50 protein-coding genes and 7 pseudogenes (2 of these 57 cut by a window edge) are annotated in these 57,152 nt (G+C 69.9%); 36 read left to right on the top strand and 21 right to left on the bottom strand.

Translation table 11 applies throughout. From position 1 onward, the window contains the following. The 3 genes from AMK16_RS28085 to AMK16_RS28075 all read left to right on the top strand — a co-directional run. Positions 1 to 826 carry the 3' portion of a sensor histidine kinase gene (locus AMK16_RS28085; protein ID WP_073920129.1) on the top strand. Its footprint begins 356 nt before the window's first position, so 826 of the gene's 1,182 nt are visible here — the last part of the coding sequence; the start codon falls outside the window, past its left edge; its stop codon occupies positions 824 to 826. Between the two features lie 15 nt (positions 827 to 841). Further along, the gene (locus tag AMK16_RS28080; RefSeq protein ID WP_073920128.1) at positions 842 to 1,504 is read left to right on the top strand and encodes a response regulator; all 663 of its coding nucleotides are present in this window, start codon (positions 842 to 844) and stop codon (positions 1,502 to 1,504) included. A 108-nt stretch (positions 1,505 to 1,612) separates the two neighbouring features. Continuing rightward, entirely contained in the window at positions 1,613 to 2,110 is a 498-nt protein-coding gene (locus AMK16_RS28075; protein WP_242438961.1) for an ATP-dependent DNA ligase, read from the top strand. A 378-nt stretch (positions 2,111 to 2,488) separates the two neighbouring features. Here AMK16_RS28075 and AMK16_RS28070 read toward each other — a convergent pair whose 3' ends face one another. Further along, positions 2,489 to 4,270: a hemopexin repeat-containing protein gene (locus AMK16_RS28070; protein ID WP_158071258.1), complete on the bottom strand. Its 1,782-nt coding sequence runs from the start codon at positions 4,268 to 4,270 to the stop codon at positions 2,489 to 2,491. A gap of 988 nt (positions 4,271 to 5,258) precedes the next feature. Beyond that, positions 5,259 to 5,558 (bottom strand): EF-hand domain-containing protein, encoded by a 300-nt coding sequence (locus AMK16_RS35445; RefSeq protein ID WP_206780526.1) that lies wholly within the window; start codon positions 5,556 to 5,558, stop codon positions 5,259 to 5,261. A gap of 460 nt (positions 5,559 to 6,018) precedes the next feature. Here AMK16_RS35445 and AMK16_RS28060 point away from each other — a divergent pair, with 460 nt between their 5' ends. The 4 genes from AMK16_RS28060 to AMK16_RS28045 all read left to right on the top strand — a co-directional run bounded on the left by AMK16_RS28060 (position 6,019) and on the right by AMK16_RS28045 (position 10,281). Beyond that, complete coding sequence (locus AMK16_RS28060; RefSeq protein ID WP_073920125.1) at positions 6,019 to 6,774, top strand: (5-formylfuran-3-yl)methyl phosphate synthase; 756 nt, start codon at positions 6,019 to 6,021, stop codon at positions 6,772 to 6,774. A gap of 8 nt (positions 6,775 to 6,782) precedes the next feature. Then, complete coding sequence (locus tag AMK16_RS28055) at positions 6,783 to 8,186, top strand: aldehyde dehydrogenase family protein (protein WP_073920124.1); 1,404 nt, start codon at positions 6,783 to 6,785, stop codon at positions 8,184 to 8,186. 2 nt (positions 8,187 to 8,188) lie between these two features. Beyond that, positions 8,189 to 9,295, top strand: coding sequence for an NAD(P)-dependent alcohol dehydrogenase (locus AMK16_RS28050; protein WP_073920123.1), 1,107 nt, complete (start codon positions 8,189 to 8,191; stop codon positions 9,293 to 9,295). Between the two features lie 80 nt (positions 9,296 to 9,375). Next, entirely contained in the window at positions 9,376 to 10,281 is a 906-nt protein-coding gene (locus AMK16_RS28045; protein ID WP_073920122.1) for a class I SAM-dependent methyltransferase, read from the top strand. A gap of 256 nt (positions 10,282 to 10,537) precedes the next feature. Here AMK16_RS28045 and AMK16_RS28040 read toward each other — a convergent pair whose 3' ends face one another. Then, positions 10,538 to 11,068, bottom strand: a complete 531-nt coding sequence (locus tag AMK16_RS28040) for an EF-hand domain-containing protein (RefSeq protein WP_073920121.1) — start codon at positions 11,066 to 11,068, stop codon at positions 10,538 to 10,540. Positions 11,069 to 11,611: 543 nt separating this feature from the next. Here AMK16_RS28040 and AMK16_RS28035 point away from each other — a divergent pair. From AMK16_RS28035 to AMK16_RS28025, 3 genes and pseudogenes are all read left to right on the top strand, one after another. Further along, a complete protein-coding gene (locus AMK16_RS28035; protein WP_073920120.1) occupies positions 11,612 to 11,992 on the top strand; it encodes a hypothetical protein in 381 nt (126 codons plus the stop codon). A 402-nt stretch (positions 11,993 to 12,394) separates the two neighbouring features. Then, entirely contained in the window at positions 12,395 to 12,712 is a 318-nt protein-coding gene (locus AMK16_RS35985; RefSeq protein ID WP_143196903.1) for a hypothetical protein, read from the top strand. Positions 12,713 to 12,820: 108 nt separating this feature from the next. Then, positions 12,821 to 13,215: pseudogene (locus AMK16_RS28025) on the top strand (hypothetical protein). A gap of 597 nt (positions 13,216 to 13,812) precedes the next feature. Here the strand turns inward: AMK16_RS28025 and AMK16_RS28020 are convergent. Continuing rightward, positions 13,813 to 15,282: a SulP family inorganic anion transporter gene (locus AMK16_RS28020; protein ID WP_073920118.1), complete on the bottom strand. Its 1,470-nt coding sequence runs from the start codon at positions 15,280 to 15,282 to the stop codon at positions 13,813 to 13,815. 440 nt (positions 15,283 to 15,722) lie between these two features. Here AMK16_RS28020 and AMK16_RS28015 point away from each other — a divergent pair, with 440 nt between their 5' ends. Continuing rightward, positions 15,723 to 16,133, top strand: coding sequence for a MerR family transcriptional regulator (locus AMK16_RS28015; protein ID WP_199885619.1), 411 nt, complete (start codon positions 15,723 to 15,725; stop codon positions 16,131 to 16,133). Between the two features lie 558 nt (positions 16,134 to 16,691). Here the strand turns inward: AMK16_RS28015 and AMK16_RS36375 are convergent. The 3 genes from AMK16_RS36375 to AMK16_RS28000 form a co-directional block, all read right to left on the bottom strand. Further along, positions 16,692 to 16,982: a hypothetical protein gene (locus AMK16_RS36375; protein ID WP_158071257.1), complete on the bottom strand. Its 291-nt coding sequence runs from the start codon at positions 16,980 to 16,982 to the stop codon at positions 16,692 to 16,694. Positions 16,983 to 17,151: 169 nt separating this feature from the next. Then, positions 17,152 to 17,670 carry a hypothetical protein gene (locus tag AMK16_RS36370; protein WP_073920116.1) on the bottom strand — a complete coding sequence of 173 codons (519 nt, stop codon included), beginning with the start codon at positions 17,668 to 17,670 and terminating at the stop codon, positions 17,152 to 17,154. Positions 17,671 to 17,892: 222 nt separating this feature from the next. Further along, positions 17,893 to 18,246 (bottom strand): VOC family protein, encoded by a 354-nt coding sequence (locus tag AMK16_RS28000; protein ID WP_199885618.1) that lies wholly within the window; start codon positions 18,244 to 18,246, stop codon positions 17,893 to 17,895. A gap of 528 nt (positions 18,247 to 18,774) precedes the next feature. Between AMK16_RS28000 and AMK16_RS27990 the strand changes: the two genes are divergently transcribed. The 7 genes and pseudogenes from AMK16_RS27990 (at position 18,775) to AMK16_RS27965 (ending at position 24,294) form a co-directional block, all read left to right on the top strand. Beyond that, positions 18,775 to 19,392: a zinc finger domain-containing protein gene (locus AMK16_RS27990; protein WP_073920114.1), complete on the top strand. Its 618-nt coding sequence runs from the start codon at positions 18,775 to 18,777 to the stop codon at positions 19,390 to 19,392. A 62-nt stretch (positions 19,393 to 19,454) separates the two neighbouring features. After that, positions 19,455 to 19,766, top strand: coding sequence for a hypothetical protein (locus AMK16_RS27985; protein ID WP_073920113.1), 312 nt, complete (start codon positions 19,455 to 19,457; stop codon positions 19,764 to 19,766). Between the two features lie 208 nt (positions 19,767 to 19,974). Beyond that, positions 19,975 to 20,373: pseudogene (locus AMK16_RS38620) on the top strand (Mu transposase domain-containing protein); the annotation flags it as partial. 552 nt (positions 20,374 to 20,925) lie between these two features. After that, positions 20,926 to 21,733 (top strand): annotated as a pseudogene (gene istB, locus AMK16_RS27975) (IS21-like element helper ATPase IstB). Between the two features lie 149 nt (positions 21,734 to 21,882). After that, on the top strand, positions 21,883 to 22,431 hold the full coding sequence (locus tag AMK16_RS27970) for an SMI1/KNR4 family protein (RefSeq protein WP_073920112.1): 549 nt from the start codon (positions 21,883 to 21,885) through the stop codon (positions 22,429 to 22,431). A gap of 584 nt (positions 22,432 to 23,015) precedes the next feature. Continuing rightward, positions 23,016 to 23,162: a hypothetical protein gene (locus AMK16_RS36365; protein ID WP_158071256.1), complete on the top strand. Its 147-nt coding sequence runs from the start codon at positions 23,016 to 23,018 to the stop codon at positions 23,160 to 23,162. 49 nt (positions 23,163 to 23,211) lie between these two features. After that, a complete protein-coding gene (locus tag AMK16_RS27965; RefSeq protein ID WP_143196902.1) occupies positions 23,212 to 24,294 on the top strand; it encodes a hypothetical protein in 1,083 nt (360 codons plus the stop codon). Positions 24,295 to 24,821: 527 nt separating this feature from the next. On the opposite strand, the gene AMK16_RS35980 is transcribed toward AMK16_RS27965, so the two are convergent. Next, positions 24,822 to 25,364 (bottom strand): GNAT family N-acetyltransferase, encoded by a 543-nt coding sequence (locus AMK16_RS35980; RefSeq protein WP_143196901.1) that lies wholly within the window; start codon positions 25,362 to 25,364, stop codon positions 24,822 to 24,824. 313 nt (positions 25,365 to 25,677) lie between these two features. Beyond that, entirely contained in the window at positions 25,678 to 25,932 is a 255-nt protein-coding gene (locus tag AMK16_RS36785) for a hypothetical protein (RefSeq protein WP_199885633.1), read from the bottom strand. Between the two features lie 91 nt (positions 25,933 to 26,023). Here AMK16_RS36785 and AMK16_RS27950 point away from each other — a divergent pair, with 91 nt between their 5' ends. Together AMK16_RS27950 and AMK16_RS27945 are read left to right on the top strand one after the other, a co-directional pair. Next, positions 26,024 to 27,352, top strand: coding sequence for a hypothetical protein (locus tag AMK16_RS27950; RefSeq protein ID WP_158071255.1), 1,329 nt, complete (start codon positions 26,024 to 26,026; stop codon positions 27,350 to 27,352). 216 nt (positions 27,353 to 27,568) lie between these two features. Next, positions 27,569 to 27,889, top strand: a pseudogene (locus tag AMK16_RS27945) (transposase); the annotation flags it as partial. Between the two features lie 18 nt (positions 27,890 to 27,907). Here the strand turns inward: AMK16_RS27945 and AMK16_RS38615 are convergent. Next, positions 27,908 to 28,252 (bottom strand): annotated as a pseudogene (locus AMK16_RS38615) (hypothetical protein); the annotation flags it as partial. 5 nt (positions 28,253 to 28,257) lie between these two features. Between AMK16_RS38615 and AMK16_RS27940 the strand changes: the two are divergent. The 3 genes and pseudogenes from AMK16_RS27940 to AMK16_RS27930 all read left to right on the top strand — a co-directional run. After that, a pseudogene (locus AMK16_RS27940) lies at positions 28,258 to 29,034 on the top strand (RHS repeat-associated core domain-containing protein); the annotation flags it as partial. Next, positions 29,035 to 29,463 carry a hypothetical protein gene (locus AMK16_RS27935; RefSeq protein ID WP_073920108.1) on the top strand — a complete coding sequence of 143 codons (429 nt, stop codon included), beginning with the start codon at positions 29,035 to 29,037 and terminating at the stop codon, positions 29,461 to 29,463. Between the two features lie 707 nt (positions 29,464 to 30,170). Continuing rightward, on the top strand, positions 30,171 to 30,947 hold the full coding sequence (locus AMK16_RS27930; protein WP_242438960.1) for a transposase: 777 nt from the start codon (positions 30,171 to 30,173) through the stop codon (positions 30,945 to 30,947). Between the two features lie 299 nt (positions 30,948 to 31,246). Here the strand turns inward: AMK16_RS27930 and AMK16_RS27925 are convergent, their stop codons facing one another. Beyond that, positions 31,247 to 31,840 carry a TetR/AcrR family transcriptional regulator gene (locus AMK16_RS27925; protein ID WP_073920180.1) on the bottom strand — a complete coding sequence of 198 codons (594 nt, stop codon included), beginning with the start codon at positions 31,838 to 31,840 and terminating at the stop codon, positions 31,247 to 31,249. 124 nt (positions 31,841 to 31,964) lie between these two features. Between AMK16_RS27925 and AMK16_RS27920 the strand changes: the two genes are divergently transcribed. From AMK16_RS27920 to AMK16_RS37735, 3 genes are all read left to right on the top strand, one after another. Beyond that, entirely contained in the window at positions 31,965 to 32,585 is a 621-nt protein-coding gene (locus AMK16_RS27920; protein ID WP_073920107.1) for a flavodoxin family protein, read from the top strand. Then, on the top strand, positions 32,582 to 33,661 hold the full coding sequence (locus AMK16_RS27915) for an NAD(P)H-dependent flavin oxidoreductase (RefSeq protein ID WP_073920106.1): 1,080 nt from the start codon (positions 32,582 to 32,584) through the stop codon (positions 33,659 to 33,661). Before AMK16_RS27920 ends, AMK16_RS27915 begins: the two co-directional genes overlap by 4 nt. A gap of 313 nt (positions 33,662 to 33,974) precedes the next feature. Beyond that, positions 33,975 to 34,976, top strand: a complete 1,002-nt coding sequence (locus tag AMK16_RS37735; protein ID WP_079191795.1) for a tyrosine-type recombinase/integrase — start codon at positions 33,975 to 33,977, stop codon at positions 34,974 to 34,976. 274 nt (positions 34,977 to 35,250) lie between these two features. Here AMK16_RS37735 and AMK16_RS36360 read toward each other — a convergent pair whose 3' ends face one another. Beyond that, complete coding sequence (locus AMK16_RS36360) at positions 35,251 to 35,400, bottom strand: hypothetical protein (RefSeq protein ID WP_158071254.1); 150 nt, start codon at positions 35,398 to 35,400, stop codon at positions 35,251 to 35,253. Positions 35,401 to 35,623: 223 nt separating this feature from the next. After that, positions 35,624 to 36,052: a hypothetical protein gene (locus AMK16_RS27905; RefSeq protein ID WP_073920104.1), complete on the bottom strand. Its 429-nt coding sequence runs from the start codon at positions 36,050 to 36,052 to the stop codon at positions 35,624 to 35,626. Positions 36,053 to 36,717: 665 nt separating this feature from the next. Here AMK16_RS27905 and AMK16_RS27900 point away from each other — a divergent pair. The 9 genes from AMK16_RS27900 (at position 36,718) to AMK16_RS27860 (ending at position 50,344) form a co-directional block, all read left to right on the top strand. Continuing rightward, positions 36,718 to 37,578, top strand: coding sequence for a hypothetical protein (locus tag AMK16_RS27900; RefSeq protein WP_073920103.1), 861 nt, complete (start codon positions 36,718 to 36,720; stop codon positions 37,576 to 37,578). Then, positions 37,575 to 40,685, top strand: coding sequence for a non-ribosomal peptide synthetase (locus AMK16_RS27895; RefSeq protein WP_073920102.1), 3,111 nt, complete (start codon positions 37,575 to 37,577; stop codon positions 40,683 to 40,685). The genes AMK16_RS27900 and AMK16_RS27895 overlap by 4 nt, the downstream gene beginning before the upstream one ends. Before the next feature lie 22 nt (positions 40,686 to 40,707). Further along, positions 40,708 to 41,709 (top strand): methyltransferase, encoded by a 1,002-nt coding sequence (locus AMK16_RS27890; RefSeq protein ID WP_073920101.1) that lies wholly within the window; start codon positions 40,708 to 40,710, stop codon positions 41,707 to 41,709. Further along, positions 41,709 to 44,996: an ACP S-malonyltransferase gene (gene fabD / locus AMK16_RS27885; protein ID WP_073920100.1), complete on the top strand. Its 3,288-nt coding sequence runs from the start codon at positions 41,709 to 41,711 to the stop codon at positions 44,994 to 44,996. The genes AMK16_RS27890 and fabD overlap by 1 nt, the downstream gene beginning before the upstream one ends. 80 nt (positions 44,997 to 45,076) lie before the next feature. After that, positions 45,077 to 46,339 carry a cytochrome P450 family protein gene (locus AMK16_RS27880; RefSeq protein WP_073920099.1) on the top strand — a complete coding sequence of 421 codons (1,263 nt, stop codon included), beginning with the start codon at positions 45,077 to 45,079 and terminating at the stop codon, positions 46,337 to 46,339. After that, on the top strand, positions 46,336 to 47,541 hold the full coding sequence (locus AMK16_RS27875) for a cytochrome P450 (RefSeq protein WP_073920098.1): 1,206 nt from the start codon (positions 46,336 to 46,338) through the stop codon (positions 47,539 to 47,541). Before AMK16_RS27880 ends, AMK16_RS27875 begins: the two co-directional genes overlap by 4 nt. A 14-nt stretch (positions 47,542 to 47,555) precedes the next feature. Next, the gene (panD, locus tag AMK16_RS27870) at positions 47,556 to 47,972 is read left to right on the top strand and encodes an aspartate 1-decarboxylase (protein ID WP_073920179.1); all 417 of its coding nucleotides are present in this window, start codon (positions 47,556 to 47,558) and stop codon (positions 47,970 to 47,972) included. Between the two features lie 28 nt (positions 47,973 to 48,000). Continuing rightward, positions 48,001 to 48,960, top strand: coding sequence for a class I SAM-dependent methyltransferase (locus AMK16_RS27865; RefSeq protein ID WP_073920097.1), 960 nt, complete (start codon positions 48,001 to 48,003; stop codon positions 48,958 to 48,960). A 34-nt stretch (positions 48,961 to 48,994) separates the two neighbouring features. Further along, a complete protein-coding gene (locus AMK16_RS27860) occupies positions 48,995 to 50,344 on the top strand; it encodes an acyltransferase domain-containing protein (RefSeq protein WP_073920096.1) in 1,350 nt (449 codons plus the stop codon). Positions 50,345 to 50,398: 54 nt separating this feature from the next. Here the strand turns inward: AMK16_RS27860 and AMK16_RS27855 are convergent, their stop codons facing one another. From AMK16_RS27855 to AMK16_RS27820, 8 genes and pseudogenes are all read right to left on the bottom strand, one after another. Then, the gene (locus tag AMK16_RS27855) at positions 50,399 to 50,953 is read right to left on the bottom strand and encodes a DUF2087 domain-containing protein (protein ID WP_073920095.1); all 555 of its coding nucleotides are present in this window, start codon (positions 50,951 to 50,953) and stop codon (positions 50,399 to 50,401) included. A 73-nt stretch (positions 50,954 to 51,026) separates the two neighbouring features. Further along, positions 51,027 to 51,362 (bottom strand): DUF6204 family protein, encoded by a 336-nt coding sequence (locus AMK16_RS27850; RefSeq protein WP_073920094.1) that lies wholly within the window; start codon positions 51,360 to 51,362, stop codon positions 51,027 to 51,029. Positions 51,363 to 51,420: 58 nt separating this feature from the next. Continuing rightward, entirely contained in the window at positions 51,421 to 53,097 is a 1,677-nt protein-coding gene (locus AMK16_RS27845) for an MFS transporter (protein WP_073920093.1), read from the bottom strand. Further along, positions 53,094 to 53,855 (bottom strand): TetR/AcrR family transcriptional regulator, encoded by a 762-nt coding sequence (locus AMK16_RS27840; protein WP_073920092.1) that lies wholly within the window; start codon positions 53,853 to 53,855, stop codon positions 53,094 to 53,096. The genes AMK16_RS27845 and AMK16_RS27840 overlap by 4 nt, the downstream gene beginning before the upstream one ends. Positions 53,856 to 54,135: 280 nt before the next feature. After that, positions 54,136 to 54,479: pseudogene (locus AMK16_RS27835) on the bottom strand (crotonyl-CoA carboxylase/reductase); the annotation flags it as partial. A gap of 48 nt (positions 54,480 to 54,527) precedes the next feature. Next, positions 54,528 to 54,923, bottom strand: coding sequence for a DUF3037 domain-containing protein (locus tag AMK16_RS27830; RefSeq protein ID WP_073920091.1), 396 nt, complete (start codon positions 54,921 to 54,923; stop codon positions 54,528 to 54,530). After that, positions 54,920 to 55,699, bottom strand: coding sequence for a HipA family kinase (locus AMK16_RS27825; RefSeq protein ID WP_073920090.1), 780 nt, complete (start codon positions 55,697 to 55,699; stop codon positions 54,920 to 54,922). Before AMK16_RS27825 ends, AMK16_RS27830 begins: the two co-directional genes overlap by 4 nt. A gap of 203 nt (positions 55,700 to 55,902) precedes the next feature. Then, the gene (locus tag AMK16_RS27820) at positions 55,903 to 56,571 is read right to left on the bottom strand and encodes a 4'-phosphopantetheinyl transferase family protein (RefSeq protein WP_242438959.1); all 669 of its coding nucleotides are present in this window, start codon (positions 56,569 to 56,571) and stop codon (positions 55,903 to 55,905) included. A gap of 494 nt (positions 56,572 to 57,065) precedes the next feature. Here AMK16_RS27820 and AMK16_RS27815 point away from each other — a divergent pair, with 494 nt between their 5' ends. Further along, positions 57,066 to 57,152 carry the 5' end (the start) of a beta-ketoacyl synthase N-terminal-like domain-containing protein gene (locus AMK16_RS27815; protein ID WP_073920089.1) on the top strand. Its footprint extends 6,000 nt past the window's final position, so the window shows 87 of its 6,087 coding nt (coding positions 1–87); the start codon lies at positions 57,066 to 57,068; its stop codon lies beyond the right edge, outside the window.

Raw genomic sequence — 57,152 nt, 5'->3', positions numbered from 1 at the left:
CGTCACCCTGATCGTGGCGACTGCCCTGCTCGCCAACCGCTACCACCATCCCTGGCCCCTGACCACCCTCAACCCCCTGTTCTGCCTGCTGCTGCCCGTCGCCCTCGGCTCCGCCGCCCGCCTGCGCCACGCCTACCTCGAAGCCGTACAGGCCCGCGCCGAATACGCCGAACGCACCCGGGAGGAAGAAGCCCGCCACCGCGTGGCCGAAGAACGCGTCCGCATCGCCCGCGACCTCCACGACATCGTCGCCCACCACCTCACCGTGGCCAACGCCCAGGCCGGAACCGCCGTCTACCTCGCATCCACCCACCCCGACCAGGCACGTTCAGTGCTTGAGGGCCTCACCAACACCACCTCGGCCGCACTGCGGGAGATGAAAGCCACCGTCGGCCTGCTCCGGCAGACCGGTGATGCCGACAGCCTCGAACCCGCCCCCGGCCTCAACCAGCTGCCCGACCTCGTCGACGCCTTTCGCACCGCCGGACTCGACGTCCAGGTCACCGTCGACGGCGACCCGAGCCCGCTGACTCCCGGAACGGACCTGACCGCCTACCGCATCGTCCAGGAAGCCCTGACCAACGTCACCAAACACGCCACCACGCGCACCGCCCATGTCACCCTGGCCTACCACCCCGACCGGCTGACCCTCACCGTCACCAACGACACCGACACCGCCCAGCCCGCCCCCGCCCGCCGCTCCGGCCAGGGATTCGGCCTCATCGGCATGCGCGAACGCGCCCACTCCGCCGGCGGCCGCTTTCACGCCGGGCCCCGTTCCCAGGGCGGCTACACCGTCACCGCCGAGCTGCCTGTCCAGCCCTGACCGACCAGGACCACCATGACCATCCGCATCCTGCTGGCAGACGACCAGACCCTGCTGCGCAAGACCTTCCGCACTCTCATCGACACCCACACCGACATGGAAGTGGTCGCCGAAGCCGCCGACGGCACACAAGCCATCAGCCAGACCCGCGCCCATCACCCCGACCTCGTCCTGATGGACATCCGCATGCCCCACACCGACGGTCTCGAGGCCACCACCGTCATCTGCAACGACCCCGCGCTGACCGACACCCGCGTCCTGATCCTCACCACCTTCGAAACCGACGAACACGTCGCCCGCGCCCTGCGCGCAGGAGCCAGCGGATTCCTCGGCAAGGACGTCTCCGTCGAAACCCTCATCGACGCCATCCGCACCGTCGCCGCCGGGGAGGCCCTGCTCTCCCCGGCGGCCACCAGGGCCCTGATCAGCCGCTTCCTCGCCACACCCGACCCCGCCATCCCCGACCCGTCCTCCGAACTCACCCCGCTGACCGACCGTGAACGCGAAGTCCTCACCCTGGTCGCCGCCGGCATGAACAACACCGAGATCGCCGAACGCCTTTTCCTCAGCCCTCTCACCATCCGCAGCCACGTCCAACGCTCCATGGCCAAACTCCACGCCCGCGACCGCGCCCAACTCGTCGTCATCGCCTACCGCACCGGACTCGCACGCCCATGACCCCACGCCCAACAGCACAGACGCGCTGTCACCACTGGACACCACGGCACAACCCCTCCAGCATCGTCCACTCGACCGATCGCCACCCACGAGTGGGAGGTCCGGCGCTTGGTCCATCAGCATGTTGATCTCCATCCCGGTCCTGAAAGACAGCGGCAGGAGACAGACGCGACAGCTCACATAAATGGCGAGCCCGTCGTCTGGGACACCGCAACCGGGCGGCTGTCCTTCGAAGCCCTCCAGCGACGGGCCGCCGCCCGCGGCCGCACCGCCACCGCGCTCGCCGCGAAGACCCCCGCGTTCCTCATCGCCTTCGACGCCCTGCAGATCGACGGCACCGAGCTGCCGGCCTTGCCCTACGCCGAGCGCCGCCGACGCCTGGAGGTCCTCTTCGCGGCCCGCGCCCTGAACGCCCCGTGGACCCTGTGCCCCATGACCACGGACCCGGCCAAGGCCCGGGCGTGGCTGGAGGACTGGACGGACGTCTCCGGCGTCGAGGGAATCCTCGTGAAGAACATGAACCAGCGCTACCGGCCGGGAGTCCGTGACCGCGCCTGGACCAAGATCCGACGCAGGAACACCACCGAAGCGATCATCGGGCACTAACCTCCGTCACCAGCTCCGGGAGGACCAGCGCCACGTCCAGGACGTCACGGCACTCGGATCCTCACCGACGCCCACGCGGCGGGGATCGGCGTCGACCAGGCCGTCGCCCCCGTCAACACCGCGGCCGTCGCTGCGCAACTGCTCCGCTCGGCGGACGCGGCTACCAAGACTCTGCCCTGTTGGCCCAAGCAGCCGCGCAGGCACCGCGGCGCGACGAGTGCATCAGATCCCCGCGCTGGCCGCGGCCGGCAGCCGGGCCCGGGCTGTGCTTGGCCGCCGTTTGCGATGCCCGAGCGGAACTGGCCACTCGTGCCCGGCCCGGACATCGCCACTACACCTCCACCGTCTTCCCTCGTGCCCGTGACGGCTCCGGACTGGTTAGACCTTGGTGTTGGTGTACCGATCGCCCTTGAAGAGGTAGACGTGCGTGCTGCTGTTGGGGACGGCGCAGGCGGCGTCCAAGTTGGAGGCGAAGGTGGTGCCTGCCAGCTGCGGCCAGCCGGTGGCGATGGACAGCGGACCGCGAATGATCCTGTCGTAGTGGGCGTTGTAGCGCACGTACTGATCCCCCTTGAACAGGTAGAGGTCGGTGCCGTGGCCGGGGACGGGGCAGGCTGCCTGGATGTCTCGTTCGAAGATGGTGCCGGCCAGTGGTGGGAAGGCTTCAGCGATCTTCCTGGGCCCCCACTTGATCTCGTCCTCGTGGTTGTTGTAGTTGACGTACATGGCGCCGGCGAACAGATAGAAGTCCGTGGACTTGCCGGGGACCGCGCACGTGGCGTCGACCCCGCGGGTGAAGGCAGTCGACTCCAGTCCGGGGAAGCCCTCAGCGATATCCTTAGGTCCGGAGGTGACGCCTTCCGTCCGCAGGTCGTACCTCAGGTACTGCTCGCCCTTGAACAGGTAGAGGTCTTTGTGTGCGTCGTTCGGCACGTTGCAGGCAGCGTCCATGTCATGGCTCACCATGGTGCCGAACAGACCGCGCCAGCCAGTGGAGATCAGGCTGCCGTCGCCCGAGGGGGCGGCGCCGGGTTCGTCCCCCGTGTAACGGACATTGAGGGAGAAGTGGCCCATGCCATAGTCTTTGCGGTCGAACGTCCAGGGCATGGTGCGGTTGGGCCTGTTGTAGAGGGCGGCCATGTCCGCCCGGCCGAAGGCGAAGCCGCGTGATTGGACCAGGTCGTCTTTGTTGCGCAGGGGCTCCCACAAGGTGGCAAGAAGGCTCAGGCCCATGTGCACATAACCGTAGAGGTCCAGCTTGGGGATGATGCTGGAGAAGTCGGCAGACATCTGCAGCAGCTCGACGACCTTTTTCAGAGCGGTACCGAGCGCGTCGTACCACTCGTCGTTGGACTGGTCTTTTTCCCACAGTGTGATCACCGTGGTCCCGCAGCCGTCCAGGCGGGTGTCGAAGAAGACGTGGCTGCCGGTTACGTAGTCCCCGTAGATCGGGTACTTATCGCCCCCCTCGATCGATCCGGTGTGCGTGGTACGCGTTTTGAACGTGTAGCCCCCGGCGTTGGAGGCGGCCGTCCAGTAGATCTCGTCCCTGCCACCGCCCTGGTCGCCAACCGCCTCGTGGCAGTAGAAGGTGTCCCATTCCAGCCTGGCCCGGAACGGTTCACGCGCCTGGAGGCCGTCGGCCTCATCATCGCCCTCGCCGGTGAACGTGGTGACGCCGTAGCCGTACTCGGCCAGCGCCGCGGTGAACTCCGGCGTGTCGACGTTCCCTCCGTCGGCGAGCCTGGCCCGGTCCACCACCGCAACGTTCGGCATCTGGGCGATCCGCGGCAAGACCTCCGCTACCGCAGCCAGGTAGCTCTCCCGGTCAAAGCCCTCCGACAGGCTCCGGGTGGCGACCGCCTGCGGCACGATCGCCACCGACCGCCCCTCAGAACGCTGCTCACGGTAGATACGCCCGATCGCGCCCACCTCGTCCTCGCCCAGCACCTGCTGCAGCGGAGCCAGGATGGACCGCTCCAGCTCGGTCAGCTCCGAGCCCTGTTCCGCCCGCGCCGCGGCGTGCAACCACACTCCCGAAAGCAGATTCACCGAGCCGCTCTTGGCCACACGGCTCGCCCCAGCCCCCTCCACGCCCACTCCGGACAGCAGCGCCTGCCACCGCCCCAACCTCTGCTCCCGCGCCTCAGCGGTGATCATTGCTTCATTCGTCACGGCCTGTCCCCTGTCTGTCTTACGTACGCGCACCGGACCGTGCGGCCCGGCCATACACGACCCTGGAAGCGCACGGCCACTTAGGGGGCAGCTGCGCGGATGGCGGATATCGCCTCTGTGTAGCTGGCCGGCCACCCGTCCCAACAGGCCCTGGGGGACAACTCACCCGTGCGGGCGCCTCGATTCACCGCAGAAACGAGCCTGCGTCCTCGGCCTTACCAGGGCCGAGGTAGCCGCATTCTCCGGGGCCCATGCTGACGTCTGCCCAGACGACAACCTGGACTTCGTCCTCGCGGGGGGAGTGCTCCCGCTGGCGCAAGGTGGCCGCGGACGAACTATGGCTGTGCCACACCTGGGCAAGCCTCCCGCCGGCAGCGTGGGCAAGCCTCAGGCGACCCTGGGCAAGCCTGCGCTGTCGGTGGGCTTCGGGCAGCTCCGACCATCCCAGGATGGCAGATCCGGACGAGTGACCCCGGCCTGCCTTGCTCGTTCGCGAACCACTGAATGGTGCCTTCGAAGGGCTGGGAGAGGCCGGTCCGCGAAGGTCCTGTTGTACGTAGAGCGACCCATGGGGTCGATGTCTTTCGGCTGTAGGGCGGAGCCGTACGCCGAGACGTGGCGCTCGGGCTCAGGGGGAGTCGGTGGCCGCTGGTGTGGGCTTTGGGGGGTGAGGAGGAAGCGGGGCAGTGGCCGCAGTGGCGCGGTAGCGGTGGTGCGTAGTTGCCAGTGGTTGCTGATCGTGGCGAGGGCGAGGACGGCCTCGGTCATGCCGTAGTGCTCGCCCTGAAGTACCGCTCCTGCATGGGGCGCCGTACTTGCCATAGCTCTCTCCTCTTCCTGCAACGCGATCGGGTCAGGTGACCCGGCGGGGTCTGGCCTCCTGGAACACGCACCGCGGGGCGCCGTCGGGCGAGCAGCCGGGTGGTGGCGGTGGCGGACCGGGTGCGCGCCCGGATCCGCCACCTTGGGATCATCAGAGCTGCCCGAAGAGGTGGTTGCCGACGGCTTCCGGGTCGTCGCTGACGTAGAAGTCGCGGGCGGCGGCCACCAGCTCCTGCGCGGTGAGGCTGCCGTCGCCGTCGGTGTCGACCTGGTCGAAGGACCGGTGCGACTGCTCCTCGCTGACGGCCGGAGCACCCAGACGGATGAACTCACTGCGGCTCAGAACGCCGTCTCCATCGGCGTCGGCCAGATCGACGACCGCCTCCATGTGGGGCCGGTAGGTGCGGTCGAAGGAGTCACCGGCGCGTACGTGCTTGGTGGCCGTGGACACGAACCGCATACGGACGGGGGCAGGACCCTGCGCTCGACGGCCAACCGGACCGCCTGGCACAACGCGGGTAGGTGGTCCGATGGGGACAGCGGAGCTGGCGACGTCGGTACGGGTGAGTATCCGGTGCGGCGTCGGGGCCGTGGGCGAGGACCTGGAGCGGTCGTCGGTCCCGCACGGGCTGCTACGGACGGCCGGCCGAGACGGACCTTCCTCTGACACAAGGGCAGAAGCACTACTCGGGCACGTACTGGTCCTCGACTCTGCGCGACCATGTTGCCAGCGGGACCGGTTCATCCCGGTATGCACGGCGCACTGCAGGTGGGGGTGAGCACCCCAGGTAACCCTGTGCGCCCTACCTGTTGCCACGGGTGACGGAAATGATGAGCGCACCGCACATGAACCAGGCGATCCGCACCCCTGTCCCTCGGCCAGGTGGACATGCGGCGGAAGGAGCTCAGTGGTGTTGCTTCTCATCTCCCCGGACAGTGTCGAGGAAGCCCTCGATTGTGCGAAAGCGGCGGAGCACCTCGACATCGTCGACGTGAAGAAGCCCGACGAGGGCTCGCTCGGCGCTAACTTCCCGTGGGTCATCAGGGAGATCCGCGACGCGGTCCCGGCGGACAAGCCAGTGTCCGCCACCGTGGGTGACGTCCCGTACAAGCCCGGCACGGTGGCGCAGGCCGCACTCGGCGCTGTCGTCTCCGGCGCCACGTACATCAAGGTCGGCCTCTACGGATGCACGACGCCCGATCAGGGCATCGAGGTCATGCGCGCGGTCGTCCGAGCGGTGAAAGATCAGCGCCCCGACGCGCTCGTCGTCGCATCCGGCTACGCCGACGCCCACCGCATCGGCTGCGTCAACCCGCTCGCCATGCCCGACATCGCCGCCCGCTCCGGTGCCGACGCGGCCATGCTCGACACCGCCATCAAGGATGGGACCCGGCTGTTCGACCACGTTCCTCCGGAAGTCTGTGCCGAGTTCGTCCGGCGGGCCCACGCCGCCGGTCTGCTCGCGGCCCTCGCGGGCAGTGTCACGCAGGCCGACCTGGGTCCGCTGACCCGCATGGGCACGGACATCGTGGGGGTGCGGGGAGCGGTCTGCGAGGGCGGTGACCGCAACGCCGGACGGATTCAGCCGCATCTGGTGGCCGCTTTCCGGGCGGAGATGGACCGGCAGGCCCGGGAGCACGTTGTCAGCGTCCCCGCCGTGAACTGACCGCCGGCATGCCGACGCCTGAGGCCGGCAGCCTCCCCGGAGGCCGGGCCGTACGTTTCTGCGTTGTCGACCCGGCCACCGGGGAGACCTTCGACGAGGCCCCCGACCAGCAGCCGGGCGAGTTGGACGGCGTGGTCGCCCGCGCCGAGCAAGCCTGGTACGGCTGGCGCGCCGACCCCGCGGCCCGCACCGCGGCGTTGCGCGGCGCGGCCGACGCCGTCGAGACGGCCGGCGACGACCTCGCCCGGTTGCTCACCCGGGAACAGGGCAAGCCCCTGGCCGAGTCGTACGCGGAGGTCGCCCGTACTGCGGCCCGCCTGCGCTACTTCGCCGACCTGGCCCCCCGGACCCGCCGGATCGACGACGGCCGGCCTGTGCGCAGCGAGATCCGCTGGCGCCCCCTCGGACCCGTCGCTGCGATCGTGCCGTGGAACTTCCCCCTCCAGCTCGCGGCGGCGAAGTTCGCACCCGCGCTCGCGGCGGGCAACACCATGGTCCTCAAACCGTCGCCGCTCACTCCGCTCGCCACCCGACTGCTCGGCTCCGTCCTGGCCACCGCCCTGCCCGAGGACGTACTGACAGTCGTCACCGGCCGCGAACCCCTCGGTGCCCGCCTCGCGTCGCACCCGGGCATCCGCCACGTCACCTTCACCGGTTCGGTGCCCACCGGGCGGGCCGTCGCCACAGCGGCGGCGGGCTCGCTCGCCCGGGTCACCCTGGAGCTGGGCGGCAACGACGCCGCCGTCCTGCTGGACGACGTCGACGTGGACCGGATCGCGGACCGGCTGTTCTGGGCGGCGTTCCGCAACTGCGGGCAGGTCTGCATGGCGGTCAAACGCGTCTACGTCCCCGCCCGGCTCCACGCCGAGGTCGTCGAAGCCCTCGCCCAGCGCGCGAAGGCCGTCGCCGTCGGGCCCGGACTCGACCCCGAAACCCGGCTGGGACCGGTCAACAACGCCCCACAGCTGGCCCGGGTCGAACAGATCACGGAGCAGGCTCTGGCTGACGGCGCCCGGGCGGCGTCCGGCGGCCACCGGCTGGACGGGCCGGGATACTTCTTCGCCCCCACGATCCTCACCGACGTCCCGCCCAGCAGTCCGGTGGTGACCGAGGAACAGTTCGGACCGGTGCTGCCGGTGCTGCCCTACCGGAGCCTCGACGAAGCCGTCGACGCGGCCAACGGCACCGGTTTCGGACTGGGCGGCTCCGTATGGGGCACCGATCTCGACCGGGCCGAGGCCGTGGCCGACCGTCTCGAATGCGGCACGGCCTGGATCAACCACCATGCCGAACTGTCCCTCGCCCAGCCCTTCGCAGGCGTCAAGGACAGCGGCGTCGGCGTCGCGGGCGGACCGTGGGGGCTCTACGGAAACCTCCGGCCGTTCGTCGTCCACCGCCCGCAGGAGGGATGACGATGAGGTTCCAGGCGGCCGTACTGCGTTCGTACGAGGACCCGTTCACGGTCGAGGAGGTGACCCTGCGGACGGAAGCCGACGAGGGCGAGATCCTGGTCGAGATCGCGGGCGCGGGGATGTGCCGGACCGATCTCGCGGTCCGGCGATCCGCCGGCCGCAGCCCCCTGCCGGCCGTCCTCGGCCACGAGGGCGCCGGGGTCGTGGTCAGGACGGGCAGCGGCCCTGACACCGCGATCAACGTGGGTGACCACGTCGTGCTGAGCTTCGACTCCTGCGGACACTGCCACAACTGCCGCGGCGCGGCCCCCGCCTACTGCGACTCCTTCGCCTCCCTCAACCTCTTCGGAGGACGCGAGGAGGAACCGCCGCGGCTCACCGATTCGACCGGGAAGGCGCTGGCCCCTCGTTGGTTCGGCCAGTCCTCGTTCGCCGAATACGCGCTCGTCCCGGCCCGCAACGCCGTCCGGGTCGACCCGGCGCTGCCGCTCGAACTGCTCGGGCCCCTCGGCTGCGGCTTCCTCACCGGTGCCGGAGCCGTACTGAACACCTTCGGCGCGGGCCCCGGCGACACCCTGGCGGTCCTCGGCACCGGAGCCGTGGGCCTGGCCGCGGTGATGGCGGCCACCGCCGCCGGCGTACTGACCGTGGCCGTCGACCGGCATCCCGGGCGGCTCGCCCTGGCCGAACGGTTCGGCGCGATCCCACTGCCCGCCGCTACGGCCGGACTGCCCGAACGGATCCGCCGGCTGACCGACGGCGGCGCGCAGTACGCCCTGGACACCACGGCCTCGGCCCCGCTCATCAACAACGCGCTCCAAGCACTGCGCCCCACCGGCAGCCTCGGCCTGGTGGCGCGCCTCCACACCGCGCTGTCGCTCGAACCGGGCACGCTCGACCGAGGCCGCAGCATCCGCCACATCTGCGAAGGGGACGCCGTCCCCGGGCTGCTGATACCCCGGCTGACCGGGCTGTGGCAGGCGGGCCGCTTCCCCTTCGACCAACTGATCCGCACCTACCCGCTGGCCGACATCAACGAGGCCGAACGCGACTGCGACGCGGGCCGCGTGGTCAAACCCGTCCTGCTCCCAGAGCGAACAAGCCGATGAACGCGGCATCCCACACCGCAGACCCACCCCGTCCCACGAACAGACACCCCGCACTCCCCACTCCCGCCAACGGAGGACACATGGCCGGCCCGGCGCCGCAGCAGACAGACCTGGACGGCGTGGACGGAGGTGTGGGCCTGACCGCCCTCCTGGTCGCCGCGGCACGGGCGATCGAGACCCACCGCCACGACAGCCTGGCCCAGGACGCCTACGCGGAACACTTTGTACGCGCCGCCCCGGCATGCACTCACTGGCCGGTACGCATCGAGCAGGTACCGGACGGGGACGACAACCCGCTGTGGGGGCGGTTCGCCCGCTACTTCGGCCTGCGGACCAGGGTCCTCGACGACTTCCTCCTCCGGTCGGCCCGGGCGAACGCCCGCCAAGTAGTCCTGCTGGGAGCCGGGTTGGACACGCGTGCCTTCCGACTGGACTGGCCGTCCGACCTGGTGGTCTTCGAGATCGACCGGGCGGGCGTGCTGGCCTTCAAGCAGCAGGTGCTCACCGGCCTGTCGGCCGCCCCGAAGGTGAAGCGCGTCCCCGTACCGGTCGACCTGCGCGCGGGCTGGGTCACCGCGCTGACCACCGCCGGCTTCGACCCGGCCGTGCCGAGCGTCTGGCTGGCCGAAGGACTCCTCTTCTACCTGCCGGGCCCCGCCGAGACGTACCTCATCGACACGGTGGACAGGCTGACCACCGGAGGCAGCTCTCTGGCTTTCGAGGCCAAGCTGGAGACGGACCTGCTGGCGTACCGCGACAGCCCGATCTACACGGCGACGCGAGAACAGATCGGCATCGACCTGCTCCACCTCTTCGACAAGGAACCCCGACCCGACTCCGCGGGCGACCTGAGGGCCAAGGGCTGGTCCACCTCGATGCACACGCCCTTCGACTTCACTCAACAGCACGGACGAGGCCCCGTCCCTGAGGCGAACGACGCGCTTGAGGGAAACCGGTGGGTGTTCGCGCACAAGCCCCGGCCATGACGTCCGCAGCGCTCACGACGACGTCCGAACAAGGCCGGGCATCCCGTACCTGGCCGGGGGCTCGCCGGGATCGGGAACGACCACCCGAGCACAGGATTCGGGGGCGGGGCCCTGCCGCAGGCCCCGCCCAGTGGGGCGCACCCGGCAGAGGCACGAGCTGGGGCGCGTCGTAGCGGTCGCCGCCCGCGCCCGGGACGGCGAGCGGGTTCCATGATCACGAGCGACAGCGTCCCGGGACAGTCGCTCACGGGCGGTCTCAGACCCGGGCAGGCACCAGCTCGTCGCCCGGGATCCCGGCCATGTCCGGAGCGTAGTAGTCCTCGATGCCGGCGGCCCACGTAGCCACAGTGATGCGGTCCTCGGCGTCCGGGCCGAAGGCGTCGAAGAGCGCGTGGATGTTCGCCTTCTCGAAGCCGATCGCCGTCATCAGCGATTCGAAAAGCGGGCGCTCGATCAGGCCGTCCTTGTCGGGGTCGCCGAGTGCGGCGAGCGCCTCGGCGAACTCGGCGATCGTGGGACCGAAGCGCTTGGGATCCAGCACGAACGGACGGAATTCCTCGACGGTGATCACACCGTCGCCGTTGGCGTCCAGTTCCGTGGCCAGCACCGTCCAGTAGCGGCGGAACGCGGCCCGGATAGCGGCCTTGGCGCCGTCGTCCGATGCGGCCGCCGCCTCCAGAACACGGCCCGTCATGAGGTCGAAGTCGTTGGAGTCGATGACTCCGTTGCCATTGGCGTCGAAGAGGGAGAAGACCAGTTCGACTCGCTTGGCGGCCTCGGTTCGCATGTGTGTCACCTGTCTTGTGCGGCCCGTCGATCCCGGGCCTGGCTCCATGAGTGCTCCTACGTAACCGTGCCGCGGGACAGGCGTGACGGTGAGACGGTCTCCGTTACCGGAAGGAGTGAACGCCGTTGATCAGTTCGGGCGGGTCGGGAGGACACGTGCGATGGTTCGGCGAGGAAGAACCCGGCGGCGCACCAGCTGATCCAGCGCAATAGTCGCCCGTGGACCACGGCCGGGCAGAGACCCGGGGCACGATAGCGGGCCCGGGGAGCGTGCCGGCCGCCGGCTTCGGCGACCTGCTGCATTCCTGCGCGGGCGGCCTGGTTCTGGCTGAGGTCCTTGTATGCCTTGGCCCGGTAGTACAGGCACATCTGCTGTCGGTGGAGAGGGCTCCCACACGGAGTCGTCTGTAGGCGTGGGCAGCGGCAGTGAGCCAGCCCAGGTCGCTCAGGCGGTATTCGCGGGCCAGGCGCAGGCGCAGGCGCAGGCAGGCGACCAGGAGCATGCGGCTGGGGCCGGGTACCAGGCAGCGGGTAACGTTCCCGTATGACGTCAGCGCCGCCCCGGTTCCCGCCGCATCCGATCCGCGGCGTACGGGTACTGCATCAGAAGCAGAACTGCGCGCCGCATTTCGCCGAGATAGAGGTGGATTTCGAGCCCGCAGCTGAGGGCTTCGCCTTCGAGGTGGCTCCAGAACTGACGGTGGCCTACGAACCCGCCGAGGCTCTGTCACGCTTTTTCGCGGCTGCCGCTGTCGGGATCGAGGAGCAGCTGAGCTTGCCCGAGCACGGAGTCGTGATTGCCACTCGGGTGGTGCTGCGGCGCGCCCGCGCCGATACGTCCGGCTCTCACGAACTGGCGTTCAAGATCGCGGGCTACCTCGCCGGCCGCAAGGCGCTGGAACGTACGGGGTGCCCGCGCCTCTGAGTGGGCGATCTGGTCCGGTTCGCTTGCCGTCTCAGATGATCTGGTCCGTGCCACCGGAGCTTGAGCGCGCTGGTCCGAGAGCTGGGCAGGACGAGACGCGGGGCGAGCACCATCAGCAGCCGTGTAGCGCGAAGGTGGGGCGGTCCGGGCACAGACGTCATTGCTACGGTCGGTGAATGGCGAGCTGGGACGGGGGCGGTGTACGCGCTCAGATACGGGACATGGCGGCACGGGACCCGGAGCGGTCGCGTTTCGGGGCGGCCACACCGGTACGAGCTGGCGCCAGCTCTGCCGGAGGCGGAGATCAGGACGTTCGAGGAAGTCCACGGCGTCAACCTGTCGGCGGGGTACCGGTCCTTTGTCGCGGGGGTGGGCAACGGGCCTGCTGGGCCTGGCCACGGGTTGAGGCCGCTGACCATCCTCCGCCCGGAGGCCGGCGAGGACTGGGCTGTAGATGACGAGTGGGAAGAAGACCGGCTGCCTGGCCAACTCGCCAAGCCGTTCCTTCTCACCGAACCCCTGCCTGGCCGGATCGGCGCATCGACCAGTGAGCTGACCGGGGGCACGCTCATGTTGGCCGAAGAGGGCTGCGGCATCTACTTCAGGATGGTCTTGAACGGCCCACGAGAGGGCGAGATCTGGCGGATTGATCCGGATTGGGGTGGCTTCGTCCCAGTGAGCGCCTGTTTTCGCACCTGGTACACCGAGTGGCTGCAGTAGTTGACCCACCCGCTCAAGCTTGGATGGCGGGGTCCTGCCCGTCGCCAGATCACATCCCGGCTCAGCTGACCTCTCGGCCCCGCGGAGGCTTCTTGGCATCATCGCGACATGACCCCGACCCTTCCCCGCACTGTCCGAGCCGTCGACACAGGTCATCTCTTGGACCTGGCCCAGGAGGCCGCCAGGCACGGCTTCAGTCAGCGTCTCCCGGTCGGCTGGCTCCAAAGGCACCTCGCCGCAGAGAGGAAGCACTACCTTTTCCCTACGCTCGCGCAACGGCTCACGCACCGTCCCGAGATGCCGGTGCGGTGGAGGTGCCAGCAGCTGCTGACTGTCAGCACCGGCGAACAGATCTGGGGTCTGCTCGACGTTCTTCCCGACGCCTTCGACAAGATCCCGGAGACCTTGGACACGGCGTCCAAGAAGGACATCGTCAGCCGCATCGAGCGAGCAGTGACCGTACGTGAGTGGGGGAACGGATGGCTGCCGATGCAGGTTCGTGAAGCGCCGGGCAGCGTTGCAGTCTGCTGGCCAGTCTGAGGAAAGGGCACCGCTCTGCGACAGCCGCCTGCCGACACGTCGTGAGACTGAATGGGAACTTCCAGGTCACAGCGTCGGCACCTGACATCGACAGCGAGAATCTACAACCGGTTCGACGAGTCCTTGCCGTAGCTGTGTCCGAGTTCGCCGAGCGTGTGAAGGCGGGGGAGTTCGACGTGGAGGGCGGCCGCCTGGACGTCGTCCCTGATGCCCCGGCCTGCGGCACGCCGCTGCGCTAGAACGCGCCGAAGCTGATCGCGGCGGCCAACGAGAGGGTGTCCGGCGCGAGCGTTCACTCCCTGCATGTCCTGGCCCCCGCGGCGTGAAGGCCGGTTCCGCCCCTGCGCCCGCCCACCCGGTCCCGCAGTTGGCCATCCCCGCCGCGCCGGTGGAGCGCCGAACGCCGCCGGAGGGCTACCACAGGCCGATGGCCGCTTGTGTACGGCTGGTCATTGACCGCCTTCGAACGCGGCGGATGCGACGGCGCGCTTGAACTGCCGGAGGGCTCCGGCCGACGTCGGCCGGAGCCCTCCCGTTTCGTTCGGTTCTGCCGCCTTGGGTCAGTGGCTGGTGAGTTCGCCGGTGAGCTTGCCGTGAAGGTCTGCGCTGGGGTCGTTGAGCCCGATGATCTCGACGCTCTTGCCGCGCTGGGCGTACTTGGTCTCGATGGCGTCCAGGGCAGCGACCGAGGAGGCGTCCCAGACGTGGGTGGCGGACAGGTCGATGACGACCTTGTCGGGGTCGGTGGCGTAGTTGAACTGGCCGACGAGGTCGTTGGAGGAGGCGAAGAACAGCTCGCCGGTCACCGTGTAGACGACGCGGCTGCCGTCAGGGGCCGTGATGGGGGTGACTTCGGCGAGATGGGCGACCCGTTTGGCGAAGATGACCATTGCGGTGACCGAGCCGGCGACGACTCCGATGGCGAGGTTGTGGGTGGCGACCACGCAGGCGACGGTGATGACCATGACCGTGATCTCGCCGGCGGGCATCCGCTTGATGGTCTTGGGGGCGATGGAGTGCCAGTCGAAGGTGGCGAAGCAGACCATGACCATGACGGCGACGAGTGCGGCCATGGGGATGTCGGAGACGACCGGCCCGAAGACGATGCACAGCACCATCAGGAAGACACCCGCGAGGAACGTCGACAGGCGGGTGCGGGCGCCGGAGACCTTCACGTTGATCATCGTCTGGCCGATCATGGCGCAGCCTCCCATGCCGCCGAAGAAGCCGGTGACGATGTTGGCAATGCCCTGCCCGATCGATTCGCGGGTCTTGGAGGAGTGGGTGTCGGTGATCTCGTCGACGAGCTTGGCCGTCATCAGCGACTCCATCAGGCCGACGAGCGCCATGGCGAAGGCGTAGGGGGCGATAGTGGTCAGGGTGTCCAGGGTGAACGGCACGTCCGGCAGGCCGGGGACGGGCAGGGAGGACGGCAGAGCGCCCTTGTCGCCCACGGTCGGGACCGCGATGCCCGCGGCGACCGTAATCACGGTCAGGATGACAATGGAGACCAGCGGGGCTGGGATCACCTTGGTGACTTTCGGGAAGAACACCATCAGCCCCAGCCCGGCAGCGATCAGCGGATAGACCGCCCACGGCACGTCGTGCATCTCGGGAACCTGAGCCATGAAGATCAGGATCGCGAGGGCGTTGACGAAGCCGACCATCACCGAGCGCGGCACGAACCGCATCAGCTTCGCGACGCCCAACGCGCCGAGCCCGACCTGGATGACACCCGCCAGGATGACCGCGGCAATCAGGTAGCCGAAACCGTGCCCACGGTTCAGCGGCGCAATCACCAGCGCGACGGCGCCGGTCGCGGCGGAGATCATCGCGCGGCAGCCGCCGACGACCGAGATGACCACGGCCATGGTGAACGAGGCGAACAAACCGACAGCCGGATCGACCCCGGCGATGATCGAGAACGAGATCGCCTCTGGGATCAGCGCGAGGGCGACCACCAGGCCGGCGAGAACCTCGGTATGCCACACCTTCGGGTCGGACAGCCAGTCCGGACGGAGGCCGCGCATGCGTGCGGCGGGGGACAGAACGGAAGAAGGCAAGAGGACGGGAACCTGTCGTGCTCGGGCACACCCCGCTCTGGGCAGGCCAGGGGCGTGCGGGAGGACGCGGAAGGGCCGGGCCGGCACCCCGCGGGCGGCCCGAAACAGGCGGGCCGGAAGTCGAAAAGGGAGACGGAGCGGTGCCTGCGCGATGGCGCGGCCGTGCTCACGTCCACGGGCGAAGCGTCACGGCGGGCAGGCGGCGGCGATGGGCGTCGTGGGCTCGCGCACGCTCTCTCCTGCAAGAATCGGATCTTCGCCGGGGGCGCCAACGGCCCCGGTACGGCAGCAGCGGGGCAGCACGGGCCGCCCTCGTCACCAGCAACTCTACCCTAACGTTAGAGTAGAGACCGGCGGAGTCGCGCGGGACGCGGCCGGCCACGACGAGAAGGGCCAGGACCACGGGCGTGGACGACAAGCACATGCAGATCGGCGAAGTCGCCGCGCGGACCGAGCTGTCCCTGCGCACCATCCGCCACTACGAGGAGACCGGCCTGGTCACCCCCTCGGCCCGCTCGCAGGGCGGCTTCCGCCTCTACGCCGAGACCGACGTCGCCCGCCTCATGGTCATCCGCCGGATGAAGCCGCTCGGCTTCAGCCTCGACCAGATGCGCGACCTCCTCGATGCCACCGACCGCCTCGACAATGAAACCGGCCTCGACGACAACGAGCGCGAAGCCCTGCTGGAGCGCGTCCGCGAGTACGAGCAGTCCGCCACCGAGCAGGTCGACAAACTCCGGATCCAGCTGACCCGCGCCGAGGACTTCGCCGGAACACTGCGCGCCCGCCTGCCCCAGACCACCCCCGCACAGTCCTGACCTGCGGCGTCGGGTGGGACGCTGCGCCCGTCGAAGAGCCCTCCCTGGCAGGAGATCGACCGCGAGGCAGCGGCGCAGGGCACGATGTTCGCCCACATGGCCACCCACCGCGAGGCGGACCTGCAGCGCGCCCGGGACCAGACCGACGCGGTGCTCGCAGCCACGGACCCGCAGCGGCGCCGGTAACCCCGGTCCGACAGCCCGACCAACCCGCCAATCATCGCCGGGCGGTCGGGCGTTTGCCGGCTCCTGTCTCTGTGCAGGGACGGTGAAATGCGCACCACCCTGAACTCGGCCATCGCACAGGCGGAGGAGCGGCAGACCGCCGCGACGATGCGGGAGTTGTCGCGCAGGGCGCTCCACGAGCCCGGTGCCGTCCCGGCCGATGCCCCCGCCCCGATCGAGCAGGCCCGGGCTCAGCGCCGCCGCCAGGCCGCCGTGACCGAGGCCGCAGCGCTGCTCCGGGGGCCCGTGCGGAAAGGCCGACCACAAGGTCGTGCCGCAGCGCCTGAAGAAGACGGCGTGAGCCACGGCGACCGTGCCGTTTCGGCTCGCCGGTCAGCGGGTGAGGCGGTGCGGTGCGACTGGATGACCCATGGGCTGCGGCGGTGTCTCCGGCCGGAGTGTCCACGGTACGGACGGGATCTCTGCCAGCCACCCGTCGGCCAGGAGCTGCGGGTCGATGATGCCGCGCAGCTTCGGCGGCCAGCCCAGGCGTGGGGTCTGGCCGGTGTAGCGGGTGGTCGTGAACGCGGCCGCCACCTGGGCGCGGGGCAGGCGGCACACGGCGCAGTGCTCGACCGCTTCGGCGTTCTGCCCCCCACCGTTTGGCGGGTCTCCTGTTTCCACTGCGCCCATTCCACCCTGGTGGTCCGGGCCGGCCTGGGTACCTTCCACTGGCCTTTGCGCGGCGGCGAGTCGTCCGGGTCGGCCTGGTGGAGGAGGCGGCCGGCCAGGTGCCGCATGGAGGAGTCCAGGCGGTACCGGTCCCCGTCGAGGTGGGTGAGGAAGCCGCCGGTCACCAGGTCGGGCAGTCTGTCGCGGCAGGCCGGCGGGAGATCATCGGGGAGACGCCGTTCAGATGGGCGGAGGCGTGGCCCGTCAGGAACAGGACGGCGAGCCGGACAGCCGCCGCAGTCCCCGCGGCCGGCGGAGCGGCGAGCGTGCGCGCGGTCCAGCCCGATACGCGCGACCGCTGCTCCTTTCCGAGGGGAAGCGGGTGCTCGTCCGGTCCGGCCGCCAGGGCCGGCACCGTTACCCGAGCTGAGGTGTCGACGTCCTGGTCCAGCAGCAGGCCGGGAATCTGCCAGCCCAGAGCCCGCAGATCATCGACGGCCCGGTCCCCGTCGTCCAACCGAAGCGCCCGCACATCGGCCGCCGTGATCCTGCCGGTGCCACCCCGCGCGGCCCGGACTGCGATCACCACGGCGAACAGCTGGGCGTCGGGGGAGGACAGGGGCGGGGCGGCCGTGTAGGAGAGGAGACGACGGGCGGCGTGCCCTGCGGGTGTGACCCAGATCCGCTCCAAACCCGCCACGAGATGTTCTTGGGCTAGGTCGTCGCGACGTCGCGCCGCGTAGGTCAGAGAACCGCAGGACAGTCCGGGCAGGAGAACAGGAACTCGCGCGGCACGAACCCGGCGGTGCCGGCCCGCCCGGGTGCGCCGCCCCACCGCCATCCGGCTTCCGTGTCAATTCTGTCCGTGTTGCTGCGGGCGTCGGCGCCTGACAACTGCCCGGTCTACTCCCAGTGCTTCCGCTCAGCTCTTCCGCTCACTCAGGACGCAGAACTCGTTGCCCTCCGGGTCGAGGAGAGTCACCCAGTGCTGCTCGTCCTGCACGGTGTCGGCGCGCTGGGCACCGAGGGAGAGCAGCCGGGCGACCTCGGCCTCCTGGTCGTCGGGGCGGAAGTCGGGGTGGAGCCGGTTTTTCGACGTCTTGCCCTCGGGGACAGGCACGAAGAGCAGCCCCGGCATCTGGTCCGGCTCAGGCCGGATCTCGATGATCTCCTCGGATTCGTCGACCACTACCCAACCGAGAGCCTCGGCCCACCAGCGCCCGAGAGCGACGGGGTTGGCGGAGTCGACGATGATCTGTTCCCATTCCAGTGCCATGGGCCTGAGCATAGACAGGACCGGCGGCCCTGGCTCATCATCTCCCGGCAGTGACAGGAGAGGGATTCCTGGCTCAGACACCAGCTGCAACGAGCGGTGGATCACGCCTCTGCGGTCGCGGTGGCCTGCTCGTCGTGTTCGTGGCGCCGCCGACGTCCGTCGTGCAGCCGACCTGCTGCCTGATGACCACGCCGCCCGCGCCCTGGCCGACGTCGCCCTTGAGGAGGCCGACCCCCGTCTGTCCGTTCCGCCGGAGGGCACTGCCGGCTGCGCTCAGAAGCGGGCCCGGCTCGTACGCGCTCTGTACGAGCGCCTCGATCGCCTCGCGAGAGGCGCACCCCAGGCCGTCACGGCCCTCTGAGACCCCCGCGCACCCGGCCGGGACCAGAATCCCTCCAGGCGCGCGGCGCACCGGCACCACTCAGGGCCTGGGCAGCGTTCTCCGGATCGACTGCTGAGGGGCGCCGCCGCGGGTACGGTCAGCTGCACGGCACCGACGACGGCACACACCACCGGACCCCAGGGGGCATGGGCGTGGAGAACGGATCGCAGAGCATCCCGTGGGGCGGCGAGTGGCGACGCCACTTCCGCTCCGACACCGAGATGGATCTCGTGCGCTCGTGGAAGCGCCGTGTCGAATGCCCGACCTGCAAGACAGCCGCAGGGCGGGCCTGCCGCACCGCGGGCGGCCGCCCGACCAGCGAGCACCGTGCACGCCGTGACGCCGTCGGCCCCATCCCGTACGCGAAGTGGCGAGAGGAGGGCCTCATCCAGCAGCGGACGTACACGATTCCGGCCGTGCTCAAGGAGTCGGATAAGGCCCGCGCCGACTTCAACGTGGACACCGCCCTGGCCGACGGTGTGGCGGTGGTCCGCATGTTCCTCGCCGACCGGCTCGGGTTGTTCCTCCAGGTAGAGGAGGCCATGGACCGCATCGACGACGCCGTGCGCAAACTGATCGAGGTCCGCGGCCCGGTGGGAACGGCCGACGTGGTCACTGTCCTCGCCAGCCAAGTCGTCTCGCTGCTGGCGGCGAACGCCGGCCCCGACGGCGACCCGGAGGCCCTGTTCGACACGACGATCCGCACGCAGATCGACATGGTCCGCAGGATGAACGCGATCGAGAAGGAACGAGCCGACGGCTGACCGGCCGGTCAACGCTGACGTAGCGCCACCCACTAACCTCCCGCCGATTGAAGGGATGAGCTGTGCCCGACCGACCTGAAATCGTCTGCATCTGCGGCTCTGCCCGGTTCGTGGACGAGATGCGTGCGGCGAACCGTGATCTGACCTTCGCCGGGGTCATCGTTGTCGCGCCAGGCGAAGCGGACGGGCCGGTCACCGACGAGCAGAAGACCGTGCTGGACGCCCTCCACCTGCGCAAGATCGACCTCGCAGACCGGGTTCTGGTCGTCAACCCAGGCGGGTACATCGGCGAGTCCACGAGCAGGGAAATCGACTACTCCCACGCCACCGGCAAGCCGGTTTCGTTCACTCATCCCGCCCCCGCTGCAACGTAGCCCGCTGGGGGACTTGCCGCGGACTCCGAAGGCTGCCCCGGGGAGGGTGGGCCCTTCGCCTGCGACACCGCATGACGGCCTGGGCTGGCTCGCCGTACACGGCAAAATGCCTGCTGAGGGTGCACGGAAGCGACCCGGCCTCGGGTGCGTCCAGCAGCTTCTTGCGCCGGTCCTCCAGCTCCCCGGCGCGCAGGGCTTTGCGCTGCTGGTGCACCCACCGCCCGTTCTACTGCCACCCAGGCATCGAGGGCGCCCACGAGAAGGGCGGGTCGAAGGCCAGATCGGCTGGTTCCGCAGGAACCACCTGGTCCCCGTCCCGCAGGTGGACACCCTCGCGGAACTGAATCTGCTGGTCGAGCAGTGGGATCGCCAGGACAACGACCGCGGGATTCGGCTCCGCCCGAAAACCATCGGAGAGTACTTCCAGGCCGAACACCCGTTGCTGGTTCAGCTGCCTGACGAGGTTTTCGAGACGGGGTTCGTCTCCTCGGTGCGGGTGGACCGCTACGGGCAGGTCTCGGCCCGCACCAGTTACTACTCGGTGCCGGTGCGGCTGATCGGCCAGATGGTACGGATCGTCCTGCACGCCTCCGAGCTCGTCGTCTACGACGGGCCCAAGGAAGTGGCCCGCCACGAGCGGCTGATCGCCAAGGGCGGATCCCGCCTGGACCTGGACCACTACCTCGAGGCCCTGGTCCGCAAGCCTGGCGCCCTTCCCGGCGCCACGGCGCTCGAGCAGGCCCGTTCGGCCGGCAAGTTCACCCCGATCCACGACGCGTGGTGGCAGGCCGCCTGCAAGGCCCACGGCGACCCCGAGGGGACCCGGGCCCTGATCTCGCTCCTGCTCCTGCACCGGCACATGGCCCATGAGGACGTGGTCGCCGGGATCGCAGCCGCGCTGAAGGCCGGCGCGCTGACAGCGGACGCCGTCGCCCTGGAGGCCCGCAAAGCATCCGACACCGATGCCAGCGTGCCCCGCTCCGCACCAGGAACGGATCACACGCCCGGCCGAGAGAGGGGCGACGGTGACCTCGCTTACCGCGCGTCGGCTGGCCGCGCTGCCGCCCGACCCCAGGCCGCTGCCGTCGGTGGCCGCCTACGACGAGCTGCTGCGGCTACGCCGCCGGCACGCTGGACCATCCGCCCAACAGGGGGAATCATGACCGCAAAGCGCAACCGGGGACTGACCGAAGAGGCCGCGGACGCGGCCGTGGACCAGGCATGCCGAATGCTGCGGCTGCCGACGATCCGGACCCGGTACCCGGAACTGGCCGTGGCCGCCGCACAAGACCAGATGACCTACCGCGGGTTCCTGGCCGAACTGCTGATGTCGGAATGCGACGACCGGACCCGGCGCCGCTCCGAGCGGCGCATCAAGGCCGCCGGCTTCCCACGTGACAAGTCGCTCCGGACCTTTTACTTCGATGCCAATCCGGCCATCGACCCTGCCGCCATCCACACCTTGGCCTCCTGCGACTGGGTCAAGCATGCCGCTCTGCCTGATCGGCGACTCCGGGACCGGGAAATCACACCTGCTGATCGCACTCGGTACCGAGGCCGCGATGCACGGCTACCGGGTCAAGTACGTCCTCGCGACCAAACTCGTCAACGAACTCGTCAACGAACTCGTCGAAGCAACCGACGAGAAACTCCTCGCCAAAACCATCGCCCGGTACGGCCGCGTCGACCTCCTCTGCATTGACGAGCTGGGATATATGGAACCGGACCGGCGCGGCGCCGAACTCCTCTTCCAGGTTTTGACCGAGCGCGAGGAAAAGAGCTCTGTCGCGATAGCCTCCAACGAATCCTTTGGAGGCTGGACCAAAACCTTCACCGATCCCCGGCTCTGCGCGGCCATCGTGGACCGCCTCACCTTCGGCGGCAACATCATCGAAACCGGAACCCACTCCTACCGCCTGGCCGTCACACGGGCCCGCGCCGAAGCAGCCGCGGCGGTCACGAGCTGACGCCTGTCCCGGTCACAGGGCTAGGCCGTCTCGTTCGGATCTTGCCGGGCTCCAGATGACCCGGAGATCTCCCGGAGAGCCGATACTCGTAGATTGGCCCTCGGATACGACACGCGGCGCAGTGCGGGCGGCGGGATGAAGGGCGGGACATGCGCGGGACGGATGCGGTGGCGGCACTTGCTGAGCTCATGCCGGTTGCTCATGGGGTGGACGAGAGGGTCGACTGGGGTGAGGTCGAGGCGGCCTGGGGGACCCGGTTCCCTTTGGACTACGTCCGTTTCATGGAGGTTTACGGGGCGGGGGTGATCAGCGAGTACATCAGCATCTTGCTGCCGGCACTGCGGGCCGACGGGTACCCATACACGGCAGGTCCAGGGCTGCAGGACGAAACGGAGAACGCCCGCTACACCTGGGAGATGGAACGCGACGACGCCGACTTCGACGTGGACCCCGAGTCGATCGTGGCGTGGGGCGTCACCTCGGGGGCAGACATCTACTGCTGGGTGACTACGCACGACGACCCGGATCAATGGCCGGTCCTGATCTGCGGGAGACACACCAGCCCCGAGATGCAGTTGCACCCCTTTGGGATGGCCGAGTTCCTGCGCAAGCTCTTGGGCGACGAGGCGTTTCAACAGGACAAGATCAGTGTGGCCCTGCCGGACAAGGTGTCCTTCGTCAACTGGCGGAATCGCTAGGCAGTTTCCTTTGGGTCACCTGGCTGACCAGATTTAAGTGGCGGCGAGGTGTAGTCCGGCGAGGTAGATGGTGGCGGTCCTGTCGTCTCTGGTGTCCGGGCCGCGCCCTGCTTTAGCTGGCTGATGCAGCATTCGACTGCATCGCGTTGCTTGGAGGTCTCGTTCTCGAAGTAGGGGGCCGTCCGCCTGCGCGGCCTCGCTTCAGTCGGCGGTCGATGTCCAGAACGGCCGAAATATTCGTCGCTCATGCGTCCAAGGTGGAGTCACTTCTCACATTCAGATCTTGCCCCTGAGGCCCCCTGAACGGAGTCAGAACTGACCTACCACTGAAGTCAGTTGTCACTAACGCAGCCACCGCTCCGTGGCGGGTCGGCTGCATGGCGGTTGTGGCCTTCTCAGGCGAGGTGCGGGGAGCGCCCCGTACGATCTGGCCATTTTGACCATAACCCGCGCTGGCCGCGCGGGACCCCGTGGCATACGGGGCAACCTCGTTGCACCGGGTGGACAGGCGTAACCGTCGGGTCAGTCGGCCAGCCAGGCGGCATCGCGGCGGCGGTCGCCAACCGTGCGTCAGTCAACGCGACGTGGTCACCGACATCACCCTGCTCGTCTACGGCGCGGTGCTGATCACCGGCACGTCACGGCACAAGGTTTTGCGGGGTGGGGGAAGCGTGTCAATCGCCCGATTGCGCGAATGTAAGCGCAACCTGGCTGACTATGAACATACTTGACGGAGCGTCCAGGGTGGTCCGTCTGACCGGGACCGACGGGGGGAGTCGCATGGAGCCGACCGGTTTAGCAGCGCTGGCGATGCAGTTCGTCACAGGCATGGCGTCGGCCGCGGGCAGCGCTGCGGCGACGGAGGTTTCGGGACTGGTGCGGAACAGACTGAGCAGCAGCCAGGGCGGGGATGCGGCGCTGACCGCGCTGGATGAGGAACCGGCAGCTGACGAGCGGCAGGCGACGGTGGAGCGCGCGCTAGCGACGACACTGGGCGACGATCCGGAGTTCTCCCTCCGATTGACACGGGCCGTGCTTGCCGCGACTGCCGCGAACCCGCCCCAGGTGCCGTCGGGACCGGTCACCCAGATCAATCACGGATCAGCGAGTGGCGGCGACAGCCTGATCAACTTTCTGGTCCATGGGGATGTGAGGGGCGGCACCATCCAAGTGGGGCCAGTGAGCGCCCCGGCCACACCCGGTACGCGCCGGGCACTGCTCGCCGTGGCGTTGGTGCTGCTACTGATGGTGGGCCTCGGGGTCTACGGAGCCACGCAGATGAATTGGGGCCAACACTCAGCCCCCGCCGTCGAGGGGGTAAGCAGCCGGCCCGCCGATCAGCCCGACCGCCGACTGGCGAGCGAGGATGCCGTCATGGGGGTGTTGCCGGACCTGGGTGACCTACCCACAGGGTGGACGGTGGACCGGCCGAAAAGGACCTTGGACCGTAGCAAGGACCTGCCGGACGAGTTGCGGCTCGGTGAGGTGCAGTACCTCTCACCGGGCGGCGGGGACAGCGTGCTGTTCACCGTCACCTCCCACTCGGACGAGGATGCAGCCCAGCATGAAGTCGACTATATGCAGCGGCACTGGATCGACAAACTCGGCGGGAGCGTGGTGGACCTGCCGCAGATCGGGTCCGGGAGCGCTGTCGTACGGACACGCAGGGACGATGTGGTCAATCTGTTCGTGATCTTCAAGGCGGGGCCGGTCACCAGCCTGATCAGGTTCGCTGGCCGTCAGCCCTTATCGACGTACGAGAATGCCCTGGGCAACGCCGTCCAGCCAATGCTGGAACGCATCAAACAGGCGCAACGGGGCGACCGGCCCGCGGCGAGGCTCACCAGGCTGAGCCTGACCTGAAGGGCGGACCACGCATGGCCGATGAATCTCAGTTGGAGAAACCGGGACCCCTAGACCATCGATAACCCAACGTCGCCGCCCTGTCGTCCAAGAAACATCCGCCGACAGAGCGACTGTTCACCGAGCCTGGATCACAACGTTTACCCAGGGGGCGCTGCGTACGAAGTTGCGGACGCTACAAGACACCAGCGGTCAGCGTGTCGAATGCAAGATCAGAAACGGACAAGGAGGTGAGGCCCCGGACGCGCCACGGCGCGCCTACGGCGCGGAGGAGAGGAACGCGTTCTGGACACAAGCCCGCCAAACAAACCGTCTGCTGCGTTTTCCGCTCTGGCGATGCGGGCGGGGCGAACTCCGGATCGTCGGCAAGGCCGGGGGCGAGGATGATCGGCGCCCGTCTGGGGTGGCACTGCGGGTTTGTCCCGCAGCACCACTCCGGCTTGTCGCTTCGAACAGGCGTGTCGCTTCGGCGACGCAAATCCATTGGGCGGCCGGATGACCTCTACCAGGAGCGAGGCTGCAGGCCATCAGGTCCGCAGGGTTTTCTGGAGGGTGCGGTAGATCGGTGCGCCATCCCAAGGCTGGGTGTGTTCCACGAGTGTGTAGCCGAGACGTTCGTACCAGGCGGCTGCTGGGGCTTCGGGACGCACGGTGAGCGTCGCGCGGTCCGCAGTGATCCCGTGGAGTGGGCAGCGGTGGAGATCACGGCCGATGCCGTGTCCGCGCCGGTCGGCGAGAACGGCGAGTTCTTTCACGACGAAGGTGCGCCGGCCGTCCTCGCGGGTGAAATTCGGCCGCTGGGGGGGCATCCAGGAAACCGTTTCACCAGCCGCTGCCGGACGAGGGTGGCAGTCCGTACGGGAACCCGGCCAGGTTTCCGCCGGCCGTGCGGGCGAGCACGAGGAGGAAGCCCGCGGCATTGTGCTCACGCTGGTAGGTCTCAAGGAACAGCGCCAGGTCACGCGGTCCCTCCAAATAGGGGGTTCCACGAACACGCTTTCGTAGACGGGCGCGATGTCGTCCAGTGCCCGCTCGGCGCGGGAGGGGTCGGTAATCAGGATGTAGTCCACGGTTCTCCTCGGCGGCCGGGGCGGATGTGGTCGAGCTCGCGGCTGGCGACGGCCAGTCCGTCCCGTGCCTGGCCGGATGACACCTCGGTAAGCAGTGCCTCGTCCCGCTCGATGTGGTGTGCCGCCTCGTCGGCTTCTCCGGAGCGGGCGAGGGCGGCGGCGAGGCGTCCGCGGTGCAGAGCTTCGTTGCGGGCGTAGGTGACATCTTGCCGCTCCAGGGACTGGCGCAGCCACGTTACGGCGGCTTTGTGGGTCCTGCGGCGGTGAACAGTTCGGACTGCGCGGACGGCCTAAGGCCTGTGTGAGGTTTTGATCAGTCGGCGGCTTTCAGGAGGTCGTCGATCCAGATCATTGCGGCGCGGACGTGGAGGCCCGCGAGGTAGCTTTCGGGTGCCTCGTGGTAGGGGTGGCGATGCCGCGTCAGGCCTTCAGTTTGTTGAGCTTTTGGGCGGGCCCGCAGGCCGCCGCCAGGCCGTTCCCGCGCCGGGCAGGTACCGCCGCGGACAACTTTGCCCGGTGGGTGTTCGGTTCCAGCCAGTCTGACGTCTTTCGAGGCTTTGCTCTTCACAGCGCCGTTAGTCTGAGCGCGTTCAAAAACTATTGAGGTTGGTCCTGGGGGATGCGCACAGCGCACCTGGGGCTCCACGAAGGGGACAACAGTGAAGCTGACGCTTCAGCGCCTGGCTGTCGTGGCTGCGGCCACGATGGTTGGCCCTACGGTGTTGATGGCGACGCCCGCGATGGCCGACGAGGTTCAGAACCCGGCCATCGCCATGCCGGACGCGGAGCCGAAGGACGACGGGCCCACGACCATCGGGGCGGTGCCTCAGCCGGGGGAGGCACCAGTGGCGAAAGGCGAAGTCCCGAAGGCGGGGAGCCGGCAGACCCTGCAGGCCAAGCCCGCGACGCCGGACCAGGCTGCCGCCCATGGGCCGACGATGACACTCACCGGCCTTCCAGGTGAGTTCAAGGCGGGCAGCAACTGGCGGGAGTTCTCCCTCCACGTGGACAACTCGGGCCGCCCGGCTGCTGACGACTACTCGCTCGAACTGGTCCTGTGGACCCTCGACACGTTCGCCTGGAAGAGCAGCGACATCCAGGCGGAGGTCTATGCTCCCGATGCCTCCGGCACCTGGGGCTGGCACAAGATCGAACCTGACGGGTCGGAAGAGGTCTACAGCCTCCGTGTCGCCGACGTCGACATCGAGAAGAACGAGGTCTTCGCCCTCAAGCTGCGGATGAAGTTCGCCAAGGACACCCCCGTCAGCCGATTCTCGCTGTCCACGACCGCAGAGGGCGGCACCGCCGACCGGGTCCGCTACGAGTCCAAGGTGACCGCCGCCGACAAGCAGGCCGATCACGCGGGCCCGAACATCGCACTGCAGGGGCTGCCCCGGGCCGGTTTCAAGGCCGGCGGCGATTGGCAGCCGTTCACGCTTAGCGTCGACAATTCCGGCAAGATGGCCCTCGACCGGTACGGCTTCGACGTTTCAATCCAGAACAACGAGAGCACTCTCAGGGCCAAGCACCTCGACATCGAGGTCTGGGACGGCAAGCGCTGGACGACCGCCGAGAAGGACCGCAATTTCGGAGGCGTGTTCTTCGACCGTGCCGTCGCCAAGGACGCGAAGTTCGACATCCAGCTGCGGGCCAAGGCCGCGCAGGACGCCCCTGTCGGCAAGGCCTTCGTCGTCGCCAAGGCAGACGACGCCGCGCAGACCAAATCGAACATGGCCTTCGCCTACACCTCCATCACCGCCCCGGCCACCGAGGACGACGGCGGCCAGAGCGGCGGCAGCACCGGCAACCAGCCCAAGCCCGACGGCGGCGTCACGCCGGTCGCCGGCCACGGCGGCAGCAGCGGCCAGCTCGCGGCCACCGGCTCCGACCCCGCCACCAGCTGGGCCCTCGGCGCAGCCGGCGCGGCCCTCGCCATGGGCGCCGCGCTCGTCGCCGGAACCGGCAAGCGAAGGCGCACCACCACCTGAGGCATCCCGCGGGCTGCGACGGGAAAACCGACCCAAGGTTGCTCCACGGACCCCCGCACCCAGACAAGGCAGAGGGCCCCCACTGTGGTGGGGGCCCTCTGCGGCCTTGAGGCCGTCGCGGTGTCAGAGCGGCGAGGCCAGCGGTTCCGGGCACGGTGCCGGTGCCGTCGGGCTGTTCTTCTAATGTTGCGAGCAGAGCCTGTAGCCGCACACGCTGCCTTCGGCACGGCTGACCGCCTTGCCGCGTTTGCCGGCCTGTCCCCGGTGCCACGCGACTCCGGCCGCGTCAGCGGCAACATGCGCCGGCCCCGCCGCTACCACCGTGGCCTTCTGCGGGCCTTCTACCAATCCGCCGTGGCCAGTCTGCGATCGTGCCCAGCGTCACGCGCGTACTACGAACGCAAGCGAGCCGAGGGCAAAAGACACAAGCAGGCAGTGCTGCTGTCTCTCGCATGACGTCGAGCCAATGTTCTATGGGTGATGATCCGCGACGGAGCGTGCTATCAAGTCGCACCAACCGTCACCGTGGCGGTTTGACTTCCTGATTGGGAAGTTCTACTGAGTATGCCCGGTCTTCCGGTCGTGCTGCCGAGACTGATCGGCATCAGTCTGGTGCAGATTGGAGTCGGTGAGGCTCGGGGGAGTGGGCACGCTGCGGCGAATCCATAGGACGGATCCAGCCATCAGCGCAGTGCCTCCCAGCATCCAGGGAAGTGGACCGGGTGGCAGGGTGCCAACGGCCAGGCCGGTGAGAGCTCCGGTCAGTTGCAGTGCGAGGGACTGAACGGATAGCGCCGTGGCGCGTCCCGCGCGTGGGACGCGGCGGTGCAGGAGGTCGTTTTCGCTGGGTCCCGCTGCCCCGAGACCGAGATACACCAGGCCATAACCGGCAGCTGCGAGAGGAGAGTCTGGCCGATGCGGACGGACGGGAGATCGATAGCCGCTTCTTCGGGATTGTTACCGACCTGATCGGCACGCCGACGGAACTCGTCGACGAAGCCGGTGAGATCGCATGGTGCACGCGTAGCACCCTGTGGGGAACAACGACCTGGAACGCGGACGCGAACGCCTACACGCCGCTCCGCTTCCCCGGGCAGTACTTCGACCCTGAATCAGGTCTGCACTACAACTGCTTCCGGTACTACGACCCCGAGACCGCCCGCTACCTGTCGGTCGATCCCCTCGGCCTCGGTCCTGCGCCCAACCCGGTCGCGTACGTCTCCAACCCGCACACCTGGTCCGACCCGCTGGGCCTCAACCCCTGCCCGCCCAAGGGCGAGAAGAGCAACCCGTTCAAGCTGCGGTCCGACGCCGAGCGCGCGGCATTCGACGCTGCGGGAGTTCCTTTCGGGACTACCCCTGATGCCGAAGGGATTGTCATGGGTGACAAGACACTGAAAAATATGCCCGGACACGTCTACTCCAGCGATCCCACTCACTGGGGCAACTTCCGCCAATTCGGAACGTCGAACGGTTCCCGCGTCGTCGTCGAGCACACCGATGATCCCGCCGGACCGCACTTCCACGCGGGCGGACCGAAGGGCAGCACGATCGAAGACCAGTCGCGCTCCGGAGTGAATTTCGGCTGGGACAACACGGTCGACGGCTACGGCACAATGGAGCGCTACCGAGCTATCGACAAGCCCGGTGGAGATCACCACTTCTTTTACGAGGAGAAATGAGTGCCCACAAGCGAGGAGAACCTCATCGAGCTCATTCGGAGCAGTGGCCTCGAGGTAGACGCCGTCCAGGGCAACGAGCCCGGTCCGTCGGTCGACACCGCCTGGCGCGCGATGGCAGGGTTCGGCGTGGAGCCCAGTGCAACCCTTCCCTTGAAGGGGGAGCTCGGAGGGGTCCACCAGCTGTGGCTCGACCACGCCCGTCAAGGTGGTGTCATCGGCGAAGACGGCACGTTCCTCCTCACGGCGGTGGTGACCGGCAGCGCTGCGGTCGGCTGGGTCCGTGGGCGTCTGACCGACACGGCCGATGTATCCCGCCTCCTCGATGACCAGGGGCGAATCGAATTCATCGCCCGCTCCTCATCCGGCCGCCACATCTGCGGCGTTACCGCGGAGGAGTACGACTACTGGGTGGTAAGCCTGGCCCTCTAAACTGGGACAGGTCGAGGGACTACCGCTTGAGTCTGCCGGCTCGGGCGGGGTGAGGGCATGCAAGCCGCGCAGGTGCGTCCCGAGTAGGCCACGGCGTGGGGGCTGGGAATCGCTGGGGCGGTCGCCAGTGCCCCGCCGCGACCGGCCCCCGCAGGCCGGGCGACTGTTCCAGAATTCTGGAACGCGCCCGCGGACCCGGTTACCGAGCCCAGTCCACACCGAGTTCAGCAAGCGCGGCGCGCTGAGCCTGGCCGAGCCGATCGCGGCGCGCCCTGTGATTCCCGATCCAGATTCCGGTGCGGTGCTCGGCCCCCATCGGCCAGGACCTCGACGGCGCCGCGCCCGGGCAGCCGACCCACCGCGCGACGTACTGCGCCAAGGCCCCGCTGCCCAGCAGCGCGGGGATCCACGGCGTCTCACCTCCGCTCGCGCGCAGAGAGCCTCTCCACGAATTACTGGCAGCCCGGACCGAACGGCTCATCTCCGCTCGCGCGGAGAGGACCGGCGAGCTACGACGCCCGCTACGGCTCACCCCCGCTCGCACGGAGGAGGACACCAAGGAGGTCGGTCACCCACCGTCGGCCGCCGATGGCTGACACAGAACCCCATGCATCCCAGCTCCTTCTCACGCGCCCGCGGTCTGCGCGTCACGGTCCGGCTCCCAATGGTTCACCACGGAGTGGCACTCGCGCTACGGCGGCCGTGGGGTGCTCATCTACTGGCACGTGGAGAAGAAGTCCCTGGCCATCCACTCCCAGCTGATCAACTGCACCGCCTCCGAGGTCGCCGCGATGATCGAGGGCGCGATGCGGCACGGCACCACCATGGACGTCGAGGCCAACTACACGGAATCGCACGGCCAGTCGGAAATCGGGTTCGGCGTCACGAGGCTGCTGAACTTCGACCTGCTGCCGCGCATCAAGCGGATCAACAAGGTGAAGCTGTACCGGCCGGTGGGCGGCGAGCCGGACGCCTACCCGCAGCTGACCCCGGCGCTGACCCGCCCCATCCGCTGGGAACTCATCGCCCAGCAGTACGACCAGATGATCAAAGACGCCACCGCGATCCGCACCCGGACCGCATCCACCGAGGCGATCCTGCGCCGCTTCACCCGCAACGCCTCCCACCCCGCCTACGCGGCGGTGCTGGAGGTCGGCCGCGCCCAGAAGACCATCTTCGTGGCCCGCTACCTGCGGCTTCGGGACCTTCAGCGGGAGATCGAGGAGGGCCTGAACGTGATGGAGTCCTCCAACGGCGCGAACTCCGTGATCGCCTACGGCAAGGGCGGGGAGATCGCCTCGAACCGGCGCGACGAACAGGAGATGTTCGTACTGTGTCTGCGAATTCTGCAATCGGCCCTGGTCTACGTGAACACCCTGATGCTCCAGGACATCCTCGGTGAACCGGAGTGGGCAGGCCTCCTCACGCCCGCCGACCGGCGGCCTGACCCCGCTGTTCTGGTCCCACGTCCGGCCCTACGGTGAGGTGAATCTCGACATGGACACCCGCCTCAAGCTCGCCGCGGCCTCTGTCCCGGGACCCCGGGCCGCGGACAGCGAGGCCGCCCGATCCGCCGTGGAGAACGCATGAAGCTGTTCCGTTACAGGCGCGGGGCCGGGGCGCGCCGGCATGGTCTTTGGAGGGGATACGTGCGGTAGCGCCGGGGCATGTCCCAATGCTCGCCTTTTACGGTGCTCCACCGTGAGGTGATGCCCTCGGCGGAACACCGCTCCTACAAGGGGATCAACAACCTGGCGGAGAACTCCCAGTGACAGCCCCTAAGTCAGGCACCGAGCAGCATCAGTGTGTGAGGCCAGAGGTCGTCGAGCACCGCGGGGTCGTTCTTGAGCTTGGCGAAGAGAACCATGCCCTCCAGCTGGGCGACGAGGGCCCGGGCGGTCGACATCGAAGCCCGGTCTGTCGGGATTGCGCCCTCGGCTGCCGCGTCCGTGAGAACGGTGGCGACCAGTTGGATCTGTTCGTCGAAGATCTCCTTCAGACGGGCCTGGATGTCCGGTTCCCGGGTGCTTAGCTCCAGGGCGAGGTTGCCCAGGAGGCAGCCGTCGACCGTGCCGGAGTCTTCTTTCATCCGCCGCTGGACAGCAGTCATGGCGTCGAGCAGCCGGCGCAGCCGGTCGAGGGCGGGCGCGGGGACGGACAGCTCCCCGACCCAGCAGCTTCGCTCGCCCTGCCAGTAGGCGTCGACGACCTCGACGGTGAGGGCCTGCTTGGACTCGAAGAAGTGGTAGAAGCTGCCCTTCTTCACCTCGGCGTGGGCGCAGATCTCGGCGATGCCGAGACTGTTGTAGCCGTGGCTGCGCATGAGTTCGCCGGTGGCTGCAAGGAGCCTTGTGCGTGCCGTGCTGGTGCGTCCCATGACGGTCACTATACGGGCGGTCAACTATCCGGAGGGTTCCTGGAGTGGATTTTTAGTTGACCGGTCGTCTAGTGTTCGGAAGATCGGCAGGCAACCGGCTCGCCGCGCTCTAGGAGGCCTCCCCATGGCTGCACCCCCGATCACCGTCGCCATCGCCCATCACAGCGGGTACGGGCACACCGCCCGTCAGGCCGCCGCCGTCGCCGAGGGCGCGGACTGCGTGCCCGGCGTCCGCGCCGATCTGCGGGACGTGTCGGTCCTGGACGAGAGCCTGTGGACCGCCCTCGGTGCGGCCGAGGCGATCGTCTTCGGTTCCCCCACCTACATGGGCTCGACCTCTGCGGTCTTCCAGCGCTTCGCTGAGGCGAGCGCGCCGGTCTGGGCCGAGCGGGGCTGGCAGGACAAGCTTGCAGCCGGCTTCACCAACTCCGCCGGGGTCAACGGCAACAAGGACAACGCCCTGCTGTCGATGACCGTGTTCGCCGCCCAGCACGGCATGACCTGGGTGCCGCTGGGTCTGCCGCCGGGCTGGATCTACTCCTCCAACGGCAGCCCTGAGGACCTCAACCGGCTCGGCGGCTTCGTCGGCGCCATGGCCCAGTCGCCCTCCGACCTCGGTCCGGAACATGCACCCGGCACGGCCGACCTGCGCACGGCCCGGCACCTGGGAGAGCGCGTCGCACGGGCTGCGTTTCGTCAGGCCCTGGGTCGTGAGGCCGAGCTCGCCTCGGCGGTGACCCGATGAGACCGGGACGTCTCGGCGAGCTTCTCGGCATCGAACTGCCTGTCATCCAAGGACCGTTCGGCGGCGGACTTTCCTCCGTCGAGCTGGCCGTGGCGGTGTCGGAGGGCGGCGGGCTCGGCTCGTACGGGGCCCACATCCTCTTCCCGGAGGAGATCGGGGACCTGGTAGCACGGCTGGAAGCGGGCACGGACCGGCCGTTCGCGGTGAACCTGTGGGTTCCGCTCGATGGTGAATCCGAACTCCAGCCGTCCGAGACGGACCTGTCCACTCATGTGGCGCGGCTGCGGCCGTACTACGAGGAACTCGGCATCCACGCCCCCACCGCCGCAGACGTGGCCGCCGGGCCGGACTTCGACGCGCAGGTCGATGCCCTGCTCGCCGCCGCCCCGCCGGTCATCAGCCTCGTGATGGGGCCACCGCCCCGACGTCTGGTCGAGGAGACGCGGCGGCTCGGCATCGCGCTGATCGGTACCGCGACGACCGTCGACGAGGCCATCGCCCTGGAGGCCTCGGGCGTGGACGCGATCGTCGCCTCCGGCAGCGACGCGGGCGGCCACCGGGGAGCGTTCCTGAGGCCCGTGCGGGAGTCCCTGGTGGGCACGTTCTCTCTGGTCCCGCAGGTGGCGGATGTGGTCACGGTGCCTGTGATCGCCGCGGGCGGGATCGCCGACGGCCGCGGTGTCACCGCAGCCCTCGCTCTCGGCGCGGACGCGGTCCAGATCGGCACCGGCTTCCTCGCCTGCCAGGAGTCGGGAGCGAGCGCGGTCCATAAGGCGGCTCTCGGCACCCCCGAGGCCCGCACGACGGTCTTGACCCGTCTGTTCTCGGGCCGCACAGCCAGGGGCATCCCGAACAGCTTCGTCCGCGACATGGCAGCCCACGAGGACCACGTACCGCCGTATCCCGTACAGAACGCCCTGATGCAGCCGATCCGCCGGGCTGCGGGGGCTCAGGGCCGGCCCGAGTACGTGAACCTGTGGGCCGGCCAGTCGGCAGCCCTGGCTCGGCAGTCGCCGACGGCGGGCTCGTACCTCGCCGACCTCGTCAACGAGGCAGACAGGCTGCTGAAGAGCTGATGGCTTCGCCGTTACCGGTCGGGCGGTGGATCTCGGGTAGGCGTTGCCATCCCTGAAAGGAGCAGTCCCTGAGGCACTGTCACCTTCTTCCACCGCCTGACGGCTCGCCAGTGGCCTGCCGCAGTAAACGCCGGATTTACTGCGACAGAACCCCTACGGTGGTCACTGCGACCTGTGGCGGGGTATTTCGGCCGCCGGGGCGAGGTGTACGCATTTACTGCGGCAGATCTGGAAGGGCAGGGCGAGCGTGACGGTCGATCCGGTGACCTAACTCGGGAGCGGGGGCGCGCTCCGGCTGCCGCGCGCCCGGGTGGTGCCCCTGTCCGCCCCACCCTCGTCGTACACCGCGGCGGTCGAGCGGTACCTCACCGGCGCGGGCATCGCGAAGTCCTCCGCGCGGATCTACCGGATCTCGCTGACGACGTGGGGGTGGATGCTCGCCGGCGAACCGGCGCCGACCGGACCCGCCCGCCGGGGCGCGAAGCCGCCCGTCTTCCCCGTCACCGCGCTCGACGACCCGGCCCTGCCGGAGGTGCTGGCCGAGCTGGCGGCGGCGCGGGCGGACGAGATGGACGCCGACACCGTCAACCGGGAACTGTCCATCGCCCGCAAGGCCATCGGCTGGTGGCAGCGCCAGGGCTGGATCGTCGGAGACCCGACGATCGGCATCGAGCGTCGGCCGGCACCACCCGACCGAACCAAGGCCCTGGCCGAGAACCAGATCGCCGCCCTGTGGCGCCTGGACGTCGGGCTCAGGGAGAAGACGTTCTGGAAGCTCCTCTATGAAAGCGCCGCACGGGCAGATGAGGTGGTGTGCCTGAACGTGGAAGACCTGTACCCGCAGGACAAACGCGGGAAGATCACCGCCGAGGGCGGCGCGACCGAGTGGATTCACTGGCAGTCCGGCACCGCCCAGCTCCTGCCCCGCCTCATCGCCCGCCGCACCCGCGGCCCCCTGTTCCTCACCGACCGCAAGGCCCCCGCCGGAACACCGACGCTCGACGTCTGCCCGGAAACGAGCCGGGCCCGGCTCTCCTACCGCCGGGGCGAAGAGATCTTCGAGGAGAACACCCGACTGCTGGCCAACCCGCTCGCCTCACCCGAGGACATCGAGGACCTGGACGGCTTCACGCTGCACCGGCTCCGCCACAGCGCCCTCACCCACGACGCCGAGGAGGGCACCTCCACCCCGATGCTGCTCGCCCGCTCCCGCCACGCCTCCGTCCGCTCCTTGGAGCGATACGCGCGGCCGGGCGTCGACTCGGTCGCCCGGCACGTCGCCGAACGCGACCCCGCCGCACCTCGGCGCACGTGATCCTCGCCGTTTGCGGCTGGTGACACCGTTCTTACCGGCACCCCGCCGAAGGTAAGGCGGTCGACGATGGCCGCGCAAATCCCGGGGTCGGACACGGACTATGCCGGGGAGCCGGTGCGGTGCCTCGGCGGCAAGGCGGGCCCTGCGGGATCCAGTGGAGGCAGCGGAGGCGCTGGGGCCTGTGTGGCCGCATCATGTCGAGTCTGCCGCGCGCAGGCATGAGTACGCGTACTCACCGGCGACCGGCAGACCCGCGTTCCGGGGTGGCCGGCCTTCACCGGCGCCGGGATTTGACGTGTTCCTTGACGGTGACCATGAGGGCCACTGCGATGATGATCACGATTGCACAGAGCAGGAGTGTTCCGGCCAGGTAGGCGAGCATGCGGGTTGCTGCCCAGAGCAGTTCTCCATGGGTGAATGTCACGGGGGCTCCCTGTCCGGGCGAGGCTGTCGTGTGTCCTATCGAGTTTCCGGGTGAGGTGGGTTATCTGACCGGGTTATTACTGAACCGCTCCCGGCACGGCGGCTTCCGTATCGGCCCATGAGTAAGCAGTCGGCCCCCGCGTCCGTGCCTGAACGCCTGCCCCTCGACGAGCACGCAGCCGCGTCCGTGCCTGTGGCCCCTGCCGGCCGCCCGCCTGCGGGTGTCAGCGGTGCGCGGCCCGGTGGCCGAACCAGTGGCCCCGGCTGCGGGAGGAGTCCCTCACCGGAGCACTGGTCTCGGCGGGCACGGTCTCCTGTTGCCTGGCCAGATCGTCGCGGCCGGGGTCGCGCTCGCGGTCGACGGCGTCGCCGGCCCGGGCCTCACGGCGGGACGTGCCGAGTCGGGCGTGGGTGGAGCGGCGGGCCGAACGACGTGCGCCGATCATGACCAGGGTCAGGCCCAGGAGGGCTACGGCTCCGACGATGATTCCGCTCAGGAAGAGGGATCCTGTCGAACCCGTGGTGTGGTAGCCGAAAATCGAGAAATCGCCGCCGGTGCCGAGATGGTGGGCCGCCCCGGCATTGCCGAATATTCCGGCCACGCCGACCACGATGGCGGCGATCAGAATGATGAGTCCGAGGATGAGAATCATGGAATTGCTCCTTGGATCCGTGCCCGGGCAAGCCGCCGGACACGGCTGGCGCCTACCCCGGTCGTGCACCGTCAAGCTGAGGCGGAGGGCATCATCTGCTTCCTGACGGGAATTGCGGCGCCTTCGGGGAGCGCGCAGCGCCGGCACGACGACGACGTCTCCGCGAGTCGCGGCGCCGGCCTGATCCGGGTGTTGCGCGTCGCCGGGCGGGATGCGCCGCCGGCCGAGGCCCTCGACTTCCGCCGCTGGACGGGCCCGGCGGGATCGTCCGGCCCGGCAGAGGATCCGGACCGGGATTTTCGCCGGAAGCTGTCTCGTATGGTGGCGGTCACATGGCAATCCGGGACATTCGGGAAGTTCTCTCCGGGGGCTGCTGTCAGCCTTCCAGGTAGGTCCCCGCCAGCTCGAAGCGGTGAGTGTCCTATGAAACTTCCTGAAAATGGGGCCGGGGGGTGACCCGGCTTGGCGGAAACTCCTTCCTTCTTGTCTGAAATCACTCGACCTGATTCCCTCGCAGTTCGGAGTTCCCCCCGCCGACCCGCGGGCGGTTCATGATCCATTGTTTGTGGACAGGGTCGGTTGACGACCCTAGGATCTGGCCTGGTCTGGCCGGAGATGGTCGAGAAAACAAATCGATGAAACTTTTACTTTCGGGGGATCTTGATATGCCCAGCCCCACCGTGTGGAATATCGTCTCGGATGCAGGATCCGACGCCGCCACCGACACCGATATCGTGCTCGCGGCCGATTTCCCGGTGACGGGGAGGAACGAGGGCGGATTCGCCGATCTGGCGCCCGGTCTGAAGCTGGACTGCGACCTGTGGCAGACCGTCGCCCCGGTCCGCGACCCCGAGACCGATGCCCTGGACGACAGCTATCTGGAGCCCTGGCTCTCCGAGGTGGCCGCCTCCGGTCGCACGGTCCGCGCCGTGCTCGGCTACTGCGCGGGCTCCGTCTTCGCCGGCGTGCTCGCCGAGAAGATCGGCGTACGGCAGGCGACCGCCCCCCGTGTCGTGCTGTTCGACCCCGAACTGGTCGACGTGCCCACCGTCCACCTCCAGTTCGGCCGGGTCGTGGGCAACATGACCACCGTTCTGACCCCGGATGAGATAGCCGAGCTGTCCGGCGCCGCCGAGCGGCTCGCCGGGCAGCCCGACATCGCTCCGGCCGCCTTCGCCGCCGGCCTGTACGCGGCCTTCCGCCCGATCGGCACCACGGCGCTTCGGCGGGCCGGACTCGACGAGGACTACACCGGCGAACTGGTCCAGCTGGTCGGCTCGTTCATGTCCTACCTGGCCACCGCCGCCGGTCTCGACCCGCGTCCCGGCTGGCAGGGGGCCACGGTCGTCACGTCCGCCAGTGCGACCAGCGGACTGAACCGGATGCGCACCACGCCCGGCGTCGCCCCCATCGAGGTCGCGGACGAGCGGCGTTTCGAGGTCGAGCACCGGGACCTGCTGCGCACCCCCGCCGTCGCCGAAGCCGTGGCCGGAGTCCTGGCAGGCCGGCCGGGGGAGCACGCGTGAGCGCCGACGCCCCGGCCCAGGACGGCACCGGTCCCACGGCCGGGCGCGTACCGGCGAGCCGCAAGGAGACCACCCTCTGGCTCCTCGACGAGCTGGTCCCCGGCAGCGGCGCCAACAACCTGTCACTGGCCCTGCGCGTACGGGGCCGCCTCGACGCCGCCGCCACCGCGCACGCCCTGCGGCTCCTGACAGAGCGCTTCGAGGTGCTGCGCACCGTCTACCACCGCGCCGGCGCCGAGCTGACCAAAGCCGTCGTGCCGTCCCTCGCCGTCGGGCTGGAGGAGGCGGAGCACCACGGTGGCGCGCAGGACGAACACGTCGTCCTGACGGCCTTCGTGGCCCGCCCCTTCACCCCGGACGGCAGCTCCCTCGTACGCGCCCTGCTGCTGCACGGGCCGGACGCCGACGTGCTGTGCCTGGCCCTCCACCACGCCGTGTCGGACGTGCAGTCGACGGCCATCCTGCGCGCCGAGTTCGTCACCTTCTACGAGGCGGCCCTGGAGGGCGGCCACCCGGCCCCCGCCGAGGTGCCCGCCCTGCGCGAGCCCGCCCCGTCCCCCGAGAGCCTGGGCTACTGGCAGGAGCGCATGGCCGGCTTCCGCTCCTCGGGACTGGAACTCCTCTGCGAACAGCGCGACCAGCCCGTCACCACCCTCCGGGGCGACGAGGTCACCCACGTCCTGTCGCCCGAGGCCCACGACGTCGTGCGCCGCCTCCAGCGCGAGCTGCGGGCCCCGGAGTCCGTCGTCCTGCTCACCGCGTACGCGGTGCTCCTCGCCGCGCACGGCGCCGGACCCGACCTCACCATCGGCTCGCCGGTCAACACCCGCCCCCGCGAGGCGGTGGACGCGGTCGGCTACCACAGCAACCTCGTCGTCCTGCGCCTGCTGCTCGACCGTGACGCCACCTTCCGGGACCTCACGGCCCTGACCAGGCGGACGTTCATGGAGGCGATGGCGCACAAGGACGTACCGACCGACGACGTGCTCGACATGGTCGAACGCGACGGCTCCGGCTGGCGCAACGCCCTGTTCAAGCACGTCTTCAACTACGTCCCCTTCGTCGAGGACCAGCGCACCTTCACCCTCGCCGGTGCCGAGGCCGAACTCCTCGTCGTCGAGAACGGCTTCAGCCAGTTCGACCTCGAATTCTTCGTCTCGGCCAACCCGCAGACCGCCACGGTCCGCGCCGCGTTCTACACCGGGGTGCTGGACCGGTCGGACGTCGAACTGATGGTCCAACGCTACGACGCCCTGCTGGTCGCGCTGGGTAGCGGCGCGGACACTCCGATCGCCTCCCTGCCCTCATGGTCGGCCCGCGACCACGAGATCATCGACGCCGCCAACGCCACGGACCGCGCGATCGGCCTGCCGTCGGTGCTCTCCGGCTTCGCCCGCCGCGCCGCCGCCGACCCCACGGCCGTGGCCGTACGGGAGGGCGACCGCACGGCCACATACGGTGCCCTGTGGTCCGCGGCCGTCGACACGGCCGCCCGGCTGGCCGAGGCCGGCGTACGCCCCGGCGACGTCGTCGCGCTTCTCCTGCCGCGCGGCGCAGCGCTGGCCGCCTCGGTGTTCGGCACCTGGCTCGCGGGCGCGGCCTACCTGCCGCTCGACCCCCACCACCCCGTGGAGCGCCTGACCTACCAGCTCGACGACACGCGAGCCCGCGTCGTCATCGTCGGCCCCGGAATCACCGCCCCGCCCGGCCACGCCGTCGTGCCCGCCACCGACTGGGACACGGCGCCCCAGGTGCCGGTGGACGAGGCGGCGGTGAAGGCCGACCCCGACGCCCTCGCGTACGTGATCCACACCTCCGGCTCGACCGGCAAGCCCAAGGGCATCCCGATCCGGCACGGCAGCCTCGTCAACCACATCGTCGACTACGCCGAACGCTTCGGCGTGGCCGGCTCCACGCGCCCCACCGGCTGGCTCAGCACGTACAGCTTCGACACCTCCTCGCTCGAACTGATGATGCCGCTGCTCCACGGCGGCCACACGGTGGTGCTCCCGGACGAGGCGCGCACGGACGGCACCCTGCTGGCGGCCGCCGTCACCGCCCATGACATCGGCCTGCTGCAGGCGACCCCCACGACGTGGCGGCTCGTCGCCCACGAGGCAGCAGACGTGGCGGCCGGACGCGTCCTCCTCACCGGCGGCGAACCCCTGCCCGCCGAACTGGCCACCCGGCTGCTCGACGCCGGTGCCGAACTGTGGAACGTCTACGGACCCACCGAGAGCACGATCTGGGCGACGGCCGGCCGCGTACCGGCCGCCCACGGCGGAAGGGTGGACGTCGGCTCGCCCGTCGCCAACACCCGGATCTTCATCGCCGATGCGTACGGCCGGCCGCTCCCCGTCGGCCTCCGCGGAGAGCTGTGCGTCGCGGGCGTCGGCGTCGCCTCCGGCTACCACGAGCGTCCCGACCTGACCGCGGAACGCTTCGCGGAGAACGCCGAGTACGGGCGCTTCCACCGCTCGGGAGATGTGGCCCGCTGGCGGACCGACGGCAGGATCGACCTGTTCGGCCGGATGGACCGGCAGATCAAGCTGCGCGGCAACCGGATCGAACCCGCCGAGATCGAGGCGGTCCTGCTCGCCCACCCCGACGTCGAGGCGGCGGCCGTCGTGGTCGTCGGCGATCCCGGGGCGGACGGCTACCTGGCCGCCTTCGTCCGGGTCCCGGGCCGCCCCGAGGCCGTGGACGAACTGTGGGACCACGCGCACGGGCAGCTCCCGCGCTCGGTCGTCCCGCACCGGTTCATCGCCGTGGACGCCTTCCCCCGTACCGGCAGCGACAAGGTCGACCACCTGGCCCTCGCCGAACAGGCGGCCCGGCACTCCGGTCCGGCCGTCGGCGGCCACGGCGGCGATGCCGGTGCCCAGGACGACCTGACGGCCACCGTCGTCGGCCTGTTCGCCGAACTGCTCGACCGAAGCGACCTCGACGCCGGCGCGCACTTCTTCGCCAACGGCGGGCACTCGCTGCTGGCCGTTGCCCTCGCCCAGCGGATCAAGGACATCACCGGTGTCCGGCTCGCGCTGACCGACGTGTTCGAGACCCCCACTCCAGCCGCCCTGGCCGACCGGCTGCGCCGGCTCGCCTGACGGAACCGAAAGAGACGCTCTCATGGAAATCCTCAAGCTCGCCGTCAGCGGCTGGTTCGCCCGGGCCCTCGCGGTCGCCGCCCGACTGGAGATAGCCGACATCCTCGACGGCGGATCCATGACCTCGGCCGAACTCGCCGGGCGCACCGGGACCGACCCCGCCATCCTCCACCGCCTCCTCCAGATGCTCACCGTGCCGGGAGTCCTGGAGCGCGACGGGGAGGAGTTCCGGCTGACCGAGGCCTACGCGCCGCTGCGCGCGGACCACCCCTTCACCCAGCGCCACTTCGCCATCCTCGCCGCCGAGCTGTACGACGACGCCTTCGCCGGCCTGATGCACACCGTGAAGACGGGCAGGTCCGGCTTCCAGGAGGTGTTCGGGGAGTCCCTCTACGGCTACCTGGAGACCCACCCGGAGACGGCGGACCTGTTCGACAAGGGCATGGTCGACCTGGCGACGCCGGTGGCCCAGTGCCTGCTCGGCCTGCACGACTTCAGTGCCGTGAAGACGGTCGTCGACGTGGGCGGGGGAAGCGGCGGCCTGCTCCCCGGCCTGCTGGCCGCCCACCCGGGCCTGCGCGGGACCGTCGCCGACCGGGCCAGCGTCTGCGCCAGGGGCCGCACGGCCCTGGAGCGCGTCGCGCAGGAGGACGTGCTCGACCGCATCGACTTCACCCCGAGCGACTTCTTCGTCGAGCTCCCCGCCGCAGCCGACCGTTACCTGCTGAAGAACGTGCTGCACGACTGGACGTACGAGAACTGCGTCCGGATCCTGCGCACCGTCGCCACTGCCATGGCCGAAAGCTCCGCGGACGCCCGGCTGCTGGTCGTGGAGCCGCTGGTGGAGAACGACATCGACGGCTGGCGGGCGATGTTCCAGGCCGTGGCCTGCGACGAGGGCACTACCGGACTGGACGAGCCCGCCATGCGGCGGGCCCTGGAGGAGGCCGGCTTCGTCGTGGAGTCGGTCGGGCAACTGCCCACACAGCACAAGGTGTTCGAATCCTCCCTGCGTGCCTCCTGATGCTCACGCCGGTCTTCCTGTTCGCGGGGCAGGGCTCCCAGTACCACGGCATGGGTAAGTGGCTCTACGGGGCCGACGTCGCCTTCCGTGAAGCCCTCGACTCCCTGGACGCGACGGTCCGCGAGGTGCGCGGCGATTCGGTCATCGAGGCGATCCACGGCGCCGGCCGCGGCCCCGAGCACCCGATGACGCAGTTCTCCCTCACCCAGCCGGCCATCTTCATGGTCGAGTACGCGCTGGCGCGGATGCTCCGGACCCACGGGTTCGAACCCGGAGCGGTGCTCGGCGCCAGCCTCGGGGAGGTCGCGGCGGCGGCCGTCGCGGGCGCCGTCGACCCGGACGAGTGCCTGCGCTCCCTGCTGCACCAGGTCGACGTCTTCGAGGCCGAGTGCCCGCGGGGCGGAATGCTCGCGGTCCTGGCCGACCCGGGACTCGCCGACCGCGACCCGGCCCTCGCGGGGGCGCACGTCGCCGCCGTGAACTCACCGGAGAACTTCGTCCTGGCCGGCACCGCCGGGGTCCTGGACCGGATCGAACGACACTTCCACGCCACCGGCACGCTCTGCCAGCGGCTGCCCGTCCTGTTCCCCTTCCACTCGCCCCTGATCGACCCGGTCGAGGGCGTGTTCAAGGACCTGATCGGCGCCCTCACCATGAAGCCGGCCACGATCCCGCTGATCTCCGGCACCACCGGCACCACCGTGCGGATGCCCGACCCCGCACACCTGTGGCGGGTGCTCCGCGAACCCTTCGACCTGACCCTGGCGCTGGGCCCGCTCCTGGAACGGGACGACCTGCTCTTCCTCGACCTGGGGCCCTCCGGGTCCATGGCCAACCTGGTGCGCGCCGCGTTGCCGGAGGGCAGCGGATCCCGCGTGCTCCCCCTGCTGTCCCCGTACGCCCGCGACGAGGTGCTGTACCGGGCCGTCCTCGACGCGCGCCCCCGCCTCGCCGCCACCCCCGCAAGAATCGAGGTGAACCCCGTGAGCGCTCCCGCAGCGACCGCCGCGCACCGGTCCGCCGCCGCACCGACGCTCGACGTCCACGTCTTCCCCGGGCAGGGCGCGCAGGCCAAGGGCATGGGCCGGGAGGTGTTCGACCGCTTCCCCGACCTCGTCGCCCGCGCCGACGCCGTCCTCGGCTATTCCGTCCGGGAGCTGTGCCTGGAGGACCCTGGCCGCAACCTGCGCAACACCCGTTACACCCAGCCGGCGCTGTACGTGGTCAACTCCCTCACCTGGCTGGCAGCCGTGGGCGAGGGCGGGCGCCTGCCCGATTACGTCCTCGGGCACAGCCTGGGCGAGTTCTCCGCCCTCTTCGCCGCCGGCGTGTACGACTTCGAGACGGGCCTGCGGCTGGTCGCCGAGCGCGGCCGCCTCATGGGGCAGGTCACGGGTGGCACGATGGCCGCCGTCTCGTACGTCGACGCCGCGCTCGTGGAGCAGGTCCTGCGCGACGAGGACCTCTCCGACCTTGACATCGCCAACTACAACGCCCCCACCCAGACCGTGATCGCCGGTCCCGCGGACTCGGTCACCCGGGCGCTGCCCGCGCTGAAGGCGGCCGGGGCGCGGTGCGCGCCGCTGAACGTCAGCGCGCCCTTCCACAGCCGGTACATGGCCGCCGCCGCCGAGGAGTTCGGCCGGCTGCTGGACGCCACCGCCTTCGCACCGCCGAAGATCCCGGTGATCGCCAACGTGGACGGACGGCCCTACGCGGCGGAAGAGGTGGCCGCCACCCTGCGACGGCAGATCGCCTCACCCGTGCGCTGGACCGACAGCATCCGGCTCCTGATGGGCCAGGGCGACTTCCGCGTGCGCGAGCTCGGTCCGGGGCAGGTGCTGACCAAGCTCATCGACCGGATCCGGAACGAGGCGACCCCCCTCCCCCCAGCCGGGCCCGCCGCCGCGCCCCAGCGGTCCGAGCCGGTCCGTACCGAGCCCGCGCCGGTCGCCCGCGTACGCCCCGCGACGGCCTCGGCCGCGTCGCTCGGATCGGAGGACTTCCGGCGTGACTACGGCGTCCGCCTCGCCTACGTCGCCGGAGGGATGCGGCAGGGCATCGGCTCCGTCGACCTCGTCGCCCGGATGGCCGGGGCCGGACTGCTCTCCTACTACGGCGCCTCGGGGCTGGCGGCCCGGGACGTGGCCTCGGCGGTCGCCGCGATCCGCGCACGCGTCCCGGCCGGGGCGCCGTTCGGGGTCAACGTCACGCACGACCCGTTCGACCCGCGGGCCGAGTCCGAGCTGGTCGACGTACTGATCCGGGACGACGTCCGGTTCGTGGAAGCCTCCACCCACGTCGAGGCCACTCCCGCCCTCGTACGGCACCGGCTGACCGGCGCCCGGGTGCTGGCGGACGGCACCGTGCACGTGCCCCGCAAGATCCTGGCGAAGGTGACCCGGCCGGACGCCGCCCGCCTGTTCCTGGAGCCACCGCCCGCCGCGCTGGTGGGCCGGCTGGTGGCGGAAGGGCTGCTCACCGCCGAGGAGGCAGAGGCGGGCGCGCGCGTCGCGCTGGCCGACGACGTCTGCGCGGTGGGGGATGCCGGGGACCACTCGGACATGGCGACCCTGTGGGCGCTGCTGCCCGCGCTGCGCGGACTGCGCGCGGAGCTCGGCCCAGTGGCGGGGGCCGTGCGCGTCGGGGCCGGGGGCGGCATCGGAGCCCCCGAGTCGGCGGCGGCCTCCTTCGTCCTCGGCGCCGACTTCGTCCTCACCGGCTCCATCAACGCGTGCACCGCCGAGAGCGGGACCAGCGCGGCGGCCAAGGACCTCCTCCAGGAGGCCGATGTCCACGACACCGCCTTCGCGCCCTACGGAGACCTCTTCGAACTCGGCGGCAAGGCAAGGGTGTTGCGCAGGGGCGTGCTGTTCCACGCCCGTGCGGGAAAGCTCCACGACCTGTGGCGCAACCACGACTCGTGGGAAGCTGTACCCGCCGCGGTGCGCGCCAAGGTGGAGCGCGACTACCTGGGGGCCTCCTTCGAGGAGATCCTCGCCCGTCTCGGCAATTCCGTCGAGTCCGCCCTCGACCCCAAGCGGCGCATGGCGCTTGTCTTTCGCTGGTACTGCGCCCAGGCGGCCACCTGGGCGATCGAGGGTACGCCGGGCCGCGTCGCCGACTACCAGATCCCCTGCGGACCGGCCCTCGGCGCCTGCAACCGGTGGCTGGCCGGCACACCGCTGCATGCGTGGCGGGACCGGCACGCCGACGTGCTCGCCGAGCGCCTGATGGCCGAGGCCGCCGAGGTCGTGGGCGGCGGGCTCCCAGGACGCAGCTCCTGACCTTCGCAGGGGCGGCGCGACCACGACACACAGCACCACCCGCCCGACCGACATCCTCAGTAACGAGCGAGGCAGACCGCATGACCGAGACCCCCACACCGGAACTCAGCGCCGAATCGGACCACTTGACCAGCGAGTTCGATCTGTCCGACCCGAAGTTCATCACCGACCCGAAGGCGGGGGAGCGCTGGCTCGGCGGGCCCCGGCCCGTCTGCCGCGGGAAGTTCGCCGACGGCAGCGACGTCTGGGTGGTCACCGGACACCACGACGTCAAGACGGTGCTCGGCGAGCCGACCCTGCGCAGCCGTCCGCCGGGCGACTCCCACCGCGAGAGCATGCTCAGCCGGGGCATCCCCGAGGACATCGTCGACATGTTCGACTCGACCCTGCTGACCATGGACGGCGAAGACCACATGAGGGTCCGCCGCCTCGTCACCCGGGCCCTGTCCGCCCGGCGGATGCTGGCCCTGACCCCGGCCGTCGAACGCGTGGCGGAGCGCCTGCTGGACGGCCTCGCATACAAGCCCGAGCCCGACCTGATCGCGGACTACGCGCACCCGCTGGCCATCATCGTCATCTGTGAACTCCTCGGTGTCGACGAGGAGTACCGCGAGCAGTGGCGCGAGTGGAGCGAGACCCTCGCCCAGGCCCTGCGCCCGAACCCCGAGCAGTTCGCCCCGGCCGTACGGGGCATGGCCCGGGTGACCCGGGAACTGATCGCCGCCCGCCAGGCCGAACCTCGCGACGACCTGATCTCCGAACTCGTGCAGGTCCACGAGGAGGACAGCGACCGGCTGACCGACGACGAGCTGACCGCCCTGGCGATGGTCCTCGTACAGGCCGGTCACGAGACCGTCCGCAACCTCGTCGCGCTCGGGGTCTTCACCCTGCTCCAGCACCCCGATCAGCTGGAGCTGCTGAAGAACGACCCCTCCCTCGGCAGCCGGGCCATCGCCGAACTCGTGCGCCACACCGCGCCGGTGAAGCACACCTTCCGGCGCTTCGCCACCGAGCCCGTCGAGATCGGCGGAGTGAAGGTGCAGCCGGGAGAGGCCATCCAGGTGGTGCTGGCCGCCGCGAACCGGGACCCCGAGGTCTTCGAGGAGCCCGGACGCCTCGACGTCACCCGCGAGCAGAACCCGCACCTGGGCTTCGGCCGGGGCGCGCACTACTGCCTGGGCGCCAGCCTCGCCCTGATCGAGGGGGAGGTCGCCCTGACCGCACTGTTCAAGCGGTTCCCCGACCTGTCGCTGGCCGTCGACCCGCAGGAGATCGAACCGCGCTACCTGCTCTCGATGCAGCGCCTTCCCGTCCGCCTGTCCCCGGAAAACGAGGTGCGATGACCGACGGCCTTCCCACGGTCCCGGGTCTGCCGATGACCCGGGGCCGGTGCCCCTTCGACCCCGCACCCGAACTGGGCGTGCTCCGCGCGGGCCACCCCGTCGCCCGCATGGAGTTCCCGGACGGGCACGTGGGCTGGCTGGTCACCGGCTACCCCCAGGTCCGCAGGCTGCTGGCCGACCGCCGGCTGAGCTCCCGGGGGGACGCGCTGCGCTCGCCCATCCCGCTGCCCATGGCGACGGAGCGCACCGAGCCGGCCCCGGGCATGTTCACGGCGATGGACCCGCCGGAGCACACGCGCTACCGCCGGGCGGTGGCCGCGTGGTTCTCGGCGCGCCGCACCCGGACCCTCGAACCCCGGCTGGCGGAGCTCGCCGGCAGTCACCTGGACGCCATGGCCGGGGGCAAGGGCGAGGGCCCGGTCGACCTGGTGGCGGGGTTCGCGGAGCCCATGGCAGCGTCGGCCATCTGCGAGCTCCTGGGCGTGCCGCTGTCACAACGCCCGGCGTTCGCCCGGGCCATCAAGGCCCTCTTCGCAGTGCACTCCAGCGCCGAGGACGCCATCGCCGGCTGGCACACCATCACCGGCCTGCTGCGCGCTCTGGTCGAGGCGAAGCGCGCCGAACCGGCGGACGACCTGCTCGCCACCCTCGTCACCGAGGGCCGGCTCACGGACGAGGAACTCGTCACGGTCGGCAGCGTGCTGCTGACCGCCGGATACGACACCAGCGCGAACATGATCGCCCTCGGCACCTTCGCCCTGCTGGAGCACCCCGAGCAGGCGGCCGCGCTGGCCGCCGACACGTCCCTGGCCGAGAGGGCGGTCGAGGAACTGCTGCGCTACCTCACGGTCGTCCACGCGGGCGGCATCCGCGCGGCGGGCGAGGACCTGGAGTTCGAGGGACACCGGATGGCGGCCGGGGACGCGGTCTCGCTCTCCTTCGCGGCCGCCAACCGGGATCCGTCGCTCTGCGCCCGGCCGGACGCGCTCGACGTGACCCGCGAGCCCGTACCGCACCTCGCGTTCGGGCACGGCGTCCACCAGTGCGTGGGCCAGCAACTCGCCCGGCTGGAACTGCGGGTCGCTTTCGAAGCCCTGTTCGGACGCTTCCCGGGGCTGCGCCTCGGAATCCCCGCCGCCGAGGTCCGCACCCGCCCGGACATGATCATCTACGGCGTCCACGAGCTACCGGTGACCTGGTGAACGGAGAGAACGTGCTGTACCGAGAGATGTTCAAATCCAAGATCCACCGTGCGACGGTGACCCAGGCGGACCTGCACTACGTGGGCTCCGTCACCATCGACTCCACTCTGATGGCCGCTGCGAACCTGTTGCCCGGCGAAAAGGTCGACATCGTCGACATCGACAACGGGGCCCGCCTCAGCACCTACGTCATCGAGGGCGAGGCAGACAGCGGGGTCATCGGCATCAACGGCGCCGCGGCCCACCTCATCGACCCCGGCGACCTCGTCATCATCATCTCCTACGCCTCCATGAGCGAGGAGCAAGCCCGCTCGTACCAACCGAGCGTGGTGTTCGTGGACGCCGACAACCGACCCGTCACGACCGGCACCGACCCCGCCGACGTACCCGAAGGATTCGGTCTGGTGCGCGGCGACACCGTCAGCTCCTGACCACCCACCCTGCTCACCGGAGACCCACATGAGTGCCACCCCTGACGTCATGACCGCCTTCACCAGCGGTCTCGCGGACATCAACCTCGACGAGTCCGGCACGGCCCGCCGCGGCGAGAACGCCGCCGGCATGAAGTCCGCCAGCGCCACCATCTACGACATGGCCGCCACCCTCTCCGGCCACGGGGCCCTGTGGAACTGGGGCATGCACGACCCCGCCCTAGCCGAGGAGATCCGCGCCCGCGTGCCCGGCTTCGGCGAGCCCTGGACCGACGGCTTCAGCGAGCAGCTCTACTTCCTCGCCCTGCGCGACCTCCCCATCGACCTCGACGACTACGCCGGACGCCACGTCCTGGAAGTCGGCTGCGGCATGGGGGAGGGCCTCAACCTCCTCTCCCGCGTCGCCCCCGGCGCCCGCATGACCGGTCTGGACCTCTCACCGAAGGCCGTCGCACGGGCCACGGCCACCCTGTCCCGGGGCGACGCTCTCACCTACGTCCACGGTGACGCGGAGGACCTGCCCTTCGAGGACGGCTCCGTGGACGTGCTGGTCAACATCGAGAGCTCCCACACCTACCCCGACCTCGGCAGGTTCCTCTCCGAGGCCGCACGCGTGCTGCGCCCCGGCGGCTACCTCAGCCACATCGACGTCTACACCCGGCAGCGCACGGAAACGATGCGCCGCACGGCGGAGGGGACCCAGGGTCTGGAATGGACGGCCGACCACGACATCTCGGACCGGGTCCGCGCGGCCGTCCGCCGCCGTATGGCACCCGGCAGCCACTTCCGCACCACCCTCGGCAAGCAGCGCATGAACCCGCTGGTGCGCCAGATCGCCGCGCACAGCCAGATCCTCATGTTCGGCGGCATGTTCGCGGGCTACCAGCCGCCGCCCGCCATCAAGGCGCTCAGCAAGCTGGGCATCGTGCCGTGGATGAGCGGCCTGCCGATGGAGAGCTACCGCCACCGGATCGCCGTCCGCCGATGACCCGCCGCCCGGGCCGCAACCGAAAGGGGGAGGCATGAGTCCACGGCTGTTCGCCGTCGCAGCCGGCACCGAGGACCTGCTGCAGGTCCTGCTGTACGCCCACATCGACAGGATCCGTGCCGGACGCGACCTGCCCTCGCTCGCCCGGTACTGCCACGAGGCGGCGACGGACACGACCGGCGCCCACCGGATCGCGTTCGCCGTCGACTCGTACGACGACCTGCGCAGGCAGCTCGAAGAGGCCTGCGCGGGCGAGGCGGGGCGGGTCCCGGCGGAGGTCACGGCCCGCCGCCCCGGGCTGGTGTTCGTCTTCGCGGGACAGGGGGCCCAGTGGTACGGGATGGGCCGCGAACTCCTCGCACAGCAAACGGTGTTCCGCGAGGTCATGCACCACTGCGACCGACTGGTGCTCGAGTTCGCCGGCTTCTCCGTCGTCGAGCAGCTGAAGCTGCCGGCCGACGAGGCCCGGCTGGACGAACTGGACGTCCTCCAGCCGACGATGGTCTCCTTGCAGATCGCCCTGACGGCGCTCTGGCGCAGCTGGGGGATCACGCCCGACGCGGTCGTCGGGCACAGCATGGGGGAGATCGCCGCTGCCCACACGGCCGGCGGACTGACCCTGCGCGAAGCCTTGATGGTCGCCTGCCGGCGCAGCGCGCTGCTGCGCCGGATCTCCGGCAAGGGAGCGCTGGCCACGACGGAACTCTCACCCGCCGAGGCGCGGGCGGTGGCCGAGGCCAGCGGCGGCGGGATCAGCGTCGCGGGGGAGAACAGCCCCCGCTCCACCGTCCTGGCGGGCGACTCGCACTCGCTCGCCGCGCTCGTCGGCGAGCTGGAGGCACGGGACGTCTACTGCCGGGTGATCAAGGGGACGGTCGCCTCGCACAGCCACTACGTGGAGGAGCTGCGCGAGGACCTGTACGCCGCCCTGCACACCCTGGAGCCGGCCCCTACCCGCCTGCCGATGTACTCGACCGTGACGGCCGAACCGGTGCAGGGTGCCGGGCTCGGAGCCGCGTACTGGATGCGCAACTTGCGGGAACCGGTACGGTTCGCGGCCGCGGTGGAGCATCTGGGCGCCGCCGGACACGAGGTGTTCCTCGAGGTCAGCGCCCATCCGGTACTGCTGAGCCCGGTGCGCCAGACCCTCGAACACGAGGAACGGCAGGGATGGCTGCTGCCCTCCGGCAGACGGCGGGCCGAGGTCCGCTCCATGCTCGTCTCGCTCGGGACCCTGTACGCCTGCGGGCGGGAGCCGAACTGGGCCGCGCTGTTTCCGCAGGAGCGGGCGAGCCCCCTCACGCCGTACCAGGCCGCCGTACTGGAGGCTGTACGCCGGCCCCGGCCGGCACCCGTGGCGGCGGGCCCGGCCACCCCCGCCTAGGAGACGAGCGCAGACCGATGGGCCCCCGTCCAGCCGGACGGGGGCCCATCGGTGTCAGGCGGCGGTGACCGGAGCGGCGGTGAGGCCGTACAGCCCCGACTCCCGGCGCAGCACCCCGAGGTCGACGAGAGCCCGGCGCAGTGACACGGCGTCCAGGACACCGCTCTCACACCACGGCTCCAGACGCTCCGTCACCGTGCGCTCGTCGTACTCCTCGCCCGGGGTGAAGGTGGCCTCCCCCACGTGCCGCAGCACAGTGCGCCGCGCCTCGTGGTCGGCCTCCTCGGGCAGACCCACCAGCACCCGGTCGCGTACGAAGTCGCGCAGCCGGGCGTCGGGCTGCTCGGCGGCGGCCTCCTCCTCCCGGCGTCGGGCGGCGGTCCGCCCCGCCTCCTCCAGGGCGCCTTCGTTGACGACGAGGCGGCCGCGCCCCTCGGGCACGAGCAGCCCCGTCCGGGTCAGCTGCCCGATGGCCTTGGCCGCCACCGGGGTGTCGAGCCCCGCGGCCGTGAGGATCTCGGACGAGGTGGACGAGCCGAGCGCGACCGCGGAGAAGACGCGGCGCAGTGTCGGGTCGGACATCGCGAGGGTGAATTCGTCAGGTGTCATCAGAGTGTTCCGCGTTCCTGCCGGTGCGGGCCGGGCGCGGCGCCCGTGCGCCGTACCGGCCGGGACCTTCGGGTCAGCGCCCCTTCCGCTTGATCTTGATGCTGGCCAGGTCGGTGGACACCGACTTGAGGTCGAGGCATCCGGCGCCGAGCTTGGCGACGGCCGCCACGGCGAGCTCCTCGGCCTGGGACAGGACGAGCTCCTCGGTGTCGTCGTCGGTCGCGGGGATCAGCACGCGGAAGGTGAACCCGTGCAGTCCGCGCTCGTAGTGCACCGTGCCTTCTTCGGTGAACCGGGCGCTGAGCACGCCGTGGTCGTCGACCTGGGCGAGCAACGACGCGCGCTGCTCCTCGTCGAGGGGCGCGAACTTGCCCCGGGTGAGGACCTGGTAGGTCGTACTGCTGCTCATGAGGGGAGGTCTCCAGATCTGGTTCTCGGGTACGACTGTTCGTCAGAGACGCCGCGCACTAGGCCATTTCCTCCCGCCGGACCCGGTGGTGCGGCAGGAGCAGCACGAGGGCGGTGACCGGGACGAGGCCACCGGCCGCCCAGTACAGCGTCTCGCTGTAGGTGGACACGAACGTCTTCGCGCGGATCTCGCCGAGCGCGCCACTGATCGTATCCCGGGTGCCGCCGTCGGCGCCCTCCACCAGGTCGGAGCACGTGATCGGCACCTTGGCCAGATCGTCCTGGCCGAGTGCCTCGGTCGCGCAGTCCTGGAGGTCAGCGGCCTGCTGGGGCGACACCGACTGCACGGTGGGGGCGACCCGTTCGGCCTGCGGGCCGGCGTTGCCCGCGAGCGCCGCGAAGAAGAGGCTGCCGATGACCGCCACGCCGAGCGCGGCGCCGAGCTGGCCGGTGGCATTGATGATGCCGGAGGCGGCGCCGGCCTCCTGCGGCTTGACCTCCCTGAGGACCAGCGCCGTGAGCGGGGGCATGAGCAGACCCATGCCGGAGCCGATCAGGAGCATGGAGGGGACCGCGTGCCAGGAGGTGATGTCCGTACCGAAGTGGCCGGCCGCCCAGGCGTAGGAGACGATGCCCGCGAACATCAGGACGGCCCCCGCGAGCAGGCAGTAACGACCGTAGAGCGGGGAGAACTTGCGGACGGCGAGACCGCCGACGACCGGCACGCACAGGGAGAACGGGATCGCCGTCAGGCCCGTGTGCAGCGCCGACCAGCCGAGGCCGGCCTGGAGGTAGAGGGTCCAGCTGAGGAAGAAGCCGGCGGGGATGGCGCTGAAGAGGAGCTGCACGCCGATGCCGGCGCCGAACGCGCGGACCTTGAACAGGGACAGCGTCACCAGGGGCGAGCCGTCCTTGCGGGTCTTGTGTCGTTCGTAGACCACGAACAGCACGAGGACGGGGCCGGCGGCGACGAGCGAGACGATGCTCCAGAGCGGCCAGTCGAGTTCGCGGCCGAGGGTCAGTGGCACCATGAGCAGCAGCAGCCCCAGGATCACCAGCAGCATGCCGATGATGTCCAGGCGCTTCGCGTGGGGGGAGCTCGATTCCCGCATCCACTTCGTGGCGCCGATCAGGGCCACCACGCCGACGGGCAGGTTCACCACGAAGATGCTGCGCCAGCCGAGGTCGAGTGGGCTCCAGCTGATCAGGGCGCCGCCGATGAGGGGACCGGAGACGATGGCCAGGCCGACCATGCTCGCGTAGAGGCTGACGACGCGGCCGATCTCCTGGGGAGCGAAGGAGACGTGGATGAGCGCGAGCACCTGGGGCACCATGATCGCGGCGGTGAGCCCCTGGAGCGCGCGGGCGACGACGAGTAATTCGGTGCTGGGCGCGGCGGCGCACATGGCGGACGCGAGGACGAAACCGCTGACGCCGATGAGGAACATCCGCTTGCGGCCGAAGATGTCACCGAGCCGGCCGCCGGTGATCAGCAGGACGGCGAAGCTCAGGGTGTAGCCGGCCGTCATCGCCTGGATGGCGACGGTCGAGGCGCCGAGGTCGCGTTGGATGCTCGGGATCGCCACGGTGATGATGTTGGCGTCGAGCAGGTCCATGAAAGTGGCGACCAGCAGGACGGTCAGCGCGAGCCACCGCTTCGGGTCGGGCTCGGGCGCGTCGGGGGTGGCAGGTGGGCCGGCGGTCGCCGGCTTTTCTGCCTGCCCTGCCTTGTTCATGGGTTCTTCTCCAGGTTCTCGGTCGGGGGTTCGGCGGTGGGTGCCGCGGTGGGTTCGGCAGCGGTTGCGGTGCTGCGGGCGAGTGCGGTCCAGGACTTCATCAGGAGCTCCACCACGTCCACGACGGAGTCCATTCCGCTGTCGGCGGGGGAGAGCACGCGCTGGATGGACAGCCCGTCGTTCAGTGCGTGCACGATCAGGGCCAGCAGCTCCACGGGGGCCGGCGTGGTCACGCCGCGCGCGGTGAAGCCCTGCTCCAGCGACTGGGCGATCGCCTTCCGGGAACGGCGCTCGCGGTCCGCCAGTACGGGCAGCAGGTCCGGGTCGCGCAGTCCGTAGAGCCAGAGTTCGGTGCGCAGGGCCAGCCAGCTGGCGAGGTTCTCGTCGCGCCGGCGGTGCCAGGAGCGGAGGTGGTCGAGCATTTCCTCGAAGGTGGCCGCCTCGCGGCTCATCGCCTGGATCTCTTCCAGCTCGTGCTGCGTGCGCTGTTCGAGCAGGGCGAGGACGAGCTCGTGCTTGCCCTCGAAGTTGCCGTAGAAGGCGCCCCGGGTGTAGCCGGCGGCCTCGACGATCTGTTCCACCGAGGTTCCGCTGACTCCTTGTCCGGCGAACAGTGCGGCCGCCGACTGAAGGATCTGCTCGCGGGTGACCTGCCGACTCTGCTGCCGGGTGAGTCGCTTGGTGATGGTGATCGCCTCCTTGACGCGCTTCCCAGATACAAGACTGTATCCCAGTGCGGAGCTGTATCTGAAACGCATTCAGGCAGGGACGGTCGCGCAGCGGGACGCGCATGCGAACGGGCTGCCACCAGTGCCCGAAGGCGTGGTGGCAGCCCGTGGCCGAGCCGGTGGGGTCAGGCGGACGCCCGTGCCGGTACCCGGAAGCGGTTGATGGCCTCGCGGTGCCGGGCGCGCATCTCGGGGTCGCGGACGCCGAGGCACTCCTCGGGGACCGGCGCGAGGATCCCCCCCCTTGCCGTGGTGCAGGTTGCGGCCCTCAGCCGGCGGTACGCGGTGGAGGCGACCACCCCCGGGGGGCGTGGTACGGCAGGTCGTGGCGCTTGGTGAGCTCGCTGAGCCTGCCGTAGCGCTCCGGGAAGCCGAAGGTCGGCAGCGGTTCGAAGAGGGCCGACCGGACGGTGTTGTAGTCGACCGAGGAGGCCATGACGGTCACCAAGACCTCCCCGGGGCGAGTTCGGCCACCGGAACCTCGTCCAGGTGCACCGACGTGCGCGGGTCCTTGTCGCGGGTGGTGAGCCCCGCGAACAGGTCCGTCTCGGTTCCGTGCAAGGTGACGGCCCGCTAGGCCTCGGGGAGGGCGGGCGCGGCGAAGTCCTCCCGCACCCCTTCCCCGCTCACGACGGCATCGGTGATGTCCTGCATGTGGCGTCCTCGGCACGGGGATGGGCGGTGGTGCGGGAGGACGGCCGCTCAGCGCACCAGACGGTTCATCAGCCGCGCCAGTTCGGCCGTCGGGTCGGCCGTGAGGCCGCCGTGCACCGGTCCGGTCTGGACGACCGCGCTGCGCGGGGCCGTCAGCCAGCCGAACCGCGAGCGCAGCGTGCCGGCGCCGGCCTGGCCGGCCTTCGGGTCGCCCGCGCAGATGGCGCGGATCGCTTCGAGTGCGTCGGTGACACCGGTCAGGTCGACCTCGGGGTCCAGGGCGCGCAGGCGTGCGGCGTCGATGTGGATCTCGGCCGCCAGGAAGTCGGCTTGCTTGCAGTAGAGCAGCGCGCCGACGTTGATCCGCTCTCCGCGGTCCACGCGGGGAACGGCTTGCAGCAGCGCGTAGTCGAAACCGAGGGAGGGGGAGAGGTGAGTGCTCATGCCGCCGCCTCCGGCCACCAGGCGCGCCGGCCCGCGAGACGGGCCAGCAGGTATTCGCAGTAGCGTTCGCGCAGGGTTTGCGGATCCGCGCCGTTCGCCGAGTTCATGGTGACCAGGAAATCGTCGGGCACGAGTCCGAGGATCCGCTCCAGCGCCTGCGGCGTCACGAGGGCGGCCAGCTCGGCGTCGAGGGCGTCGAGGACCGGGGGCGCCAGCGTGGAGACCCGCTCGGACAGGACGTGGGAGCCCAATCCGTAGTCCCGGTCGGCCCAGCCCTCCACCGACGGCCACGAGTGCTGGAAGATCAGCGCCGCACCGTGGTCGATCGCCCACAACTGGCGGTGCCAGATGAGGAGGTTGGGGTTGGACCAGGTGCGGTCGACATTGGCCGTCAGGGCGTCCAGCCAGTAGATGCGGGCGGCCTCCTCCGCCGGCGCCCGCCAGGCGATTCCGTCGTAGCCGACCGAGCCGGGCAGGAAGTCCATGGCCAGATTGGGGCCGGTACTGGCCTGGAGGAGCTGTTGCACCTCCTGGTCCGGCTCGCGGCGGGCCAGTTCGACGTCCACGTCGAGGAGGACCAGGTCGGGGACCCGGATGCCCAGGTGCCGGCCGAGCTCGCCGACCACGATCTCGGCGACGAGGGCCGCGCTTCCCTGGCCGGCTCCCCGGAACTTCACGACATAAGTACCGTCATTATCGGCCTCGACGATACCGGGAAGCGAACCGCCCTCGCGCAGGGCCGTCAAATATTGCGTTCCTTTTACTTCTTGCAGCATGTCGATCACCCTACTGGGGCACGATGGGCCCTCCAACGATGTGATCGAGTTCCGGCCATTGCTCCGGCAGCCCCGTGCGGGGCCCCCGCGCGGGGCTCGATGAGTTTTTTTTGGCTGAATTCCTACGCAGCCCGCCGACGGAATGTGCTCGGCTCTCGTGTATTTCGGCCACCCATCCGAGGTGGCCGGAATCCGGCTTGCCGTCATCGGTTACCGGACGCCGCGGATGCGGGTGCGGCCGGTACGACGATCCCCGTCGCCACGTACTCGACGCCTTCCCGGACGACGGTTCGCCAGTGCCCGGTGAAGGTGTTCACCCGGCGCCCGCCGACCACCGGGCCCGGAACGTGCAGCGAGCTGATGAAGGTGCCCCGCTCCGGATCGGGGGTGATGGTGCAGTCGCTGAAATCCAGCAGCTGACCCATGAGCGGGAAGCAGGTCTTGTACGTGCTCTCCTTCGCGCTGAACAGCAGCCTGTCCCAGGCCACGGCCGGGTGGGACAGGGTGAGGCGGTCCAGCGTGCGCCGCTCCCCGGGCGAGGCCACCATCCGCTCGACGCCCCTGGGCAGCCCGGAGTTCGGTTCGGCGTCGATCCCGACGGCGGCGACCGACGCGGTCCTGGCGACCGCTGCCGCCCGGTAGCCGGGGCAGTGGGTCATGCTGCCCGCGACGCCCTCGGGCCAGGCGGGCGCCCCGGCGGGGCCAGGGAGGATCGGGCCGGGCGGCATCCCGAGCCGGGCCAATGCCGTGCGGGCGCACAGCCTGACGGTGGCGAATTCTCGCCGGCGCTTGTCGACCGCCCGCTTCACCCGGTCCGCCTCCTCCGGGTAGAGGTAGATGTCCGGCGGGTCGGCGAACAGCTCCACGATCACGACGTCCGGCAGCGTACCGACGAGTAGGCCGGGCCCGGCGGGGTCGGGGCCCGGACCGGGCCCCGACCCCGTGCGGGGCCGGGGGTTCGTGCGGTACGGCCAGGTCGGCCCTGGTTTCCGTACTGGATGGTGGATGCCGAGATCCGGCTCTGGAATTCCTGACACGAGCGGCCCCCTCGGCTTGCGTAACCAGACATGATCATCCACGATGCATTCTCGTCGGTTTCCGAATTCCCGCGACGGGGCCGGGGGTCTGGCCGAGGATAGTTTCAATGGTCAACCACCTCGGCCGTTACTGTGCTACACAAGGCCCTGCAGGAATAACTTCAATGGTCAACTACTTCGTGGGTCGGTGTGCTAAACAGGGTCTTCACGGAAATGCATCGGGGGATGTGGATGATTAAGCGCTGTCATCAGTCGTGGTCGCATCCAAGTCGGGGCGCACGCCGTCCCGCAGCGGCCGCCGAGCGTGCTTCGGCCGGGCGCGTGCCCATATGCTGACCCGCCGGATCGTCCTCGGCCTTCCCGCACTCGCCGTCGGCGGCCTCTCCGAGAACTGGCTGTTACGCGAAGCCGGTGAC

The sequence above is a fragment of the Streptomyces sp. CB00455 genome (assembly GCF_001905445.1).
GTDB lineage: Bacteria > Actinomycetota > Actinomycetes > Streptomycetales > Streptomycetaceae > Streptomyces.
The sequence above is the reverse complement of the archived record's forward strand: the minus strand, read 5'-3'. Positions and strand labels throughout refer to the sequence as shown.

Excerpts from the sequence above, each read along its gene's own strand:
- AMK16_RS27990 (WP_073920114.1), top strand. The coding sequence starts at position 18,775 with ATGGGCGTGGAGAACGGATCGCAGAGCATCCCGTGGGGCGGCGAGTGG.
- AMK16_RS28020 (WP_073920118.1), bottom strand. The coding sequence starts at position 15,282 with ATGCGCGGCCTCCGTCCGGACTGGCTGTCCGACCCGAAGGTGTGGCAT.
- AMK16_RS27970 (WP_073920112.1), top strand. The coding sequence starts at position 21,883 with ATGCGCGGGACGGATGCGGTGGCGGCACTTGCTGAGCTCATGCCGGTT.
- AMK16_RS27865 (WP_073920097.1), top strand. The coding sequence starts at position 48,001 with ATGAGTGCCACCCCTGACGTCATGACCGCCTTCACCAGCGGTCTCGCG.
- AMK16_RS28035 (WP_073920120.1), top strand. The coding sequence starts at position 11,612 with ATGACGTCAGCGCCGCCCCGGTTCCCGCCGCATCCGATCCGCGGCGTA.
- AMK16_RS28000 (WP_199885618.1), bottom strand. The coding sequence starts at position 18,246 with ATGGCACTGGAATGGGAACAGATCATCGTCGACTCCGCCAACCCCGTC.
- AMK16_RS27860 (WP_073920096.1), top strand. The coding sequence starts at position 48,995 with ATGAGTCCACGGCTGTTCGCCGTCGCAGCCGGCACCGAGGACCTGCTG.
- AMK16_RS28070 (WP_158071258.1), bottom strand. The coding sequence starts at position 4,270 with ATGATCACCGCTGAGGCGCGGGAGCAGAGGTTGGGGCGGTGGCAGGCG.
- AMK16_RS27880 (WP_073920099.1), top strand. The coding sequence starts at position 45,077 with ATGACCGAGACCCCCACACCGGAACTCAGCGCCGAATCGGACCACTTG.
- AMK16_RS27830 (WP_073920091.1), bottom strand. The coding sequence starts at position 54,923 with ATGAGCACTCACCTCTCCCCCTCCCTCGGTTTCGACTACGCGCTGCTG.
- AMK16_RS28055 (WP_073920124.1), top strand. The coding sequence starts at position 6,783 with ATGCCGACGCCTGAGGCCGGCAGCCTCCCCGGAGGCCGGGCCGTACGT.
- AMK16_RS27925 (WP_073920180.1), bottom strand. The coding sequence starts at position 31,840 with ATGGGACGCACCAGCACGGCACGCACAAGGCTCCTTGCAGCCACCGGC.
- AMK16_RS27825 (WP_073920090.1), bottom strand. The coding sequence starts at position 55,699 with ATGCTGCAAGAAGTAAAAGGAACGCAATATTTGACGGCCCTGCGCGAG.
- AMK16_RS27850 (WP_073920094.1), bottom strand. The coding sequence starts at position 51,362 with ATGAGCAGCAGTACGACCTACCAGGTCCTCACCCGGGGCAAGTTCGCG.
- AMK16_RS27920 (WP_073920107.1), top strand. The coding sequence starts at position 31,965 with ATGGCTGCACCCCCGATCACCGTCGCCATCGCCCATCACAGCGGGTAC.
- AMK16_RS28050 (WP_073920123.1), top strand. The coding sequence starts at position 8,189 with ATGAGGTTCCAGGCGGCCGTACTGCGTTCGTACGAGGACCCGTTCACG.
- AMK16_RS27845 (WP_073920093.1), bottom strand. The coding sequence starts at position 53,097 with ATGAACAAGGCAGGGCAGGCAGAAAAGCCGGCGACCGCCGGCCCACCT.
- AMK16_RS27840 (WP_073920092.1), bottom strand. The coding sequence starts at position 53,855 with ATGCGTTTCAGATACAGCTCCGCACTGGGATACAGTCTTGTATCTGGG.
- AMK16_RS27890 (WP_073920101.1), top strand. The coding sequence starts at position 40,708 with ATGGAAATCCTCAAGCTCGCCGTCAGCGGCTGGTTCGCCCGGGCCCTC.
- AMK16_RS28045 (WP_073920122.1), top strand. The coding sequence starts at position 9,376 with ATGGCCGGCCCGGCGCCGCAGCAGACAGACCTGGACGGCGTGGACGGA.
- AMK16_RS27965 (WP_143196902.1), top strand. The coding sequence starts at position 23,212 with ATGGAGCCGACCGGTTTAGCAGCGCTGGCGATGCAGTTCGTCACAGGC.
- AMK16_RS27905 (WP_073920104.1), bottom strand. The coding sequence starts at position 36,052 with ATGATTCTCATCCTCGGACTCATCATTCTGATCGCCGCCATCGTGGTC.
- AMK16_RS28080 (WP_073920128.1), top strand. The coding sequence starts at position 842 with ATGACCATCCGCATCCTGCTGGCAGACGACCAGACCCTGCTGCGCAAG.
- AMK16_RS27875 (WP_073920098.1), top strand. The coding sequence starts at position 46,336 with ATGACCGACGGCCTTCCCACGGTCCCGGGTCTGCCGATGACCCGGGGC.
- fabD (WP_073920100.1), top strand. The coding sequence starts at position 41,709 with ATGCTCACGCCGGTCTTCCTGTTCGCGGGGCAGGGCTCCCAGTACCAC.
- AMK16_RS27855 (WP_073920095.1), bottom strand. The coding sequence starts at position 50,953 with ATGACACCTGACGAATTCACCCTCGCGATGTCCGACCCGACACTGCGC.
- AMK16_RS27915 (WP_073920106.1), top strand. The coding sequence starts at position 32,582 with ATGAGACCGGGACGTCTCGGCGAGCTTCTCGGCATCGAACTGCCTGTC.
- AMK16_RS27900 (WP_073920103.1), top strand. The coding sequence starts at position 36,718 with ATGCCCAGCCCCACCGTGTGGAATATCGTCTCGGATGCAGGATCCGAC.
- AMK16_RS28040 (WP_073920121.1), bottom strand. The coding sequence starts at position 11,068 with ATGCGAACCGAGGCCGCCAAGCGAGTCGAACTGGTCTTCTCCCTCTTC.